The organism is Sphingomonas gei (assembly GCF_004792685.1).
GTDB classification, from domain to species: domain Bacteria; phylum Pseudomonadota; class Alphaproteobacteria; order Sphingomonadales; family Sphingomonadaceae; genus Sphingomonas; species Sphingomonas gei.
Genome location: NZ_SRXT01000006.1, coordinates 1 through 54,300 on the forward strand (window position 1 = coordinate 1; position 54,300 = coordinate 54,300).

The following is a 54,300-nucleotide window of genomic DNA, read 5'->3' on the forward strand; positions in this document are numbered from 1 at the left end:
TCGTCATCCCCGGCGTGTGCGACAGCGCGCAGCTGGTGATGGGGCTCACCGTGCTCAAGCCGGGTTCGGTTTGGAACACGATGCCGCCGCACATCCACGAACGCCGCAGCGAGATATATTTCTACTTCGAGCTCGACGGTCCCAACGACCGCGTCTTCCATTACATGGGCGAAGGTGAGGCGATGCGGCACATCGTGCTTGGCAACGAGGAAGCGGTGATCTCGCCGCCCTGGTCGATCCACATGGGCTCGGGCACCAAGGCCTATGCCTTCATCTGGGCGATGGCCGGCGAGAACCAGGATTATACCGACATGAACGTACTGGATATCTGCCAGCTGGCGTAAGGGATTCTGTTCCCCTCCCTGAAAGGGAGGGGCTAGGGGTGGGTGCCCAGCCGCAGGCTCGGCCCTCCTCCGATGGCGACCAAGCGCGACGTTGCGCGCCGCGCACCCACCCCCGGGCCCCTCCCTTTCAGGGAGGGGAGGAGTTTTCGAATGACCAATCTCTTCGACTTGACCGGCAAGGTGGCCATCGTCACCGGCGCGAACACCGGCATCGGCCAGGGCATCGCGCTGGCGCTTGCACAAGCAGGCGCGAGCATCGCCGCCGTCGGCCGCTCGGCCGCGACCGAAACCGTCGAGAAGGCCCGAGTGCTCGGCGTGAAGGCCGAGATCATCTCCGCCGATCTCTCGACGATCGAGCCTGTGGGCCGAATTGTGGACGAAACTGTGGAGAAGCTCGGCGGGCTCGACATACTCGTCAACAATGCCGGGATCATCCGCCGCAACGACAGCGTGGATTTCTCGGAAGAGGATTGGGACGCGGTGATCGACACCAACCTCAAATCCACCTTTTTCCTGTGCCAGGCCGCCGGCCGCCATATGATCGCGCAGGGCTATGGCAAGATCATCAACATCGCCTCGATGCTGAGCTTCCAGGGCGGCATCCGCGTGCCGAGCTACACCGCCAGCAAGTCGGGTGTGGCGGGGCTGACCAAGCTGCTTGCCTGCGAATGGGCGGCAAAGGGGATCAACGTCAACGCGATCGCTCCCGGCTATATCGCCACCAACAACACCACTGCGCTTCAGGCCGACGAAACGCGCAACCGCCAGATCGTCGAGCGCATCCCCGCGGGCCGCTGGGGGGAACCCGGCGATCTTGGCGGTGCGGCGGTGTTCCTCGCCTCCTCGGCCTCGGACTATGTTCAAGGCCATGTCCTCGCCGTGGACGGCGGATGGCTCGCGCGATGATGAACGACAAGCCGATCGCCTTCTTCGGCGAAGTGATGCTGCGGCTGTCGCCGCCGGGACGCGAACTGCTGTTCCAGACGCCGGCGTTGCAGATCCATGTCGGCGGTGCCGAGGCCAACGTTGCGACCGGGCTTGCCTGTCTCGGCCATGCCACCCGCATGATCACTGCCGTGTCGGACAATCCGATGGGCCGCGCAGTGATCGACGAGCTGCGCCGGCACGGCGTCGATGCTTCGACGATCGTGCGCGAGGACGGCCGGCTGGGGCTCTATTTCCTTCAGCCGGGCGCCGGGCTTCGCGCCTCGGAAGTCGTGTATGATCGCGCGCATTCGGTGTTCGCCGATCGCCCCGCCAAGGCCTGGGATTGGACGAAGGCGCTCGACGGATGCGGCCGGCTGCATTTGTCGGGGATCACCCCGGCGCTCGGGCCCAATTCGGCTGCCGCGGCAATCACGGCGGCGAAGGCCGCGCGGGACCAAGGTCTGGGCGTCTCGTTCGACGGGAATTACCGCGCGCGCCTTTGGGAAACCTGGGACAGCGATCCGCGCGGCGTGCTTACGCAGCTTGTCGACCATGCCGACATATTGTTCGGCAATCACCGCGACATTTCGCTGTTGCTGGGCAAGACCTTCTCGGGCGACGGCAGCGATCGGCGTCGCGAGGCGGCGGAGGCTGCGTTCGACGCCTTTCCGAACCTCCAGCTGATCGCCTCCACCGCGCGACATGTCGACGATGCCGACAGCCATCGCATCGCCGCGCGCGTCGACATGCGCGACAGCGCGCACCAGACCGAGGAAGCGCTGGTCGCCGGGATCGTCGACCGGCTCGGCGCCGGCGATGCTTTCGCAACCGGCGTGCTTCACGGCCTGATCGAAGGCGGCGACGCGAAGGCGGCGGCGGAGGCGGGACTGGCGCTGACCTGCCTCAAGCATTCGCTGCCCGGCGACGCCAGCCTGTTCACGCGCGGCGACCTCGCGGCGTTCGAAGGCGGTGGGCTCGACGTGCGGCGATGAAGACCGGATAGGCGCGTGAACCGTCGGACCGTTATTGCCTCCGGGCTCGCATTCGGCCTTGCGGGTGCTGGGGCGCGTGCATCCGAGCCTGCCGAGCGCGTGGCGCTCTGGCCCGGCACGCCGCCGGGCGGCGAAGGTCTGGGGATCCGCGACGAGACTATCCTGCGATCGCCGAATGGCTCTCCCGAAGACATCGCATGGCCGCATGTCGGCACGCCGGCGATGACCGTGGCGCGCGCGGCGACGCCCAATGGCGCGGCGGTTCTGCTCATCCCGGGTGGTGGCTATACCCGTGTCGCGGTGGGACGGGGGCCTTCCAACATAGCGCGGTGGTTTGCGGCGCAGGGCATCACTGCGTTCGAATTGCTGTATCGGCTGCCGCACGATGGCTGGCGCGCCGGACCGCTGGCGCCGGTGCAGGATGCGCAGCGCGCCCTGCGGCTGATCCGGTCCGGGGCCGGAAAATGGGCGATCGACCCGGCGCGCGTCGCGGCGATCGGCTTCTCCGCCGGCGGACATCTTGCCGGGCAATTGGGCGAGCGTGCCGACGCCGCAACCTACCATGCCGTCGACTCGGCCGATCGCCTGCCCGCGCGCCCGCTCGCGATCGGGATGTTCTTTCCGGTGGTCTCGATGATGCCGCCGCTCGCGCATGGACAGTCGCGGCGCGAGCTGCTCGGCGCCAACCCATCGGAGGCGCTGGCCAAGGCCTGGTCGCTGGAGCTGAATGTCCCCGCGACGATGCCGCCGACCTTCGTCTGCCATGCCGCCGACGACCAGACCGTCAAGGCGGCGAACAGCCTGGCGATGTTCTCCGCGCTGCAGGCGGCGGGCATCCCCTCCGAGCTGATGATCGCCGAGAAGGGCGGGCACGGCGCCCCTTTGCTCGGACCCGATGGCAGGCCGCACGTCTGGCTGGAGCTGTTCCACGCCTTCGCCGCGCGCCACGGCTGGCTCGCCGCGGACGCGGCGGCATGAGTGGTGCCGGCTGCAGGAATCGAACCCGCGACATCCAGTTTACAAAACTGGCGCTCTACCAACTGAGCTAAGCCGGCATCCGCGCTCCCCTTAGCTTTACGGCACACCGAAGGTCCAGCCCTCGGTACATGCCAATTCGGGCGTCAGCAGCGTCGGCGACCAGAGTTCCGACTGGGCGGCCGCCACGCGGAGCCATGCCGCTGACAGCATCGCGTCGGTAGCGTGGTCGTCGTAGCGCGGCAGCGGCCGGTGCGGCGCCGATCCGAAGGCGGCGAGCAGCGTGTCCAGCGTTTCCCGGTCACGGATCTTCGAGATGCCCTTGCGCATGCCGGCGAGGCGGGCGGGCAGCGCCGTATAGATTTCGACGAGCACCGGACCGGTCTCGGGCATCGGATCGAAGGGCCACAGGCCGAGTTTGCTGCGCAACCGGTGCAGCACGCGCATCCCGGTGAGGCTCGACTTGCCGACCTGCGAAGCGCCGACGAGGTTGAAGCAGCTGTACGGCGAGAGCCGCATCGCCTCTTGGCCATGTTCACAGACCCGGAACCTGCCGCGGCCCGGCGGAAACAGATCGCCGCAATCGCCGCGCTGGCGGAAATGGCGGCGGGCGTGCGGGTGATTGATGAAGCTGGTCGCGGAAAGGTGCGGATCGTCGGCGCTGAGTTCGTCGACCAATTGCCATAGCGCCGGGCCGTCGACGGGCGACGCTTCCCAGCCGGGGAAATAAGTGCCTTCGTCGTGGAACGGGAATGCGGGCGAGAGATCGAGGCCGATCAACGCCCGAGTACCGTCCCTTGCCAATTGCTCAAGCCACTCAAGGACGTCCTGGCGCGACCATGCCCTGTCGACGATCTCCGGGGCCTCGGTTCCCGCCCGCGCATGCGCGACGGCGAGCCCCTTCGGCCGCTCGACTGCCTGGCCGGACCAGTCGATGGCGAAGAAGTCGGTGAAGCTCAGGGCCGCTCTTCCCGTTCGGCCGCGACACGCTGCGATCCGCTGGCGCGATCCCACCATGCCCGTGCGATCAGCAGCTGCATCCGTTCGGGGTCTGCGCTCGCGGCGTTGACCAGCACAGTGGGCCAGCCCTGATATTGCGGTGTTTGCCAGAAGGTCTGCGGATCGGTCTCCTTGAGTATCTCGATCTCCTCGCGGGTGGCGCGAAGGACATAGGTTCCCGCCGCGCGACCCTGCGAGACGATCTGCCGGCCGCGGACTTGCGGCGAGACCGAACCCCTGGCGCCGGCGCCCATCGTCACGCCGGGAAAGGTGCGCGCATAGGCGACGGCTTCGTCCCAACCGAAGCTCATGGGCGCTCCGCCATTCCCGCCGCCAGCCGCTGCGGCTTTTTCGCGCGATCCCACCAGGCGCGGCGGATGTAGAGCTCGATGCGTTCGCGGCTTTCGGTGGCGTAGCGGACGAGCAGCATCGGATAGTTGGCGTAGTGATCGGTCTGCCAGAAGGTGCCGGGGTCGGTCTCGAACAGCAATTCCTTCTCGGGGCTCGCGACCATCAGCGCGAAGCTGCCCATCTCGCGGCCGGGGGACATCAGGCCCTTGCCGTTGATTTTGGGGCAAGGCGTGCCCCACCAGCTTTCCATCGTCACGTCGGGCAGGGTGCAAGCAAAGGCGACGGCGTCTTCCCAGCTATCCATTTCACCTCTCCCCTTTCGTCATCCCGGCGGAAGCCGGGATCCACAGCCACAGGGCCGTCGTTCGGGACTCTGGGCCCCGGCTTTCGCCGGGGTGACGGTGGGGAGCATCACCCATCCTGCCGCTTGCTTCGCATCTCGTCCCACCAGGCCATGCGCTCGGCGATGCGCTTTTCCATGCCGCGGTCGGTGGGGGTGTAGAAGGTCTGCGGCGCCATTTCCTCGGGCCAGTAATTGTCGCCAGAGAAGCCGTCCTCGGAATCGTGGTCGTAAGTATAACCCTTGCCGTAGCCGATCTCTTTCATCAGCTTGGTCGGGGCGTTGAGGATGTTCTGCGGCGGCATCAGCGAGCCCGTCTCCTTGGCCGCGCGCCACGCCGCCTTCTGCGCGGCATAGGCGGCGTTCGATTTGGGCGCGGTGGCGAGGTAGAGGCAGGCCTGGGCGATCGCGAGCTCGCCTTCGGGCGAGCCGAGAAAGTCATAGGTGTCCTTGGCGGCAATGCACTGGACGAGCGCATTGGGATCGGCGAGGCCGATATCCTCGACCGCGGCGCGAGTCAGGCGGCGGAGCACGTAGAGCGGCTCCTCGCCGGCGGTCAGCATCCGGGCGAGATAGTAAAGCGCGGCCTGGGGGTCGCTGCCGCGGATCGATTTGTGGAGCGCCGAGATGAGGTTGTAATGGCCCTCGCGGTCCTTGTCGTAGACCGCGACGCGGCGCTGGAGGAAATCGCCGAGCGCGACCGAATCGAGCGGCGCCTCGAACGTCACCGAGAACAATGTCTCGGCCTGGTTGAGCAGGAAGCGGCCGTCGCCGTCGGCGCTGGCGACGAAGGCGTCGCGCGCCTCGGGTGTGAGCGGCAGGGTATGCCCCTCGAGTTCCTCGGCGCGGTCGAGCAGCTTGCACAGGGCCTTGTGGTCGAGCCGGTGGAGGATGAGCACCTGGGCGCGGCTGAGCAATGCGGCGTTAAGCTCGAACGACGGGTTTTCGGTAGTGGCACCGACCAGCGTGACGGTGCCGTCCTCGACATAGGGCAGGAAGCCGTCCTGCTGGGCGCGGTTGAAGCGGTGGATCTCGTCCACGAACAGCAAGGTCTTGCGGCCGATCCGGGCAAATTCGCGTGCTTCGGCGAAGACCTTCTTGAGGTCGGCGACGCCAGAGAACACCGCCGAGATCGCGACGAAGCGCAGGCCGACCGCATCGGCGAGGAGGCGGGCGATCGTGGTCTTGCCGGTGCCGGGCGGCCCCCACAGGATGATCGAGCTGAGCTTGCCCGCCGCGACCATCCGGCCGATCGCACCTTCGGGCCCGGTGAGATGCTCCTGGCCGACGACCTGATCGAGCCGCTGCGGGCGTAGGCGATCGGCCAGCGGGCCGCTGGTCGGCGCCTCGGCGGGGGCGGTTTGTTCGTCGGTCGCGAAGAGATCGGCCATCGTTGCGATAGATAGGCCGGGGGCCTGCACTTTTACACCGGCGAAAGTCACACCAGGATCACACCATCGCCGTTGCGCGACGGCAATTGGTTGACTCCGGTTGACTCGAAACGGGTGTTTAACATCGCGCCCCTCCGTGGCCACACCGCGACGCGGCGCTGACGCGGCGCCAACGCGGCAGTGACGCGCCACCCACGCGGCGCCCACGCGGCATCTGCGGGCCACTCGCGCGGCGCCCACGCGCCTGGGCGTCGACGCGACATCGGCGCGAAGATGACGGCGGGTGCGAACGAAGAGGCATGATGGAACAATACATGAACATGGAGCAAAAGTCAATTTTAGACTTGCACAAGACCATTCAAGATATATCTTAGACGCATCGAGACTCGCTAAAAGGATTTGAGATGCGATTTGGATTTCACCACGGCCGCGGCGAGCGCGGCCATGAATGCGGTGGCCGTCACGGCGGTCCCCGCGGCGGCGGCTTCGGCCGGGGCGGCTGGGCAATGGGCGTCTGGGGCATGCACGAGGGCCGCGAAGGCGGTCGCGGCGGCGGGCGCGGACGTCGGATGTTCGACGGCAGCGAATTGCGGCTGATCCTGCTCAAGCTGATCGAGGAGCAGCCGCGCCACGGCTATGATCTGATCCGCGAGATCGAAGAGCGCTCGGGCGGCGCCTATGCGCCGAGCCCCGGCGTGATCTACCCGACGCTGACCATGCTCGACGACATGGCGCTGGTCGAGGCCAGGGCCGACGGCACGCGCAAGGCGTTCGCGATCACCGAGGCCGGCGTGGTCGAGCTCAAGGAGAAAGCCGACGAAGTCGAGGCCTTGTTCCAGCGGCTCGCCGAACTCGGCGAGGAGCGCGCGCGGACCAGCGGCGGCCCGATTCGCCGTGCGATGGGCAATTTGCGCGCCGTGCTGCAGGACCGACTGGGCGGTTCGGAAGTTGATCCCGAGACGCTGCACGCCGTGGCCGAGATTCTCGACGAGGCGGCGCGTAAGATCGAGCGGCTCTGAACGTGCCGCGACTGGAAATGCTGCGGCGCCGGCTCGGGCTGGCGCCGCAGGGGAAGGAACAGGCTATGACGATTACGACTGCAAGCGCATCGGCGCTGGTGCCCACGGCGAGCGCGAGCAAGTATCTCCAGCAATTGTGCAAGCATTGGGAGCACAATCTGCAAGTGGAATACACGCCGGAGAACGGCACCGTGATTTTCCCGAAGGACGCGCGCGGCGCCGACCATCCGGGCGACGCGGTGGTGACGTTCAACGTCGCCGAGACCGGGCTCGACGTCCGGATAGACGCGTCAAGCGACGAGCAGCTCGAGGGGCTGAAGGGTGCGGTGGCGCGGCACCTCGACCGGTTTGCGTTTCGCGAGGCGCCGTTGCGGTTCGATTGGGAATAAGCGGCGTGGCCTAGAGTCCGGTCCAGCTGGGTTGAACCACCATGTTCTCCGGCGAAGGCCGGGGCCCAGTCGCAAGCGCTCTAAAGGACAGGACTATACCGGCAACTTCGTCGAACCTGGGCCCCGGCCTTCGCCGGAGAACAGATTCAAGGAGGCTGGATCAGACTCCAGGCGCCATTCAGTCTAAAGTTTGCGAGGTAGTGCGGAGCGTGTTGGACCGACTAGTCCGATTCAGTTAGATTGAACCACCCGAGCCGTTCGCCCTGAGCTTGTCGAAGGGCGATGCCGCCAGCGGGCCACGCGTGGATAGCCGCCCTTCGACAGGGCTCAGGGCGAACGGGAAAAGCGCCGCTTCAGTCAATGTGAAATCGACTCTAGTCCGCTTTCCGGTTGGCCGGGCAGTGCGTGAGGAAATATTGGCGTTTCAGGTCGAGCGCCTCCTGGCGCATCGTCTCGAGACGGCGCTGGTCGTCGAGTGCGCGCTGGCGATCGTCGAGCGACAGCTGGCGCAGCGAGAGTTCCTGATCCGAGCTGGCGGGTGTCGCGGTCGCCGGGCTCTCGCGGAGCACGCGGCGCTGGTTGGCGGTGGCGAGCCGCTCGGCGACGATCTGGGCCTGCTCCTGATAGAAGGCAGTCACCGCGGCGCTGCGCCGACGCGCCTCCGCTGCGAAGACCGGGAGGACGGCCGACCGTTCGCAGCGCTCGATCGCGGCGTCGAGCGCGGGCAAGTCGACCGGCGCGACCGACTGGAAGGCGACGGCGAGAAGCAGGATATAGGACATGCTTATCGGGCCGGCGCCGCGCGGCGCGCCATGACTTCGAGATAGGTGTCGATCACCTTCTGGTTGATCGCGTCCCACTCATAGGCCTGCGCCTTGGCGTGGCCCGCGGCGCCCTGGTCCCGGTGGAGCGCGGGATCGGCGACCAAGCGGGCGATCGCGTCGGCATAGGCTTCGCAGTCGCGCGGGGGGACGAGATAGCCGGTGACGCCGTCCTCGATCAGATCGACCGCGCCGGTCGCGCGCGCGGCGACGACGGGGACGCCGCAGGCCATCGCCTCGAGCGTGACGTTGCCGAAGGTCTCGGTGACCGAGGGATTGAACAGCACGTCCATCGAGGCGACCGCGCGGCCGAGATCGTCGCCGCCCTGGAAACCGGCGAACGCCGCGTCGGGAACGCGCTCGGCGAACCAGTCGCGCGCCGGGCCGTCGCCGATGACGAGAACCCGGTGCGGCACCCCGCGCTGGCGCAGCGCCCCGCAGACGTCGGCGAAGATGTCGAGGCCCTTTTCGAGCACCAGTCGCCCTAGAAAGCCGACCGCGAACTGATCGTCGGCGATGCCGAGCGCGCGGCGCCATTCGAGATCGCGGCGGGCGGGGGTGAACCGGCTGTGGTCGACGCCGCGCGACCAGATGCGGATGGGAGTGGTGACTCCCCAGGAGCGGATCAGCTCCGCCATCGACTCGCCCGGAGTCACGACCTGGTCGACGCGGTTGTAGAAGCGCGTCATGCCCTTGATCATCAGCGGCGCGAGGAAGCCGATGCCGTAATATGCCGGATAGGTCTCGAAGCGGGTGTGGAGCGAGGCAATTGTCGCTATCCGGTTGTCGCGCGCCCAGGTCACCGCGCGGTGGCCGAGGAATTCGGGAGCCGAGACGTGGACGAGGTTGGGCTTGAACGCGGCGAGGTCCTCGCGCGTGGTGCGCGGCAGATGCCAGGCGAACTTATATTCGGAACGGCCGCCGGGTACGGGAAGCGCGGGCACGCTGACCAGGTCGCCGGTGGGAGGGAAGGCCGGGGTGTCGGTGGTCGGCGAATAGACCCGCAGCGTCACGCCCTGGCGGAGCAGATACCCGGCGAGCTTGTTGAGCGCCTGGTTCGCACCGTCGCGGACATAATTGTAATTGCCGCTGAAAAGCGCGACGCGAAGGTCGGATGCTTGCATCGCGGCGCGATAGCCGGGGCGGGGGTGGGGAGCAAGCTTAGGCCCCGGGCCTCGCCGGAAGCAGTGCCTTGTCGATCCGCGCCGCCACCCCGACGCTGCGGCCGGCGAGGTTCGGAACGGTGAAGCGGACCGCGCTGCCGATCACCTGCGCCGCTTCGGAGAGCGTCAGGCCATAATCCTGACGCAGCCACTGGATCAGCCCGGTGCTCGCCTGCTTGAGCGCCTCGTCGAGCGAGCCGGCCTGGCCGAGCACCATCAGCTCGGTCGGCGATTCCACGCGCGGCATCGCCAGCGATTTGCGCTTGACCAGCTCGACGCTGAACTCGACTTGCATCGAGGCCTCGAGCGCATATTGCGAAGTCTCGCCATCGCCCTGCCGGGCATGCGCGTCGCCGAGATAGAGCAAGCCGCCGGGCTGGAGCACCGGCAGATAAACTTTGTTGCCTTCGATCACTTCGGGGAAATCCATGTTGCCGCCGGCGCGGCCGGTGTCGCCGGTCGAGAGCGGCGGCGCGCCGAAGCCGCTCGCCAGCGCCAGCCCGCCGAGCATCGGGCGGAGCGGCACGCGGAAGTCCTTGAGCGCGCCGCTGGCGCTTTCGGGTGTGGCGAAGCCCGCCGCGCGATCGAGCCGCCAGCGGACCGGCTTGCCCAGCCCCTTCGCATCGGGGACCAGCGACGCACCCAGTGCGCGGCCGACGATCGTGTCGAGGCTGTCGGCCCAGTCGCGGTCGAGCCGGAGCCGCTTGATGTGGACGATCACGGTGTCGCCCTGTCTTGCCCCGGCGATATAAAAGGGTCCCGTCTGCGGATTGCCGAACAGCGCGCGGGTGACGCCCTGCGCATCGATCCCTCCGGAATCGATCGTGGTGGTGCGCACCGTATCGCCAGGCCAAATCGTCAGCACGGGCGGGCGATCGGGGGAGAAGCTGTTGGCATAGTCGGTTGGGCGGAAATCATGGACGCGCGGGCCGCCCGGCGGTCGATCCGGGACACGTCGCGCGACGAACCTGTGCCGCACGCGTGCCGAGGGCTTGTTGCTGTCGGGGAAGTCGGCGGTGCCGCTGAGGCTGTCGCGGCCGATTTCGCCTTCGAACCCGTAGGTGGCGCCGCGCCCGTCTTTCACGGTGAATTGAAAATGTGTGCCGCGGCGGGTGCCGATGAGCGAGTCGCCGTCCCAATTACCGGTGAGCGCCTTGCCGGCGGCAACGAGATCGAGCGTCGAATATTCGGTGTTGCCCCAGCGATCGGTGGCGACGACCCATTGGCCGGTCTGCGCGTGCGCCGCGACGGGGGCGGCAAGCAGCAAGAGGATGACGAGCCTGATCACTGGAAACTCCCGATATCGACTACAAGTGTAGTCGAGAGTGTAAGCGAGGCAAGGGTATTTGTGAATTTGCGGTTGTTCCCGACTTGTTCCTAGGTTAGCGTGGCGCCATGGCGAAACCCAAGAAGCGTTATGTCTGTCAGGCGTGCGGGTCGGTGTCCTCGCAATGGGCGGGGCAGTGTGCCGATTGCGGCGACTGGAACACGCTCGTCGAGGATGGCGGCGGGGTGGTGACGCCGTTCCAGGCGAAGCACAATCTCCAGTCGGGCGGCCGCGCGATCCAGTTGGTCGGGCTCGATACCGAGATCGCGTTGCCCGAGCGGATGGGGACGGGGATTGCCGAGCTCGACCGCGCGCTGGGCGGCGGCTTCGTCGAGGGCAGCGCGACCCTGATCGGCGGCGATCCCGGGATCGGCAAATCGACTCTGCTGCTCCAGGCCGCCGCGCTGATCGCGCGGCGCGGGCTGCAGGTCGCCTATGTCTCGGGCGAGGAAGCGGCGGACCAGGTGCGGCTGCGCGCGCGGCGGCTGGGGCTGGGCGACGCGCCGGTGCAGCTCGCCGCGGCGACTTCGGTGCGCGATATCCTGACCACTTTGGGCCAGGGTCCGGTGCCGGCTTTGGTGGTGATCGATTCGATCCAGACGATGCATTCGGACCTGATCGAAGGCGCGCCGGGGACGGTGAGCCAGGTGCGGGCGAGCGCGCAGGAACTGATCCGCTTCGCCAAGGAACGGGGCACGGCGCTGGTGCTGGTCGGGCACGTCACCAAGGACGGCAGCATCGCCGGGCCGCGCGTGCTCGAGCACATGGTCGATACCGTGCTGGCGTTCGAGGGCGAGCGCAGCCACCAATATCGCATCCTGCGCGCGGTGAAGAACCGCTTCGGCGGGACCGACGAGATCGGGGTGTTCGCGATGCAGGCCGAGGGACTGAGCGAAGTCGGCAATCCCTCGTCGCTGTTCCTCACGCATCGCGACGAGAATATGAGCGGGACGATCGTATTTCCGGCGCTGGAGGGGACGCGGCCGGTGCTCGTCGAGATCCAGGCGCTGACCGTGCGGCTGGCGAGCGGGGCGACGCCGCGGCGCGCGGTGGTGGGCTGGGACAGCGGGCGGCTGGCGATGATCCTCGCGGTGCTCGAGGCGCGCTGCGGGCTGAGCTTCTCTTCGTGCGAAGTGTATCTCAACGTCTCGGGCGGGTACCGTGTGCAGGATCCGGCGGCGGATCTCGCGGTGGCGGCGGCGCTGGTTTCGGCGCTGGCCGAGCGGCCGATGCCGGCGGACGCGATCGCGTTCGGCGAGGTTGCGCTGTCGGGCGAAGTGCGGCCGGTGGCGCATGGCGCGCTGCGGTGCAAGGAGGCGGCCAAGCTTGGCTTCGGCCGGGCGCTGGCGCCGGCGGCGCAGGCGGATACCGGGGGGCTGACGCTGGCGGGGTTCAAGAACCTCGGGGCGTTCGTCGATCATTTGCTGGGGCGGTAGGTCGAGCCTCAGAGACCGCTCTATCCGTCATCCCCGCGAAAGCGGGAACCCATCTCCGCCGCGTGCCGCGAATATCGCAGTGGTAGAGTCGGCAAGCATGGGAGATGGGTCCCCGCTTTCGCGGGGATGACGGTTTTGAGAAACCGCTTGGATTTGCCGAGGGCGGGCGGGGTGATAGGGCCTTCCCGCAGGAAGCTGCGATGCATGCTGCAAATCTGACCTTCAAGGAGCGAGCGTGAAGATCTTCTTCGACGGGGGATGCCGACCCAATCCGGGGGCGATGGAGATTGCAATCGTTGTGGCGGGGCGGACCACGATCGTGCGCGAGCTCGGGCAGGGCACCAGCATGGATGCAGAGTGGCTGGCGCTGATCCACGCACTGACGGTCGCCCGGTCGCTGGACGTGGCCGATCCGGTGCTGATCGGCGATTCCGCCGACGTGATCGCCAAGGCCAACGGCAGGGTCAAATGTCGTGGTGCCGCGGTCGGGTATCACGAAAGGTTTCGCGCGCTGGCATCGGCGGGAGCGCCTCCGCGCATTCGCCACGTCAAGCGCTCGCACAATCTGGCGGGGATCGCGCTGGCCCGGCTGCATGCCCGATGACGTTGGTCCTGTTCAACAAGCCTTACGGCGTGCTTTGCCAATTCACCGAGGAGAGCACGGGCCCGAAGCGCGCGACGCTGGCGGATTTCGTCAAGGTTCCGGGAATCTATCCGGCGGGGCGGCTGGATCTGGACAGCGAGGGGCTGCTGCTGCTCACCGACGACGGCAGATTGCAGGCGCGGATCGCCGATCCGAAGTTCAAGCTGCCCAAATCCTATCTCGTCCAAGTCGAGGGTGAGGTGAGTGAGGCGGGGCTGGCAGCGCTGCGCCAGGGCGTTGCGCTGAAGGACGGAGTGACTCGTCCCGCCGAGGCCGAGCGCGTCGCCGCGCCGGACCTGTGGTCGCGCGACCCGCCGGTGCGGTTTCGCAAGACCGTGCCCGATTGCTGGATCCGCCTGACGATCCGCGAAGGGCGCAACCGGCAGGTGCGCCGGATGACCGCCGCGATCGGCCACCCGACCTTGCGGCTGGTGCGCTGGAGCATCGGCGACTGGTCGCTCGACGGCATCGCGCCGGGAGAATGGCGGCGAGACTGAAGTTCGGGGGTGAGGGCTATCAATTCGGCGTGCCGCATCGCAAAGTGGTGGCATGAAGCAATCGACAGCACTCACGATCGCCACCGGCGTCGCCGCGGCGGCGATTGGCGGCCTTTTCTTTTATGCGCGCGCTACGCGGCCGCCGGTGATCAACCCCGACGTACCCGAGCCGGCCAAGCCGGTCGAGCTGGCGCGCTATCTCGGCAAATGGTTCGAGCTCGCGCGGCACGAGAACCGCTTCGAGAAGGGCCTCGACGGCGTTACCGCGGAATATGCGTTGGAAGATGAGCGGATTCGCATCACCAACAGCGGCTGCCAAAGCGGGCCGAAGGGCGAACGCAGCTCGGCCAGCGGGCGCGCGATCGTCGTCGACGAGGGTACCAACGCCAAGCTCAAAGTGTCGTTCTTCGGGCCCTTCTATGTCGGCGACTATTGGGTGCTCGATCATGGCGACGATTATGACTGGTCGATCGTCGGCGAGCCGAGCGGGCGCTATCTCTGGGTACTGAGCCGCGAGGCCAAGCCGGCGGCCGCGGCGGTGGAGGCGCTGCTGCAGCGCGTCGAGGCGCTGGGATACGATCGCTGGGCATTGCGGATCACCCGGCAGGGGTGAAGGCGGCGCGCCCGCCATCACCCCGCACGCCCTGCTATCGGATGAAATATCCGGCCACTTTCCAGCCGGTGCTTTCATGGGCGAGTATCACGGTCTCGATCGCGCCGCGCTTTTGCGCAAAACTGGTCCGGAATTGAAGGATTTCATATTCGCCCGCAGGTGCGCCGGGAAGCGTGCCGGACTTGGTGGCGCTCTCCAGGGTGCGTGACGACACGGCGCCGAGGGGTTGCCGGACAGGCTGGATCGTCGAAGCCCATTGCGCCGCCGAAAGCTTCGACTTGAATATCCCCGCGGCCGATTGCCAGCTCTCGTTCCATTGCCGATTGTCGAGCAATGCCACCCACGCCTGGGCCGAGCTTGCTCCCGCGGCCTGGGACGGATCCAGGTACGTCGCCGCGACGGGCGCTGCGGGCGCTGGCGCAACGGTGGAGCCGTTTCCGTGAAACGCGAACGATAAAGCAATTGCGGTTACGATCAGAGACATGACGAGCATTCCTCCACTGAGCCAGGCGACGGAATAGACCGCGCCTTGCCGACGATGCGGCTGCGCATCCATGCGCATGGGGATGGCATCTTCCGCCACCCCAAATTCTTTGTCCCCGAGAGAATTGGGGATGGATTGCTCGGCTTCGCCGAGAATCCTGGCGGCTTCGCGGCTGCTTGAGACGTTCAGTTTCCGGCGCGATTCCCGCAGTCGCTCGTTCACGGTGTGAACGGACAGGCCAAGATGACGCGCGACGGATTTGGCATCATGGCCGTTCAGAAGAAGCCGCAAGGTCTCCTTCTCGCGTTCGCTCAGCCCCTGAAGATCCTTGTTCATTCGAACCAGTGCGTCCAAGCCTTCGATGCCTGACCGTACGACAAGGAACCGGCGCTTTCCACACCGGCAGCGGTCGGAAGGCGCTCTCCCAGATATGCGCACCGCCGCTGCCCCACACCGCGGCGATGGAGAGGGTCACGCGCTTCAGCGAACCCGAGGCTTCGAAAAAGCCCTGCCAGGGCCGCAACTTGCTCGACTGAGCTTTGTGGCTTTCGTCCCGCCCGGTGCCCGACTATCAGGGCTGCCGGGAGGGACGGGTTTCATGTCATTGACGGGTCTCGATATCGTGGTGCTGCTCGCCATCGGCGGGGCGGCGGTGCTCGGGTTCATCCGCGGGTTCGTGACCGAAGTGCTCGCGCTGGGGGCGTGGCTCGCGGTGGTGCTGGTGCTCAAGCTGTTCCATACCCCGCTGGCGCATGTCGTGGCAGGCTGGGTGGGTACCGCGCAGGGCGGGGCGGTGCTCGCCTTCGCGATCCTGGCGGGCGTGACCTATTTCGCCGGGCGGATGATCGCCAACACGATCGGCGGCCGGATGCGCGAGAGCGTTCTCGGGCCGATCGATCGCGCGCTGGGCTTTGGGTTCGGGGCGTTGAAGGGGCTGGTGCTGGTGAGCGTCGCCTTCCTGCTGCTCGTGCTCGTGTTCGACACCGTCGGCGGCGGACCCAAGGGGCGGCCCGACTGGATCACCCACTCGACCACCTACCCCTTGCTCGACAAATCGAGCGCGACGGTGGCGGATTTCGTCAACCGGCGCAGGAAGGGCGAGTCCGTGTTCGGGGGGAACGAGGCTGAGGCCGAGAACGCGACGAACTGAAATCCTTCCTCGCCACGAGCGATGTGCTTGCGGAGACGCCCCCTCCGTCGCCTTCGGCGCCACCTCCCCCGCTGCGCGAGGGAGGATCTTTTGGGGGTCGCAACCGGCGCTGTGCTCCCCTAAGTCGGGGTGCAATGAACGCGCCGCTGTACAACACCAAGATCCTCCGGCTCGCCGCCGAGATCCCCTTTCACGAGCGGCTGGCCGAGCCCGCCGCGAGCGTCGAGAAGCGTTCGCCGGTGTGCGGGAGCCGCGTTACCGTCGATATCGAACTAGACGACCAAGGCAGGGTTGCCGCGGTGGGGATGCTGGTGCGGGCATGCGCGCTCGGCCAGGCTTCGGCCTCGCTGATGGGCGCGCATGTCGTCGGGCGCACCGCCGACGAGATCGCCGGCGCGCGCGACCAGCTGACCGCGTGGCTGGCAGGCGAGCGCGATGCGCCGCCCGACTGGCCGGGGATGGAGATTTTCGCGCCGGCGCTGGCGCATCGCGGGCGCCATGCTTCGATCCGGCTGGCCTTCGAGGCGGCGGCGCAGGCCGCGGCCGAGGCGCGGGGCTGATGGAGCCGCAATCGGGACTTTCGCTGCTCCATGACGGCGTGCCGTTGCTCGGCTTCGCGCTGATCTTCGTACTGATCTTCCGCCGGCTCGGGCTCGGCGCCACTCTGGGCTTCCTCGTTGCGGGCGCAGTCGTCGGACCACAAGTCCTCGGGCTGGTCGGCGACGCCGAGAGCAAGCTGGGCATCGCCGAGCTCGGCATCGCATTGCTGCTGTTCCTCGTCGGGCTCGAGCTGAGCCCGTCGCGGCTGTTGCGGATGCGCCATGACATCTTCGGACTCGGTCTGCTGCAGGTCACCTTGTGCGGGCTGGCGATCACCGGGATCGTGTGGGCGGCGGCGAACAGTTCGCTTGCCGCAGCGCTTGCGCTCGGGCTGCCGCTTGCGCTCTCCTCGACCGCGCAGGTGCTGCCGCTGCTGCAATCGGCCGGGCGGATGCGCACGCCGTTCGGCGAGCGCGCGTTTGCGATCCTGCTGTTCCAGGACCTGTCGATCGTCCCGCTGATCACCATCGTCGCAGCGATGTCGCGCAATCCCGCAGATCTAAACGGGCCGCCGGGCTGGCTGCTGGGACTGTACACGGTTGGCGCGATCGTCGGGTTGATCCTGGCGGGGCGCTATTTGCTGCGGCCGCTGTTCCGGCTGATCGGCAATCTCGGCGAGCGCGAGATGTTCGTATTCGCCGGACTGTTCACCGTGACGGCGAGCGCGGCGATCATGGAATGGCTCGGCCTGTCGGCGGCCCTGGGAGCGTTCATCGCCGGCGTGATGCTGGCGGACTCGCCGTATCGGCACGAGCTCGAGGCCGATGTCGAGCCGTTCCGCGCGATCCTGCTCGGGCTGTTCTTCCTCGCGGTCGGGATGACGCTCGACCTCCATGCCATTGCCGAGCGGCCGCTGTTCGTCGCGGGGATGGCGCTGGCGCTGATCGCGGCGAAGGCCGTGCTGATCATGGGGCTGGGGCTGCTGTTCGGGATGAAGCGGCGCTCTGCCTTCGCGCTCGGCGTGCTGCTCAGCCAGGGCGGCGAGTTCGGCTTCGTGCTGTTCGCCCAGGCGCAATCGGCGATGCTGATCACCGGCGAGGCGGCGAGCATCTTCGGTGCGATCGTGACTCTGTCGATGGCGACCACGCCGTTCCTGATGATGGCGACCCAGCGGCTGCGCGCCGAGCCCGAGCCGAGTTCGGAGGGGATGGACGGGCCGCAGGAAGAGGGGTCGAACGCGGTGGTGGTCGGCTATGGCCGCTTCGGCCAGACCGTGGCGCAGATGCTGATCGGGCAGGGCATCCCGGTGACGATCGTCGACACCGACGTCGAGATGATCGAGACCGCCAACAGCTTCGGGATGAAGGTCTATTATGGCGACGGCACGCGGACCGACATTCTGCGCCAGGCGGGCGCAGCCGACGCCGAATTGCTGATGTTCTGCCAGGACGGCGACGGGCTCGACACCGAGGCGCTGGAAGGCATCCACCACGCTTTCCCCAAGGCGACGATCTTCGTGCGGGCGTATGACCGGCGCAGCGTGATGAAGATGAAGGGCGCGCCGATCGCCGGCGCGGTGCGCGAGCTGCTCGAGAGCGCGATCGTGATGGCGCGCCGCGCGATGGGCGCGGTGGGCGTCACCCAGCAGGAGATCGACAAGACCGAGGCCGAGTATCGCCGCCGCGACTTCGAGCGGCTCAAGCTCCAGCGCGAGACCGGCGACATCCGCGCCGGGATCGACGGCATGCTCACCCATGCCTCGCAGGCTGCGGCGGCCGAAGCCGATCTGGAGCGCAAGTGAGGCTGTTGACGGCGCTCGCCGCGCTATCGGGCGCGATCGCCGTGGCGGCGGGGGCGTTCGGCGCGCACGGCGTGGAGGGGCAGGCGGCGGAATGGCTGCGGACCGGCGGACAGTATCAGCTGATCCACGTGGTGGCGGCCTTGGTCGCGGTGCGGATGGGCGCGCGCGGCCCGGCATGGCTGTTCGTCGGCGGCGCGGCGGTGTTTGCCGCGACGCTGTATTTGATGGCGCTGGGACTGCCGCGCTGGCTGGGCGCGGTGACGCCGATCGGCGGCTTGGGACTCATTGCCGGGTGGCTGTGGCTCGCTTTTTCGGCGGCCCGCAAACCCGACTGAGGTGGGCCTCGACGCTGCGATTCGTCGGCATTTGTCGGTTTTGCGCTTCTGGAACGTCTGGAAAGGGCCACGTGCGTGCCTGCCCGTTGGTCTTCAGGATCCAGATGCCGCTTTACCATTTCCGCATCCACGACGGCATGCACGAGATCGCGCCGACGACCGAGGATCTCGCCGGTATCGAAGTCGCGCGCGAGCGGGCGATGGGGCTGCTGGCCGATCTGTTGCGCTGGAGCCCGGCCAGCATCTGGGCCGGCAACGACGTACGTGTCGAAGTGTCCGACGGCGACAAGCTCGTACTGTTTGAGCTGTTCGCCTTCGCCAGCGTCAGCTCGGCCGGAGCAGCTGCGGGGGCCGGCGACTAGTCCACCGGCACGAAGGCAAGGTGCTGGAAGTCGTAGCTGAAGTCGGCGAGCGGCGAGAGCGGCTTCATCGTCACGCCGGTGACCTTGCCGTTCGCCACCACGAACGTGACCGTCGCGTCCTCGCCGGCGCCCCTGGGGAAGCGCGTACGGAAGGTGTCCGGGCCCCAGGGCTCGAGCGCGCTCTTGAACGCCGGGGTCGGCAGGAAGTCGATATGCAGCCCCTTGCCGCGCCGGGCGACCAGGATGTCGCCGTACCAGGGATCGCGGTAGCGCCCGGCATAAGCGGCCAGCGGCAGGCTGAGGCTGCCGGCCGGGGCCTTGTCGAGCCCGTCGCTGCCGAGCTCGGCGAGCGCGGCGTCCTGCTGGGTCTTCACGCGGACCTGCATCGCGGCGACCCAATCGAAGGCGGGGGCGCCGATGATATGGTCGAGCAGGGCGTTGCGGATGCCGCTCGAGACCCCGTCCTCGGTGTTCGACAGTACGACGACCGCGGCCTGGCGCGCCGGGAGCATCGCGGTCTGGGTGACCTGGCCGGTGAGCCCGCCCGAATGGTGGACCAGCCGCTCGCCGCGATAGTCCTGGACGAACCAGCCGAGCGCATAGGTCTGGGTGACGCCGCGCGCCGGCCAGGCGTCGCTGGGGCCGTCCGAGGAGGCGACGATCGTCTGAGGCTTCCACAATTCGGCCTGCTGGGCGGGGCTCCACAGTGCGCGGCCGTCGGGGAGCTTGCCGCCGGCGAGCTGGAGCTGGAGCCACTTGGCGACGTCGCCGATGCTGGCATTGATCCCGCCGGCGGCGTCGACCATGAGCCCTTCGTCGGGCTCGACGACCTCCATCTTGCCCATCCCGCGCACCGGCGGGCCGAGCCGGGCATGGCGGCCGGCGACGTCGGTGGTGTTGAGGAAGCGCAATGCGGGGACCGAGTCGGTCATGCCGATCGGGCGGAGGAGACGCTCCGTAACGAAGGCGTGCCACGGCTTGCCCGCGAGCCGCTCGATCAGGATGCCGGCGACGACGTAGAGGATGTTGTCATAGGCGTACCCAGTGCGGAAGCCGCGCTCGGCGGCGAGGAAGGGCAGGGCCTTGAGCGCATCGCTGGGCGGGCGCTCGGTGTAGGGGAACTGCATCAGGTCGCCAGCGCCGAGCGCGAGGCCGCTATTGTGGACGAGCAGGTCGCGCACGGTCATCAGCTCGGTGACGCGCGGATCGTGCATGTGGAATTCGGGGAGGTAGTCATTGACCGGCTTGTCCCAGGCGACCTTGCCCTCCTCGACCAGCATCGCGAGCGAAGCCGCGGTGAAAGCCTTCGAGTTCGACGCGATGCCGAAGCGAGTGTGGACGCCGACGGGGGCGGGCTTGCCGAGGGTGCGGACGCCGTACCCCTTGAGATAGGCCGGCTGGCCTGGGCGGATCACTGCGACGGCGATGCCGGGGGTTTCGAACGCCGCCATGAAGCGCGCGACGATTCCGTCGATCGCGGGATCGGCGGGGGTGTTGTCCTGCGCGGAGGCGAAGCCGGGGAGGGCGGCGGTGCCGATGCCGGCGAGCGACAAAGCGAGCGCCTGGCGGCGGTTGAGATGCAGGCCGGTCATGAAGGGTCCCCCGAGGTTTTGGGGGAGCTTAGGGCGAAAAGCGTTCCGGACAACTCCCTTCCCCAGACAATCGTCATCCCGGCGAAAGCCGGGGTCCAGAGTCACAGGCTACGCTGCTTTGGCTCTGGGCCCCGGCTTTCGCCGGGGTGACGGCAGTGAGGTTACTCGCCGACGATCTTGGCGATCTGCGCGGCGGTGACCGGGTGATAGGTCGGGCGTGCCTCCGTGAAGAAGCGCTTGGCGATCGGCTTGCCCCAATCGCCTTGCTGGATCAGCCCTTCGTAGATCGGGTGGATGAGCAGGCCGCGACCGACGCTGGTGACGAAGGCGCGAATCGACGGAAGAGCAGGATCGTAGCGATTGGCGATGGCGAGTTCGGCCCAGGCCGAGCGGACATAGGCGTTGGTCGAGCGCGACAGGCCGAGGGATTCGTCGAGTTCCTTCAGTCGCGCGGGAGCCTGCTGGCGGGGCAGGCCACCCAGGAAGCGCAGCCATTGCTGGGTTGCCCAGCCCTTGGTGTCGACTGCGGATACCGGGCCGCCCGCCTTTACCGCGGCGAGCTGGGCGTCGATCCGGGCGAGGGTCGGCGACTGGACGTGGACGGCGTTCTCGGGGAGGCCGGGCTGATAGGTCCAGCGATCGAGCTGGAGCTGGTCTTCGAGCACGCTGTCGCCCTTGATCAGATTGGCGCGGATGTCGGCGAGGAAGCCGGCGCTGGTCTGCGGCTGGAAAGCGTGGCGGTCGAAATAGGAGCGGAGATATGCGTCGAAGCGCGTACGGCCGACGGCGCGCTCGATCGTGCGCAGGAAGGTCGAGCCCTTGAAATAATCGAGCTGGCCGGCGGTGGCGCCGGGATCGCCGTGGAGTCGCGTGGTCGGCGCGGACTGGCCGCCCGCTTCGGCGATGTCCTTGTTGAGGCCGTCCCAGTCGAGATCGGCGTACATCGCGGCGCGCTCGGGGCCGTAGACCGCTTCCATGATGCGGTTCTCGAAATAGGTGGTGAAGCCCTCGTTGAGCCACGAGTCCGACCAGGTCGCGTTGGTGACGAGATTGCCCGACCAGCTGTGCGCGAGCTCGTGCGCGACGACGTCGGTGTTCGAGCGGTCGCCGGTGACGATCGTCGGAGTGAGGAAGGTGAGCGTCGGATTCTCCATCCCCCCGAACGGGAAGCTCGGCGGCAATACGAGCATGTCGTAGCGGCCCCAGCGATAGGGGCCGTAGAGCGCCTCGGCGGCATGGATCATCTTCTCGACATCGCCGACTTCGTACGCCGCGCCGTCGAGCTGGCTCGGCTCGGTCCAGACGCCCGAGCGCGGGCCCGTTGCCTTGAACGCGAGGTCGCCGACCGCGAGCGCGATCAGATAGGGGGGGACGGGCTTGTCCATGAAGAAGCGGTAGCTGTGCTTGCCGTTGGCCGCGGGGACGCCCGCAGCGCCGTCGCGGCGCTCGCCGCTCATTACTGCGACGAGATCGGCGGGAACGGTGATCTTCGCGTCCCAGGTCTGGCGGATGCCGGGGCCGTCCTGGGTGGGGATCCAGCTGCGATTGTTGATCGGCTGGCCCTGGCTGAACAGATAGGGCCTGGTCTTGCCGGCGGTGAGCGCGGGGGCGAGCCATTGCAGCGCGGAGGCGCCGGGTTTGCTGGCATAGGCGATGGTGACGCGGCGCGCGCCGTCCAGTTGTACGGTGAGCGCCGAGCCGAGCTCGGCGTCGCGCGGGCCGATGGCGAAGGCGAGCTTGCGGCCGCGCGCGTCGGTGATCGATGCAATAGCGAGATCGTCGACATCGAGGACGATTTCCTTCGCGCTCTTGGCGGCGAGGATATCGAGCACGGCCTTGCCGGACATCGTCTTCGCGGCGAAGTCTGCGGTGAGGTCGAGGCTGACATGCGTGACGCGTGCGATCTCGGGCCGGGCATGGGTCCCCACGTCCTTCGCCTCGGGGGTGGTGAGGATCGGGGCGGGCTTGGCCTGCTGGGCGAAAGCGGGGGCGGCGAGGGCAGTCAGCGAGACGGCCGCGAGAGCGGTGAGGATGCGCATGCAGCGCTGCTATGCCGATCGCGGCTGAACGGCAACTGAGTGGCGACCATTCCTCCCTCGCGAAGCGGGGGAGGTGGCATGCGCAGCATGCCGGAGGGGTTTGGCCGCAGGCGACGCGCTTGGGGAGAGGCCCCCTCCGTCGCCTTCGGCGCCACCTCCCCCGCTGCGCGAGGGAGGATTTTTGCTATCGCTGTTCGTCCAGGAAGGCTTCTACGTCCTTCAGGTCCACCGTCTTGTCGAGGAAGGTCTTCCCGATCCCCCGGGCGAGGAGGAACGGCAGCGTCCCCGCCGCCATCTTCTTGTCGTGGAGCATGTGCTCGACCAGCCTTGCGCCCGAGGCGGCGATGCCGGCGGCGGCGAGGCCGTCGGGGAGGCCGACCGCGCGGAGATGCGCGGCGACTCGCTCGGCTTCCTGGCCGGGGCAGAGGCCGAGGCGCGCCGAATAAGCGAAGGCCAGCGCCATCCCCGCAGCGACGCCTTCGCCGTGAAGCAGCCTGTCGGAGAAGCCGGTCTCGGCTTCGAGCGCGTGGCCGAAAGTGTGGCCGAGATTGAGCAAGGCGCGCTTGCCGGTGGTCTCGCGCTCATCTTCGCCGACGATGCGGGCCTTTGCGGCGACCGAATGCGAGATCGCATATTCGCGGGGCTGCGAGTCGCCGGAGAGCAAGGCGGCAGCGTTGGCCTCACACCATTCGAAGAAAGCGAAATCGTCGATCAGGCCGTATTTGACGACTTCGGCATAGCCGGCGCGGAGCTGGCGCGGCGGGAGCGTGTCGAGCACTTGCGGGTCGATGAGCGCCAATGCGGGCTGGTGGAAGGCGCCGATCAGATTCTTGCCGGCGCCGCTGTTGATCGCGGTCTTGCCGCCGACCGAGCTGTCGACCTGGGCGAGCAGGGTGGTGGGGATCTGGACGAAGTTGCAGCCGCGCTTGAGGATCGCGCTCGCGAAACCGACGAGATCGCCGATCACCCCGCCGCCCAATGCGATGACATGGTCGCTGCGCTCGACTCCAAGATCGAGCAGCCGATCGGTGAGCGCTTCGAGCTGGGCCCAGCTCTTGGTCGATTCGCCGGGGGGCAGGATGATCGCCTCGCTGGCGATGCCTGCGCCGGTGAGGCTGGCCTGCAGCGTCGCGAGGTGGGGCAGGAGATTTTCGTCGGTGACAATCGGCATCGTGCGGCCGCGTGCGAGCGCGGCGAGCGCTTCGCCGGCGCGGGCGAGCAGCCCCGCTTCGATGCGGACGTCGTAGCTGCGGTCGCCCAACGCGACGGGGACGGTGTTCAAGTGCGGATCGCCTTCAGGATTTCGTCGACAGTGGTGTCGTGCGGAGCGACGACGCTCTGCACGCGGATCGGGGCGAGCGCATAGAAAGGATTTCTTAGCGCGGCCAGTTCGGCGAGGATTTCCTCCGGGTCGCGGCCGCGGAGCAAAGGGCGGGTGTCGCGGCGGCGGACGCGATCGGCGAGCACCGAGGGCTCGGCATCGAGCCAGATTGCGATCGACTGGTCGAGGATCAGGTCGCGCGTATCCGGGTTGATGAACGCGCCGCCGCCGGTGGCGATCACCTTGGGGGTGCCGTCGATCAGCCGCGCGATGACGCGGCGCTCGCCGTCGCGGAAATAGGGTTCGCCGAATTTCTCGAAGATATCGGAGATGCTCATCCCCGCCGCCGCCTCGATCTCGTGATCGGCATCGACGAAGGGCAGGCGCAGGCGCTGGGCGAGGCGGCGGCCGACCGTGGTCTTGCCGGCGCCCATCAGCCCGACCAGCACGATCGGCTTGCCCTTCCAGGGCCAGTCTTGGGCATGCGCTTGCAACATTGTCGGGGGGCTATACAGCGAGGGCGGGTCTCGGGCAAAAGGCCCGCGCATTTCTCCTATTTACGGACCGTTATATGTCCCGCTCGCTTGTCGCGCTCCTTGTCGTCCTCCTCGTTGTGGTCGGGGGAATCATATTCCTCTCGACGCGCAGCTCCGAAAAGGAGCCGGTCCGCATGGAGAAGGTGGTCCCGCTTGATAACCTCACGAACTAAGGTTTCGCGGATCGGGCTGGCGGCTTTGCTGCTCGCCGGCGTGGGCGTGCCCGCGCTGGGGCAGGACACGCCCGAATCGCTGCTGCCGCCGGGGTTCGACGACCCCGCACCGACGCCTGCGCCTTCGCCCGGACCCTCGGCGGCGCCGACGCGCGCTGCCGATCCGCTGGCGCCGGTGGTGGGGGTGGCGCTTCCGGCAGATACCGCGCTCGGCAATGCCGCTGCCGGCGAGCCGGTGTCCGAGGTGCCGATCGACCTGTCCAAATACGAGCTGCCCGAATTCGCCAAGCATTCGCTCGATCGGGTGGGTGCGTTCGCGGCGGGGAATGCGGCGTTCCCTGCGGATTCGTTCGGCTCCAGCGACGGGCGTTTCCTGCAAGTTTTGATGCGGCGAATGAACGCGCCGGTCGCATCGCGCTGGGCGTCGATCGTGCTGCGGCGGGCACTGATGTCGCCGCTCGATACGCCGGCGGGGGTGAATGGCGCGGATTTCGCCGCCGACCGCGCCTGGGCGCTGCTGCGGATGGGCGAGGCCAATGCGGCGCGCGGCGTGATCGAGGACGTCGACACCGACAATTATACGCCCTGGCTCTATCAGGTGGCGATGCAGGCGGCGCTGGCGAACGGCGACCCGGCGGCTTTGTGCCCGATCGCCGACAAGGGAGCGGCGGCGATCGCGCAGCGCGGCTGGGCGCTTGCGCAGGCGATGTGCCTGGGGCTCGCCGGCAAACCCAACGAAGCGGGGCAATCGTTCAATCGCGCGCGTTCGGGGACGAGCCCGTCGGACATCGACAATCTGCTCGCCGAGAAAGTACTCGGCACCGGAGCGCAGGGGCGCCGGGCAGTGACGATCGAGTGGAACCCGGTGAGCCAGCTGACCGCGTGGCGCTGGGGACTGGCTACCGCGACGGGCGTCGAAGTGCCGGCCGATCTCTATCAAAGCGTCGGACCGCAGGTGCGCTATTGGCAGGCGCTCGCCCCGAACATCGATCCGGTGGCGCGCGTGGCTTCGGCCGAGTTGGCGGCGACGGCGGGGGTGTTTTCCAATGCCGGGCTGGTCGATCTCTATTCGGAGATCGAGCAGGGCGGCGATTCGGGCGCGGCGCAGACCGTCGCGCGCGACTTGCGCACCGCATATACCGACGGCGATGTCGGCACGCGGATCAAGGCGCTGCGAACTTTGTGGGATGCCGCGAGCACCCCGCGCATGCGCTATGCCCGGCTGATCCTGACCGCGCGCGCGGCTTCGTGGATTCCGGCGAGCGACAAGGTGGAGGATGCCGACCGGCTGATCGCGTCGATGCTGTCGTCGGGTTACGACGCGGCGGCGCACGAATGGCGTGGGGTGGTCAAGCGTGGCGGCGAGGGCTGGGCGTTGCTTGCGCTGGCCGACGCTGGCGGCGCGGGGGTCACGGCGGGCGAGGTCACCGGGTTTGGCGATGCGGGATCGCGGCGCAAGGCGCAGATGCTGCTTGCCGGGCTTGCCGGGCTCGGGCGGATGCGCTCGAGCGAGGCGCAGAATGCGGCGGCTTCGCTAGATGTGGAGATCGGCGGGGTCAATAGCTGGACGCAGGCGATCGACGCCGCCGGGCAGCGCGGCGATGCCGCGACGGTGGCGCTGCTCGCGGGCGTGGGCATGCAATCGGTCAGCTGGGACTATGTCGCACCCGAAGCGCTGTTCCACATCGTCGCGGCGATGCGCGCGGCGGGGATGGTCAATTATGCGCGGATGATCGCCGTGGAGGCGGTCACGCGGTCGGCTTGACCGAGTCTGCCGACCGCGCGCTGATCGAGCGCTTTCTCGAGATGATGCAGGCCGAGGCGGGCGCGGCGGGGAACACCCTTGCAGCCTATGGCACCGACTTGCGGCTGGCGTCCGAGTTGCTCGAGGGGCGGCTCGGCGAGGCGGCGGCGAGCGATATCGAGCGGCTCGCGGGCGAATGGCAGGCGCTGGCGCGATCGACCGTGGCGCGCAAGGCAGCAGCGCTGCGGCGGTTCTTCGCGTTCCTCGCCGACGAGGGGCTGCGCAAGGACGATCCGAGCGCCGCCCTCCCACGGCCGGGCACGACGCGCGCGCTGCCCAGGGTGCTGAGCGTCGAGGATATCGACGCCATGTTCGCCGTGATAGCGGTGCGGCAGGCGCGGGTGCCGCTCGATCCGCTCGATCTCAGGCTCGCGGCGCTGATCGAACTGCTCTACGGATCGGGGCTGCGCGCGACCGAATTGATGTCGCTGCCGCGCAACGCAGTGGCGCCCGACCGGCCGTATCTGATCCTCAAGGGCAAGGGCGGGCGCGAGCGGCTGGTGCCGATTTCGGACCGCGCGCGGGCGGCGGTGGCGGCGTGGCGCGAACATGTCGCGACCGGACGGCCATGGCTGTTTCCTTCGGGCAAGGGGCATCTTTCGCGGGTGCGGCTCTACCAATTGGTCCGCGCGCTCGCGGCGGAGGCGGGGATTCCGCCCGACCGGGTGAGCCCGCACGTGCTGCGCCACGCCTTTGCGACGCACCTGCTGGAGGGCGGCGCGGACCTGCGCGCGCTGCAGGCGATGCTGGGCCATGCCGATATCGCGACGACAGAGATCTACACGCATGTCGACAGCAAGCGGCTGGTCGAACTGGTCAACCAGCGGCACCCGCTGGGCGAGGCGCTGGGTGCCAAGCGGCCCACCACCCGTTCGTCCTGAGCTTGTCGGAGGGCATTTTTCGCAGGCGCACGGCCAGACTAGAGCGGCGCTTCGACAGGCTCAGCGCGAACGGGAATGTGGCGGGTGTCGCCGCCGCGCGCGTTGACGCGAAGCCCGACGCATCCTAACCGCGAGCCGATGGCAACCTTCCTCGACTTCGAGAAACCGATCGCCGAGCTGCAGAGCCGGATCGACGAACTGCGCCGCACCGCCGAGGGTGGCGCGGTCGATATCCAGGCCGAGATCGCACCGCTCCAGGCCAAGGCCGAGCGGCTGCTGCAGGAGACCTATGCCAAGCTGTCACCGTGGCAGAAGACGCAGGTCGCTCGGCATCCCGAGCGGCCGCACTTCAAGCATTATGTCGCGGGGCTGATCGAGGATTTCACCCCGCTGGGCGGCGACCGTGCCTTTGCCGACGACAATGCGATCATCGGCGGGCTCGGGCGCTTCCGCGGCCGCCGGGTGATGGTGATCGGCCATGAGAAAGGCGACGACACCACCAGCCGGCTCAAGCACAATTTCGGGATGGGCAAGCCCGAGGGCTATCGCAAGGCGATCCGGCTGATGCGGCTCGCCGACAAGTTCCGGCTGCCGGTGCTGACGCTGGTCGACACTTCGGGCGCTTTCCCGGGCGTCCAGGCCGAGGAGCGCGGCCAGGCCGAAGCGATCGCGCGCTCGACCGAGATGTGCCTCAATCTGGGGGTCCCGCTGGTCGCGACGATCCTTGGCGAGGGGGGCTCGGGCGGCGCCGTCGCGCTAGCGGCGGGCAACCAGGTGCTGATGATGGAGCACGCAGTCTATTCGGTGATCTCGCCCGAGGGCTGCGCATCGATCCTGTGGCGCACCGCCGACAAGGCGGCCGATGCCGCCGAGGCGATGAAGGTGACGGCGCAGCATCTCAAGGAGCTGAAGGTGATCGACGGGATCATCGCCGAGCCGCTGGGCGGGGCGCATCGCGACCCCGGCGCGGCAGTGCAGGCGCTGGGCGATGCGGTGGAGGCGGCGCTGGACGGGCTCGACGGGCTTGCACCCGAGGCATTGCGCCAGGCGCGGCGCGCCAAGTTCCTCGCGATGGGCCGGGTCTGAGCGCTGCCGCAAAGATAAAGGGCGGCGAAACCGAGGTTCCACCGCCCTTTCTGAACTCGGCCGAATGAGGACTAGGTAGCCTTCATGTTCGACGTGACGTTGCCGAAGGTCGTGTTGAGCTGGTTGCCCAGGCCCTGCATCGCGGCAATCGCAGCGACCGCAATGAGGGCGGCAATGAGGCCGTACTCGATTGCGGTGGCGCCCTTGGTATTCTTCAGAAACTTGCGGATCATCGATACTCTCCCACAGGAACGATGGCGAGCGCGAGCGGCGCAGCCCTCGTTCCATATGCGGAATGAATCTCAATAAAACATGAACATGCGCAACTCTGCAGGTATTCTCACATGAAAAAGGGCGGCGAAACCGAGGTTCCACCGCCCTTATATTCTTCAGTCGCGTGAAGACTAGGTAGCCTTCATGTTCGACGTGACGTTGCCGAAGGTCTTGTTGAGCTGATTGCCCAGACCCTGCATCGCGGCAATTGCGGCGACAGCGATGAGAGCGGCGATCAGGCCATACTCGATCGCGGTGGCGCCCTTGGAATTCTTAACGAAGTTGCGAATCTTCTGCATAACCGGTCTCCAACGTTCAGGAAGTACTTCAATCACCCGGCCGGCCCGGATACCCGGTACGGCATCACCGGTCCTACGCGGGGGAAGTAAAGAAACGCCTAAATCGGACAACTACTTAGCCGTTAACCCTGCTCTCCGGCGGTCTGCACTTTGGTGCTGACACGGTCCCAGATACCGCTGGTCACTTGCCCGAGCGCGAGCAACGCGGCCATGATGGCGAGCACGATCAGCGCGCAGATCAGGCCATATTCGACTGCCGTCGCCGCTTTCGAATCGCGGATCAGGCGCTGGAACGTCTCGACAAGGGCTCGCATAACGCCCGCTTCTCCCCCACAGGATTTGGCGGACATAAACGAGGAGCGTTAACGAAGTGTCGAGTGCCGTTTCCGGATTATTGCTGGTGGTGGCGGTCGCGCTCGTCGACCGGAAAGGGCGCGTGCTGGTCCAGCAGCGACCACCAGGGAAGCCGATGGCGGGGCTGTGGGAATTTCCCGGCGGCAAGGTCGAGCCGGCCGAGACGCCCGAGGCGGCGCTGGCGCGCGAGCTGGCGGAGGAGCTGGGGATCCAGGTCGCGACCGAGTCGCTGGTGCCGCTGGCGTTTGCGAGCGAGGGGCTGGGCGCGCGGCATCTGCTGCTGCTGCTCTATGTTGCGCGAAACTGGCAGGGAACGCCCGAGCCGCGGCACGCCAGCGCGCTGCAATGGGTGCGTCCGGGTGAGATGCGCGGGCTGGCGATGCCGCCGGCGGACGTGCCGCTGGTCGATGCGCTGGAGCAGCTGCTCGACGGCACCAATCGGGCGCGTGACTCTAATCCGGCCGCGGCTTGAGCGCATCCGCAAGCGACGCGGTCGCGCTGCCGGGACGCGCAGCCTTGGGCTGCGACGGATCGGGCGCCCAGCCGGTGAGATAGACGATCTCGAAGCGTTCGGGGGTGCGGCCGTCGGGCTCGGCGCGATCGGCGAAGGCGGCGGATGCACGTACCAGCGTGTCGCGAGTGAGCGGCGCAGGATTCGGGAGCAGGTTGGTCGCGGCCATGCCGCGCAGGTCGCGCAGCAGATTGGGCAGCCCGGCATAGCGCACCATTAGAGTCTCGACGTCGGAAACCGGCAGCGCGAAGCCGGCACGGGATAGCAAGTCCCCACCGGCGCGCACATCGATCTGCGGGTGGAAGCGCGCGGACGGGCGATCGGACTCGGCCTCGCGCAGGCAGCTGCGCAGCGTGGCGAGCGTGCCGGCGCCAGCAAAGGCCGCAAGGAACAGCCCGTCGGGGCGCAGCACGCGACGGGCGAGGGCGAGCGCGCCGGGCACGTCGTTGACTTGATCGAGCGCGCCGACCGAGACCACCAGATCAAATGACGAATCGGCGAAAGGGAGGCGGTCCTCGTCGGCCTGGACCCCGCCGGCGGCCTTCGCGAATCCGAAGCCGGCATCGAGGCGGGCGATACGCGCGCCCGGGATTTCCATGTCACCCGAGAAGCTGCCGAGGTCGAGCACGTCGTGGAACTCGCGTTTCACGGCGTCGAGGCGTTCGAGCAGCCCTTCCAGCATATGCTCGCGCAGGAAGGCGAAGCCGGCATAATCGGGGGCGGCGCGATCGCGGCGGCGGCGGCGCAGCGCGCGGGCGAAGATTTCGGAGTTTTCGGAGTCGGGCACGGCCGGCTTGTGCAGCGTGGCCGCGCCCGCGACAAGGAGCGACATGGCTGCGCTCGCTTCCCTTGCCCGGCTCGCCGACCTCGCACTGCCACCGCGCTGCCCGGGCTGCGGCGTGGTCACGGCGGCGGACCACCGCTTCTGCGCTGCGTGCTGGGGAAGCCTGCGCTTCCTCGGGCCGCCATGGTGTGCCCGCTGCCAGCTGCCGTTCGAATTCGACCGCGGGGAAGGTGCACTGTGCGGCGAGTGCCTTGCCGAGCCGCCGCCGCATGACGGGGTGCGGGCGGCGGTGGCTTACGGCGATGTCGCGCGCGACGTTGCGCTCAAGCTCAAATATTCGGGGAGACTGGCCTGCGCGCAGACGATGGCCCGGGCGATGGTGCGGCTGATGCCCGATGGCGCCGAGCTGCTGGTGCCAGTTCCGCTCCACCGGTGGCGGATATGGTCGCGGGGGTTCAATCAGGCGGCGCTGATTGCCGCGGCGCTTTCGCGGGCAACCGGCGTGCCCGCCGATATGGAGCTGGTGCGACGGGTCAAGGCGACTCCGGTGCTGCGCGGGCTGGGCCCCCACGGCCGCGCCAAGGCGGTGGTGGGGGCCTTTGCGCTGGCGAAAGACGCGAAGGCCAGGATCAGCGGCAAGGCCGTGGTGCTGGTCGACGATGTCCATACCAGCGGCGCGACCGCTAGCGCCTGCGCCCGCGTGCTGAAGCGCGGCGGCGCGGACAAAGTGATCCTTCTGTGCTGGGCGCGCGTTCTGGAAGACGAGGCGCTGGATTGACAAGCGCCGCCCGGGTCCACAATTCGAGGCGATGATGGCCAAGATCGAAATCTACACCAAGGCATTCTGCCCGTATTGCACGCGCGCCAAGGCGCTGCTCGACTTCAAGCGAGTCGAATATGAGGAAATCGACATCAGCATGGGCGGGCCGCGGCGCCAGGAGATGCTGCAGCGCGCCAGGGGCCGCACCACCGTGCCGCAGGTGTTCATCGACGGAAAGCATATCGGTGGATCGGACGATCTCGCCGCGCTCGAGCATCAGGGCGGGCTGGACCCGCTACTGAGCGCATGAAGGCGGCGCTGCTCCAGATGACCAGCGGGATCGACCCCGCGGCGAATGCGCGCGTGCTGGTCGAGGGTGTGGAGCAGGCGAAGGCGAGTGGAGCGGCGATGCTGTTCACCCCCGAAATGTCCGGACTGCTCGATCGTGACCGCGATCGGGCGGCCGGATCGCTGACCCGGGAGGAGGACGATCGCGTGCTGACTTCCGTGCGCGAGGCAGCGGCGAAGCGGGGCATGTGGGTGCATCTGGGTAGCCTGGCGGTGCTGCGCGAAGACGGCAAGCTCGCCAATCGTGGTTTCGTGATCGACGACACCGGGGCGATCCGGGCGCGCTATGACAAGATGCATTTGTTCGACGTAGATCTCCCGACCGGCGAGAGCTGGCGCGAATCGAACAGCTATGCGCCGGGCGAGCGGGCAGTGACGGTGCAGACGCCGCTCGGCGTGCTCGGCCTCGCGATTTGCTATGATCTGCGCTTTCCCGACCTGTTCCGCGCGCTGAGCGATGCCGGCGCGACCTTGCTGGCGGTGCCGGCGGCGTTCACTCGGCCGACCGGCGCGGCGCACTGGCATGTGCTGCTGCGCGCGCGGGCGATCGAGGCGGGGGCGTTCGTGATCGCAGCTGCGCAGACCGGCATGCACGAGGACGGACGCGCGACTTATGGCCATTCGCTGGTTGCGGATCCGTGGGGCGAGCTGCTGCTCGACATGGGCGAGCCGGCAGGTGTGGGCTTTGCCGAGATCGACTCGGCGCGCACCGAGGCAGCGCGCAGCCGGGTGCCGGTGCTCCGCCATCGCCGCGCGATCCCGCCGGTCGAGGCGTTTTGATCGTCTTCGACCTTCGATGCGGCGAAGGGCATGTCTTCGAAGCGTGGTTCGGCTCGAGCGCGTCCTATGCCGAGCAGCAGGCGGCGGGGCTCGTCGCCTGCCCGGTCTGCCAGAGCGATGACGTCACCAAGGCGGTGATGGCGCCCAATATCGGGGCAAAGGGCAATCGCGGCACCGCCACGCCGGCACCCACGCCTGCTGCCGGGGCACCGCCGCCCGAAGTGGTGAAGGCGGCGATGGAGATGATTGCCTCGGCGCAGGCCAAGATGCTCGCCAAGTCGCAATGGGTGGGCGCGGCGTTTGCCGACAAGGCACGTGCGATGCATCTGGGCGAGGAGCCGAACGCGCAGATCCATGGCCAGGCGACCGCCGAGCAAGCGCAGGAGCTGGTCGACGAGGGCGTGCCGGTCGCGCCCTTGCTCGTGCCGGTGGTGCCGCCCGAGCAGTGCAATTGACCCTTGGTGCGGCGCTGGGTACCAGCGGCGGCGTGGCCCGGTAGCTCAGCAGGATAGAGCAAGCGATTCCTAATCGAGAGGTCGGAGGTTCGAATCCTCTCCGGGTCACCATTCGCATTAACGCCGGCATGGCAACGGCGGCGGGGGCTGCTATAGGCGCGCCCCACGCCCGCCGCATTTGCTTGGCAGGCGACAGGCTTCACTTGCCAAGGAACGACCGTGAGCGACCGCGCCGAAACCTTCGAGATCATCAAGACCCAGATCGAGCCGTTCAACAAAAAGGGCGTCGCGCTGAGCGACGGCACCACCTTCGCGGGCGATCTCGAATGGGACAGCCTGACGGTGATGGATTTCGTCGCGGCGATCGAGGACGAGTTCGACATCCTCATCACAATGAACATGCAGGCCGAGATCGAGACCGTCGGCCAGCTCGTCGACGCGGTGCAGAAGCTGAAGGGCTGAGATGACCGACGCCATCCAGACTGCCGACGCGCTGCCCGAGAACCCCGACGCAGTCGCTCCCGAGCGCGACCTGATGAGCAAGTTCGACGGGCTCATCGCCGAGCGCCAGGCACTGATCGACACCGGCGTCACCGATCCGTTCGCGATCGTGATGGACCAGGTCAAGTCGCCGACCGAAGCGGTGATCAAGGGCAAGGACACGATCCTGCTCGGCACCTACAACTACATGGGCATGACCTTCGACCCGGACGTGATCCAGGCGGGCAAGGACGCGCTCGACCAGTTCGGCTCGGGCACCAATGGCAGCCGCATGCTCAACGGCACCTTCCGCGACCATATCGAAGTCGAGGAAGCGCTGCGCGAATTCTACGGCACCACCGGCGCGATCGTGTTCTCGACCGGATACATGGCCAATCTCGGGATGATCTCGACGCTGGCGGGGAAGGGCGAGTATGTCATCCTCGACGCCGACAGCCATGCCTCGATCTACGACGGCTGCAAGCAGGGCTATGCCGACATCGTTCGCTTCCGCCACAATGATGTCGCCGATCTCGACAAGCGGCTCGGCCGGCTGCCCAAGGAGGCGGGCAAATTGGTGGTGCTCGAGGGCGTCTATTCGATGCTCGGCGACGTCGCACCGCTCAAGGAGATGGTCGCCGTCGCCAAGAAGCACGGGGCGATGGTGCTCAGCGACGAGGCGCATTCGATGGGCTTTTACGGCCCCAATGGCCGCGGCGTCTATGAGGCGCAGGGGTGTGAAGACGATGTCGACTTCGTTGTTGGCACTTTCTCCAAATCGGTCGGTACGGTCGGCGGCTTCTGCGTGTCGAACCACCCCAAGTTCGAGGCGATCCGGCTGGCGTGCCGGCCCTATATCTTCACGGCATCGCTGCCGCCTTCGGTGGTCGCCACTGCGGCGATGTCGATCCGCAAGCTCCGCCACGCCCACAACAAGCGCCAGCACCTCTGGGAGAATGCCCGGACATTGCACGGCGGGCTCAAGGCGATGGGGTTCCGCCTCGGCACCGAAAATCCGGACAGTGCGATCATCGCCGTCATTCTGGAGGATCAGGCGCAGGCAGTGATGATGTGGCAGACGCTGCTGGAAGACGGGCTCTATGTGAACATGGCCCGCCCGCCCGCGACGCCGGCGGGGACCTATCTGCTGCGCTGCTCGCTTTGCGCCGAGCATAGCAGTGAGCAAGTGGAACGAATCCTGAAAATGTTCCGCAGCGCGGGCCAAAGCGTGGGCGCGATCGGCTGAGCCGAAAGGATTGGCTTCCTTCCATCGCCAAGGCCCCCTAAATTCAATATATGAATGAGGGGCAAGGCATAGCACTGGAGCGGGTTCGTCGGGAGACGAATTGGCGGCTGCTGTTGCTGGGACTGCTGGCTCTGCTCGGACTGGGCGTCCTCGCGGCGATCATCGTGCTTCAGCAGCGCACCGATCAGGAGCGCGATCGCGCCGTAGCGCGGCAGCAGCATACCTACGAAGTCGTCATCCGCGCCAACCAGCTTTCGGGGGCGATCTCGGCGGCCGAGGCGGCGTTGGGGCGCTATGTGGTCAGTGCCGACAGGACGCTGGGACAGCAATATTCGAGCCAATGGGCGCGCGCCGGCGAGCAATTGACCCGGCTGCAGCAACTCACCCGCGACAGCCCACGCCAACAGGCGCAGATCGCGCAATTGCGCCGGGCGTTCGAAGCCCGCGGCCGCGAACTGGCGGAGACCGCGCTCTATTCGACCTACAAGCGCCACCAGGACGCCTGGGGCAGCTATTACCGGGTTCGGCAGAGCCCCGCGCGGCAGAATGTCGAGATGCTGCTCACCCGTGTCGTCGACAGCGAGCGCCTGCTGCTGCGTGATCGGACGCGCGCCGCCGGCGACCTGATCGACAATTCGAGTTTCGCGTCGCGCATCCTCATGCTGTTCGGCGTGATGATCGTCGTCGGCGCGGTGCTGATGGGCTGGCTGGCGATCGCCGCCGAAGGCCAGCGCGCCGCGGCCGATGCCGAGGCGACTGCGCAGCGCGAACGCGCCGCCGAGCTCCAACTCGCGGTGGACGCGGCAACGGCGGACCTGCGCGCCGAAGCGCACGAGCGCGCGCATGCCGAGGCGCAGCTCCGCCAGGTCCAGAAGATGGAGGCGGTGGGCCAGCTCACCGGTGGCATCGCCCATGATTTCAACAATATGCTGGCGGTCGTTCTCGGCGGGCTCGAACTCGCCAAGCGGCATATTCACCATGGTGGCCCCGATGCGCAGATGCACATCGAGAACGCGATGGAGGGCGCCAATCGCGCCGCGGCGCTGACTCGGCGGCTGCTGGCCTTTTCGCGCTCCGAACCGCTGCTTCCCGAGGCAGTGGCGGGCGGCGCGCTGATCGCGGGTATGTCCGATCTGCTCGATCGCACGCTGGGCGACACGATTGCAGTGAAGACGCGCGACGCCGGCGTGGGCTGGACGGTCTGGGTCGATCGTCACCAGCTCGAAAATGCGCTGCTCAACCTCGCGGTCAATGCGCGCGACGCGATGGAAGGGCGGGGGACGCTGACCATCGCCACCGGCGGCAGCACGCTTGCCGCCGATGAGGTCGGCGAATGCCCGGCCGGCGACTATGTCACGATCAGCGTGACCGATACCGGCTGCGGCATGTCGAGCGAAGTCGCCGACCGGGTGTTCGAACCGTTCTTCACGACCAAGCCGGTGGGCAAGGGGACCGGACTCGGGCTCAGCCAGATCTTCGGATTCGTCCGCCAATCGGGTGGCGAGATCGCGATCGATACCGCGCCCGGCAAGGGTACGACGGTGACGCTCTATCTGCCGCGCCATCTTGGCGAACCGGCCAGCGCAGGGGCGGACGCGCCGGTTCCGATCGCCGCGGCGATAGAGGGTCAGGCCTCAAGTCGCAGCTTCGACATACTCGTCGTCGAGGACGATCCACGCGTGCTCACCGCTACGGTCGGCGCGCTGCAGGAACTGGGCCATCGCGTGACTTCGTGTCCCGACCCGCTGGCGGCACCGGCGACGGTTGCTTCGATGTCGTCGCTCGACCTGATCCTGTCCGACGTGCTGATGCCGGGCAAGACGGGGCCCGAGATGGTCGCCGAACTCGGCGAGCGGCTGGACGGCGTCGCGGTGCTGTTCGTCACCGGTTTCGCCGGCGAGGCCGATGCCGATTTGTTCGGCGGACGCGCGGTGCTGCGCAAGCCGTTCACGATGGCATCGCTGGGACGCGCGGTCGACGAAGCGATCGAGTTCGAAGCGCGCCGCGCGGCACAGCAGGCCGCTTAGAGTTGATTCCACTGAGGTGTCCGTTCCCCTGCGAACGGATCAATTGAAATGGGACCGGCCTAGCGTCGACTTCCGTTAAATTGACCCATCCAGGCCGTTCGCCCTGAGCTTGTCGAAGGGCGATGCCGCCAGCGGTCCATGCGTGGATAGCCGCCCTTCGACAGGGTCAGGGCGAACGGGAAAAGCACCGATTCCGTCAATATGAAATCGACCCTAGCCGCCCCTGGCTATCGAATGGCGCAGCTGGGTGATCGCGATCTCGCGGGCGCGGTCGCGGGGGAGGTCGACGGCGCGGGCCATCGGGCCGCCGAGCAGCGCGTCGCCCAGCGCCATCAGGGTGAGCTGGAGCGTCTCCTCGCGCAGCATCTGCGCATCGGTGGCGTCGGCGCTGATCTCGTCGACGAGCCGGTGGATCGCCTCAAGGATGGGATCGAGCGCGTCTTCATTGCCGTTGAGGATCATCCAGCTCGCCAGCGCGCCGGCGCCGCCCTTGCCGAACGCGTCGAAGGTGAGGTGGACGACTTCGCAGGGATCATTGTCGGCGCTGCGCGTGCGCAACACCGCCGCGCCGATCTCGGCAGTGACGGTCTCGGCGATGTTCGCCGCGAGCGCCTTTTGCAGTCCCGCAGCGGAGCCGAAATGGTGGAGCAGATTGGCATGGGTGCGGCCGATCCGCGCCGCGACTGCCTTCAGCGTGACGGCCTGCGGACCCGATTCGAGCAGCAGCGCACGCGCGGCCTCGATTGCGGCGTCGCGCGATTCTTCGGGAGACAGACGTCTGCGTGCACTCGATGCCATCGGCGGAAATTTACTCTTGCCCCGGGGTCGCCCGGCTTAGGCGAGGACGCGCAGCGACGAAAGCGCGGAATGCCGGGAGCATACCGCGATTCGGGACGGGTTGCGCAGGCGACGCCGGCGGCGTGATCGTGTCACGCCGCCATGCGAGCTCGCGGGTCGTTGTCTACGGTGCCGGCTTCGGCAAGGTCGAGCGCATAACGCGCCGAGGGCAATGCGACTCCGCGACCGCGCGAATAGACCTGCGTCACCCGGCCGGTGGGCCGGAAGCCGAGCTTGCGCAGCACGCGGCCCGAAGCCGGGTTGTCGAGAAAGTGGCCGGCGCCGACGTGGCGGATTCCCGCAGCGCGGGCGGCGCGGAGCACCGCCGCGCCCGCTTCGGTGGCATAGCCGCGGCCCCAGGCATCGGGGGTGAGCCAATAACCGAAGTCGTGCGCTTCCTTTTCGAACGGGCCGATGCCGATGCCGCCGATCAGCCGTGCCGGGCCGCCCTGGTGCTCGAAGATCAGGAATTTGGGCTCGGCAGGCGCCTCGAAGCTCGAGGTGAAGGTTTCCGCTGCCTCTAGCGTATAGGGCCAGGGCGCGCGGGCAAGGTTGCGCACCACGGTTTCATGCCCGATCGCGCGGGCGAGCTCGACGGCGTCCTCGCGCCAGCCGGGCCGTAACGTCAGTCTTTGCGTACGCACGAACATGACCAGTCTCCTCGGTCTTGCGGTGCCCCTGGCGCGTCACTGTGACAGCCAGTTTGCAGCCGCATTTCGTGGGAGCAATAAAAAAGGGAGCCGGGGTGGCCCGTCTCCCTTTTCAGCTGGTCCGTTCGCCGGACCCGGGCCACCCTGGTGGGCAACCCGTCCGGTTACCCGATGTTATTCGGCTGCTTCCGCAATCATGTCTACCGAGCAGAATTTGCGACCGAGCTTGCCGACCTTGAACGCCACGCGGCCGTCGGTAAGCGCGAACAGGGTGTGATCCTTGCCCATGCCGACATTGACGCCCGGATAGATCTTGGTGCCGCGCTGGCGCACGATGATGTTGCCCGCGATCACGGCTTCGCTGCCGAACTTCTTGACGCCGAGACGACGGCCTGCCGAATCGCGACCGTTGCGCGAAGAGCCGCCTGCTTTCTTATGTGCCATTTGCTATACTCCTCGAACTTACGCTTATGCTTCGGCGGCCGGAGCTTCCGCCGGGGCGGGAGCAGCGTCGGCCTTCTTGGCGCGGGCGGGCTTCTTCTCTTCCTGCGCACCGATCGCGGTGATCTTCAGGATCGTGTGCTGCTGGCGATGGCCGTTCTTCCGGCGATAATTGTGCCTACGGCGCTTCTTGAAGACGATGACCTTGTCCGCCTTCGCCTGCGCGAGGATTTCGGCCGACACGGTCAGCCCCTCGACCGACTGCAGGTCCGAGCCTTCGCCGGCGAGCAGGATGTCGGTGAGCGAGATCGACGAACCCGCCTCGCCCTCGAGCTTCTCGACGACGATCTTGTCTCCGGCGGCGACGCGATACTGCTTGCCGCCCGTGCGCACGATAGCGAACATGGGTCTCTTCTCTAACAAAAGCATGTGCCCGCCAAGGAATGCCCCGGCAGGAGGAAGGGCGCAGCTAAGGGAAGAGGGTGCGCAAGTCAACCATGGCTGGTGCAATTGTTGACATTTTGAAGTCAGGCGCGCCGTCCGCGGGGAGACAAGAAAATCTATACCGATCCGGAGGAGGTTTCGGGTTCGTTCCGGTGGCTTTCGGGGCCATGCTGCGGGAATCAGGGCAGGATGTGCCTGAGGCTTCCAGGAGAGCAAGCCCATGTTTACCCGTATTTCCCCATTTCTCGCAGGTATTTCGCTGGTCGCTTTCGCGACATCGGCGGCGGCACAGACCGTTGACCCCATCCCCGCGGAAGAGACCGCCGGGGAGGAGATCGTCGTCACCGGTTCGCGCGTTGCCGAGCGCAGCGTTGCCAACAGCCCGGTTCCTGTCGATGTTATCGGCGGCGACGCGCTGACCAAGTCGGGCGCGACCGAGACCAATCGCCTGCTGCGCGATCTCGTGCCGTCGTTCAACTTCCCCCAGCCCTCGCTGGTCGACGGCACCGATTCGCAGCGGCCCGCCACCCTGCGCGGCCTAGCGCCCGACCAGGTGCTCGTCCTCGTCAACGGCAAGCGCCGGCACACTTCGGCGTTGCTCAACCTCAACGGTTCGGTCGGCCGCGGCTCGTCGGCAGTCGATCTGAACGAGATCCCTGCGATCGCGATCGACCGCATCGAGATCCTGCGCGACGGCGCCTCTTCGCTTTATGGTTCGGATGCGATCGCCGGGGTGATCAACCTCCAGCTGCGCCGCAGCGAGGGCACGCGCGCCAGCATCACCTATGGCAAGTATCTGACGTCGATGGACGGCGTGTCGGACGTCACCGGGGTCGCCAATACCGGCGGTATTCCGACCGTGCTGACGCCGGGCGGGACCACCAACGACTTGCTCCAACTCAACACCGGCGGGGAGCGCGAGCGCCATGACGGCGATACGCTGACCCTGGCGACCAATTTCGGCCTGCCAGTGGGGGCGGGGGGCTATCTCAACCTCACCGCGCAATTCCGCGACCGCGACCCGACCAATCGCTCGGGCGCCGATCCGAGGCGGCAATATCTCACCGTGGGCGATCCGCGCGAGCTGTCGATCGACCGCTTCACGCATCGCTACGGCGACGGCGAGGCGATCGACTACAACCTCTTCGCCAATGCCGGCTACGATCTGGGCGGCGGCTTCGAGCTCTATGCGTTCGGGAGCTACGGCATTCGCGACGCATCGGGCGGCGGTTTCTATCGGCGCGCCAACGACGTGCGCAACCGCGACTGGTCGGCTTCGACGACGGCCTTCGTGCCGATCTATGCCGACGGGTATCTCCCGTACATTGCGACGGAGGTCGAAGACGTTTCGGGCGCGGTCGGCATCCGCGGCGATGTCGGCGGGTTCACCGGCGATTTGTCGGTGGTCTACGGATCGAACCAGCTCGATTACAAGGTGACCAACAGCGTCAACGTTTCGCTCGGCGCGGCGAACAGCCCGCGCAGTTTCAACGCGGGCGGGCTGCGTTCGGGGCAGACGGTGGTCAATCTGGACCTTAGCCGGAAGTTCGATTTTGCCGGGCTGCAATCGTTCGGGATCGCGTTCGGCGGCGAGTATCGCAACGAGAATTACAAGATCGTCGCGGGTGACGTCGCGAGCTACCTCAACGGTCCGTTCTCGGTCGCGCCGTTCAACGCGGCGGGCGGCGCGCAGGTGTTTCCCGGCTTCCGGCCGAACAACGCGACCGACGTGTCGCGCAACAGCTGGGCCGGCTATGCCGAGGCCGATGCCGACGTGACCGACTTTTTCTCGGTTCAGCTGGCCGGGCGCTACGAGCATTATTCGGACTTCGGCGATACGTGGAACGGCAAGGTCGCCGCGCGGCTCGAGCCCGTGGAGGGCATTGCGATCCGCGGCTCTGCTTCCACGGGGTTCCGTGCGCCGAGCCTCGCCCAGCAATATTTCACGGCGACCTCCACGGTGTTCACCGGCGGCAATCTGATCGAGACGGGCACCTTCGCGGTTTCCGATCCCGTGTCGCGCGCGCTCGGCGCCAAGGATCTGGAGCCTGAGAAGTCGACCAATCTCGGTGCGGGCGTGGTATTCTCGCTGGTGCCGGGGCTCACCGTCACCGCCGACTATTACAACATCAAGATTCGCGATCGCGTGGTGCTGAGCGAGTCGCTGAGCGGCGCCGCGGTGGTCGCGTTGCTGACCGGGGCGGGCATCACCAACGCCAGTTCGGCGCGATTCTTCGTCAACGGCGTCGACACGAAGACGCAGGGCGTCGACGTGATCGCGACCTACAAGGTGCCCGATTTCGGCGCGGGGCGGTTCACGCTGGCGGCGGGGTACAACCACAACCAGACCAAGATCATCGACCGCGCTTCGCTGCCGTCGCTGCCCGGGCTGATCGTGTTCGGCCGCGCCGAATCGCTCCGCCTCACCGACGGCCAGCCGCGCGACAAGATCAACGCTTCGCTGGACTGGGATCTGAAGCCCGTCGGGCTGACGCTGCGAACCAACCGCTATGGCCGCGTGCTCTCGACCGGCAGCTCGACCGACCTGGCGATCCCGGCGGGGCAGGGCGTTGCCGATTACTGGCTCGAGCCCAAGTGGATCACCGACGCCGAAATCCGCTTCCAGGCGCTTCCGGGCGTGCAACTGGCAGTGGGCGCCGACAATGTGTTCGACGTCTATCCGACCAAGGCGCCAGCGGGCGGCGTATACGGCAACAACAATTACTTCCTGCCCTACTCGTCATTCTCGCCGTTCGGGTTCAACGGGCGCTTCGTCTACTCGCGGATCGCCTTCGACTTCTGAGGCAAGTTCCCCTCCCGCTAGCGGGAGGGGAACGAAAGTCGCGGGCGGCGACGGGGATCAATGCCGGTGGTGGGGCTTCAGCTTGTAGCGGCCGCCGGCGTAGAGCTCGAACAGGCCGCTGATCGCCGGATGGTCGACCGGCTCGTCGGTGTCGTCGACGACGAGGTTCTGCTGGCTGACATAAGCGATGTAGCTCGAATCGGTGTTCTCGGCGAGCAAGTGATAGAAAGGCTGGTCCTTGCGCGGGCGGACGTCCTCCGGAATCGCCTCATACCATTCGTCCGAATTGGCGAAGACCGGGTCGACGTCGAAGATCACTCCGCGAAAATCGAACAGCCGGTGGCGAACGACTTCGCCGATCGCGAAGCGCGCGGACGATATCGGCGGCATCGGGATGGTGGCCTCGAGGGGCAGGCTGGCTATGGGTGTACGCGACATACCGACAATCTAGTGCCTCTTCGCTCCCGCACAAGCGCGGAGCTTGCGTCGCTCAAATGACTCAGCTAATGGCCCCCGCTCTATCGACCGGTGGCGCTCGTCGGAAACCCCGACAACGGCATCAAAGACCTCGCGGAGAGGTGGCAGAGTGGTCGAATGTACCGCACTCGAAATGCGGCGTGCCCTCACGGGTACCGTGGGTTCGAATCCCACCCTCTCCGCCACTTCCCCTGATTAGCTGAGACTCAGCCGCCGCCGCTCTCGCGGATCGTTTCCATCGAGATGTAGGTCGACGTGCTCGCCACGTGCGGCAGGCTGGAGATGCGTTCGCCCAGCACGATGCGGTATTTGCGGATATCGGCGGTGCGGACTTTGAGCAGATAGTCGAAGCTGCTCGCGATCATGTGGCATTCCTCGACCTCGGGAATGCGCCGGACCGCGGCGTTGAACTCCTCCAGTGCCTTCTCGCGCGTGTCGGACAGCTTCACTTCGGTGAAGGCGACATGATCCAGTGCCAGCTTGGCGGGATCGATCCGTGCCGTGAAGCCTAGAATGACGCGGTTCTCGATCAGCCTTTTGAGCCGCTGCTGGCAGGGAGTCTTCGACAGGCCGATGCGCTCGGCTAGATCGGTGACAGTGATCCGACCATCTTCGCGCAGCACATTGAGGATCTTGCGGTCATATTCGTCCAGATCGACTGGATTCGCACGATCTGCCATGCATTTTGCCTTTCACGAGCGCGGTATCCGGCGTTTGTTGTAGTCGCTTGCCTCAAAGTAAGACAGATCGACTTCAAGTCGCGCACTATATTTGTCGCATGTCCACCAGCACCCCCTTTGCGGCATTCGCGCCACCAAGCCTTCCCCAGACGCCGCTTCGCACGGCCATCACCGAGGCATATCGGCGATCGGAGCCCGACTGCGTCGCGCCGCTGCTCGAAGCCGCGGCGTTGCCTGCCTATGTACGCGCCGCTGCCGAGCAGACGGCGCGCGACTTGATCGCGTCGCTGCGCAAGCAAGGCACCAAGAGCGGTGTCGAGGCGCTGGTCCAGGAGTATACGCTGTCGAGCGAGGAAGGCGTCGCGTTGATGTGTCTCGCCGAAGCGCTGTTGCGCATCCCCGACGACGCCACGCGCGATGCACTGATCCGTGACAAGATCGCGGATGGCGACTGGCGCGCGCATCTCGGCGGCAGCCGCTCGCTGTTCGTCAACGCGGCGACGTGGGGGCTGGTCGTCACCGGCAAGCTGGTCGACAGCGCCGACGACAAGGGGCTGGGTGCCGCGCTCACCCGGCTGATCGCGCGCGCCGGCGAGCCGGTGATCCGCCGCGGGGTCGATCTGGCGATGCGGATGATGGGCGAGCAGTTCATTACCGGCGAGACGATCGACGAGGCACTCAAGCGCGCGCGCAAGGAAGAGGCGCGCGGCTTCGGCTATAGCTACGACATGCTGGGCGAGGCTGCGGCGACCGCGGCCGATGCAGCGAGCTATTTCGACGATTACACGCAGGCGATCCATGCCATCGGCAAGGCGGCGGGCGGACGCGGAATCTATCAGGGGCCGGGGATTTCGATCAAGCTGTCCGCGCTGCATCCGCGCTATTCGCGGGCGCAGGCGGAGCGAGTGATGCGCGAATTGCTGCCCCGGGTGCAGGCGCTGGCGGTGCTCGCCAAATCCTATGACATCGGCTTCAACATCGACGCGGAGGAGGCCGATCGGCTCGAATTGTCGCTCGACCTGCTTGAATCGTTGGCGCTGGATCCGGCGCTTGCCGGCTGGAACGGGCTCGGCTTCGTCGTGCAGGCCTATGGCAAAAGGTGTCCGTTCGTGATCGACTGGATCGTCGATCTCGCGCGGCGTGCCGGGCGCCGGATCATGGTGCGGCTGGTCAAGGGCGCCTATTGGGATGCCGAGATCAAGCGCGCGCAGGTCGACGGGCTCGCCGATTTCCCGGTCTACACGCGCAAGCTGCACACCGATGTCGCTTATGTGGCCTGCGCGCGGAAGCTGCTGGCGGCAAAGGCGGTGATCTTCCCGCAGTTCGCGACGCACAATGCCCTGACCCTGGCGACGATCTACCGGATGGCCGGGCCCGAGTTCGCGATCGGCGATTACGAGTTCCAGTGCCTGCATGGCATGGGCGAGCCGCTCTATCGGCAAGTGGTGGGCGAGGAGGGGCTCGGCCGCCCGTGCCGCATCTATGCGCCGGTGGGGACGCACGAGAAATTGCTGGCGTATCTGGTGCGCCGGCTGCTCGAGAACGGCGCCAATTCGTCGTTCGTCAATCGCGTCGCCGATCCGGCGGTGTCGATCGACGAACTCGTCGCCGATCCGGTGGACGCGGTGCGGCGCGCGCAGGCGCCTGGAGCGAAGCACGATGCCATTTCGCTGCCCGTCGACCTCTATCCCGATCGCCGCAACTCGGCCGGGATCGACCTGGCGAACGAGATCGCGCTCGCGGCGCTGAGCGATGCGCTGGAGGCAAGCGCCGCGACGCAGTGGCGCGCGGCTGCGGGTGAGGGGACGGAGCGGTCGGTTCTCAACCCCGCCGATCATCGCGACGTGGTTGGCAGCGTTGTCGAAACCGCGCCCGACTCTGCCCGCGCGGCGGTGACGCGTGCCGCTGGCGCCTCCTGGTCGTCCGTGCCGGTCGGCGAACGCGCAAGGATGCTGGAGCGTGCCGCCGACGCGATGGAAGCACGCATGCCGGCGCTGATCGGCCTGGCGGTGCGCGAGGCGGGCAAATCGGTACCCAATGCGATCGCCGAAGTACGCGAAGCAGTGGATTTCCTGCGTTATTACGCGGTGCAGGCGCGCGCCTTGGCGCCCGGCGCCCGGCCAATCGGGCCGGTGGTGTGCATCAGCCCGTGGAACTTCCCCCTGGCGATCTTCACCGGACAGGTCGCCGCGGCGCTCGTCGCCGGCAATCCGGTGCTCGCCAAGCCTGCCGAGGAGACGCCGCTGATCGCCGCCGAAGCGGTGCGGTTGCTGCACGAGGCGGGGATTCCCGCCGACGCGCTCCAGTTCGTGCCCGGTGACGGGGCGATCGGGGCGGCCCTGGTCGGTGCACCAGAGACCGCGGGGGTGATGTTCACCGGCTCGACCGACGTGGCGCGGCTGATCCAGCAGCAGCTGGCCGAGCGGCTGTCGGCCGATGGCAAGCCGATCCCGTTGATCGCCGAGACCGGCGGGCAGAACGCGATGATCGTCGATTCGTCGGCGCTTGCCGAGCAAGTGGTGGCCGACGTCATCGCCTCGGCGTTCGACAGCGCCGGCCAGCGTTGCTCGGCGCTGCGCATCCTGTGCCTGCAGGAAGACGTCGCCGATCGCACGCTGGCGATGCTCAAGGGGGCGCTGGCCGAGCTGCGGATCGGCAATACCGATCGGCTGGCGGTCGACATTGGCCCGGTGATCACTGCTGAGGCCAAGGCCAATATCGAAAAGCATATCGAGGCGATGCGCAGCCGCGGGCGCCGGGTCGAGCAGCTGGTGCTATCGCCCGAGACGGCGCACGGCACCTTCGTACCGCCGACGATCATCGAGCTGGACAGCATCGCCGACCTGACCCGCGAAGTGTTCGGGCCGGTGCTCCACGTGATCCGCTACGCCCGCGACGATCTCGACGCGCTGATCGATGCGATCAACGCCACCGGTTATGGCCTCACCTTCGGGCTGCACACCCGGCTCGACGAGACGGTCGCGCAGGTCACCTCGCGGATCAAGGCGGGCAACCTCTACATCAACCGCAACGTCATAGGGGCGATCGTCGGCGTCCAGCCGTTCGGCGGGCGTGGGCTTTCGGGCACCGGGCCCAAGGCAGGCGGGCCGCTATACTTGCCGCGGCTGGTTCGCGATGTGGCGGCGCCGGAGCCGTGGCGCGAAGCCTTGGCGGACCCGGCGCTCGCCGATCTCGCCGGATGGCTGGACGCGAACGGCGAGCAGGCTGCGGCGGCGCTGGCGCGCGAGCTCGGAGCTGCGTCGCCCTTGGGCCGCGAGGCCGAACTCCCCGGGCCGGTCGGCGAGCGCAATCTGTATTCGCTCCACCCGCGCGGTACGATCCTGCTGGCGCCGGTGACTCGGCAAGGACTCTTCCATCAGCTCGCCGCGTGCCTCGCGACCGGCAACCACGTCGTGGTGGAGGGAGAGTCCGCGGGGCTGGCCGATCTGCCGGCCAGTGTGCGGGCGCGGATCCGCAGCGAGGCCGATTTGGTCTCGGGGGCGCTGGTCGAGGGAGACGCGGAGCAGGTTACGCGCATGCTGCGCAAGCTGGCCGCGCGTGAGGGCGGGGTCATCTCCGTGCAGGCCGCATCGACCGAGTCACTGGGCAGGGCAGATGCCTATCGTCTCAACCTGCTGGTCGAGGAGGTGTCGATCTCGATCAACACCACCGCGGCGGGGGGCAATGCCAGCCTGATGATGCTCGGCTGAAGCATCATATAAAGATTTCTTTATGTGATGCTTGACGACTCCGCGCGGTGGTGCGATCTGGAGCGGGTCAAGGTTCTTCGTCCGGGGCGTGCCCTGCGTCGGAGCTAAGACGGGAAGCCGGTGAAAAACCGGCGCTGCCCCCGCAACTGTAAGCGGCGAGCTGTGGTCCAACCATGTCACTGGGGTTCGCCCCGGGAAGACGGACCATCGCGCCGACCCGTGAGCCAGGAGACCTGCCTTCGACGCGACTACGTCCACCGGCGGGGTGCCCGGGTCGGCCGCTTGCGTGTCGGCCGGGCTATGGCCGTGCATGCGCGCGTCTGCTCCGCGTGCCTCGCCCCTCTTCGGGGTTGAAGAACATGACCGTTACCGTTGCTACTTTGGGATTTCCGCGGATCGGACCGCGGCGCGAACTGAAACATGCGCTCGAAGCGCATTGGGCGGGCAAGGCCAGCGAGGTCGAATTGCTCGACGCTGCCTCCGGACTGCGCACCGCCGCCTGGGCCCGACAGAAGGCGCTGGGTGCTGACTGGCTGCCGGCGAATGATTTCTCGCTCTACGATCACGTGCTCGACACCAGCATGATGCTCGGCGCGATCCCCGAACGCTATCGCAGCGCCGACGGCGAAGCCGCTCTCGCGACATATTTCGCAATGGCCCGGGGGACGACCGGTGGCCATGACGGTTGCGGGCACGGGAGCGTCACGGCGTGCGAGATGACCAAATGGTTCGACACCAATTATCATTATCTGGTGCCCGAACTCGCCGCCGGCCAGAAGCTGGCGCTCAACCGGCTCAAGGTGGTCGACGAATATCGCGAGGCCAAGGCGCAGGGCTATGCGACGAGGCCGGTGCTGCTCGGGCCGGTGACGTGGCTGAGCCTCGCCAAGGGGCGCGGAGTCGATCCGTTCGAGATGCTCGACGAGGTGCTCGGGCTCTACGCCGCGATCCTTGGCCAACTCGCGCATGCCGGGGCCGAATGGGTGCAGATCGACGAGCCCGTGCTGGTGCTCGATCTCGACGAGAAGCAGCGGCGCGCGCTCACGCGCGCTTATGCCAAGCTTTCGCGCTCGGGGCCGAAGCTGATGCTCGCCACCTATTTCGGCGGGCTCGGCGACAACCTGTCCTTCGCCGCGGCGCTGCCGGTGGCGGGGCTGCACGTCGATCTGGAGCGCGCGCCCGAGCAACTCGAACCGCTGCTCAAGGCCGCGCCCAAGTCGCTGCTGCTGTCGCTCGGCGTGGTTGACGGCCGCAATGTCTGGCGTTCCGATCTCGAGGCGCTGCTCGACCGGCTCGAACCTGTGGCGGCGACGCGGGATCTGGTGCTCGCGCCGTCCTGTTCGCTGCTGCACGTGCCGGTGGATCTGGCGCTTGAAACCAAGCTTGGCGAAGTTGCCGAGTGGCTCGCCTTCGCGGTGCAGAAAATCGAGGAACTGGCGGTGCTTAAGCGCGCGCTCAACGAAGGGCGGGGGAGTGTTGCCGACCAGCTCGCAAGGTCTGCGAGTGCGAATGCCAGTCGCAAGGCGTCGCCGCTGGTGCACAATCCGGCGGTTGCCGCACGGGCAGCGGCGGTGACCGAGGCGATGGGCGAGCGTCAGGCGGACATCTCCGAACGCGCCGCGGCGCAGGCGGCGGTGCTCGACTTGCCGGCTTTTCCGACCACGACGATCGGCTCGTTTCCGCAGACCGCCGAAGTCCGCAATGCCCGGGCGCGGCGCAACCGCGGCGAGCTTGATGCGGTGTCCTATGAGGCATTTCTCCGCGAGGAGACCGAGCGCACCATCCGCTGGCAGGAGGAAGTCGGGCTCGACATGCTCGTCCATGGCGAGTTCGAGCGCAACGACATGGTCCAGTATTTCGGCGAGCAACTCTCCGGGTTCGCGTTCACCGTCAACGGCTGGGTCCAGTCCTATGGTTCGCGCTGCGTGCGGCCGCCGATCCTCTATGGCGACGTCTCGCGGCCGCAGCCGATGACCGTCGAATGGTGGCGCTATGCCCAGAGCCTGACCGACAAGCCGGTCAAGGGCATGCTCACCGGGCCGGTGACGATCCTCAACTGGTCGTTCGTCCGCGACGACCAGCCGCGCGCCGATTCCTGCAAGCAGATCGCACTGGCGATCCGCGACGAAGTGGCCGACCTCGAGGCGGCGGGGTGCAAGGCGATCCAGATCGACGAGGCGGCGCTGCGGGAAGGCCTGCCGCTGCGCCGGGGGGATTGGGCGGCGTATCTCGACTGGGCGGTAGCTGCCTTCCGGCTCTCCGCGGCGGGGGTCGGCGACGCCACGCAGATCCATACCCATATGTGCTATTCGGAGTTCAACGACATCCTGCCCGCCATCGGGGCGATGGACGCCGACGTGATCTCGATCGAGACGGCGCGGTCGCAGATGGAATTGCTCGAGGGGTTCGCGGCGTATCGCTACCCCGGGGCGATCGGGCCGGGGGTCTACGACATCCATGCGCCGCGGGTGCCGGGGGAGGACGAGATGGTCGCGCTGATGCAGCTGGCGCAGCAGCATCTGCGGCCCGAGCAACTCTGGGTGAACCCTGATTGCGGGCTCAAGACGCGCAAATGGGATGAGGTGAAGCCGGCGATCGAGGCGATGGTCGCCGCGGCGCGGACGTTGCGGGCCTCCGCCTGAGGTAAGCTCCCTCTCTCCGCCTGCGGGGAGTGGGCCGGGTAGAGGGGGCTATCGAGCGTGCATTGCGCTTGCCCCTCTCCCGGCCTCACTTCGTTCGGCCACCCTCTCCCCTGAAGGGGAGAGGGAAATCAGTCTCCACTCACCAGCGGATAGCGCCCCCGGAAATCGTCGAGCAGGCGCTCGATTATCGCGTTCTCGCCGTTGCTGCCCGAGGGCGACACCATCCAGTTGCAGTGCGGATGCGTCTCGGGGCTGTAGACGCGGATCTTGCCCAAGGCCGCGCGCCAGTCGCGCTTGCTGCCGCCGGACCGGCGGATCAATGCCGTCACCAGCAGGTCGTGAAGCTCGCCGGTGGTCATTCGGTCGGGCGGCCGCCGGGCTTCCATTCGGGCCGCGCCTTGCTGTCCGCCATGCTGGCGAGCGGTGCGACAAGCGACTGGATCGCCCGCGCCATGAACGGAATGTCGAGCCGGTCCACGGTGTCATCCGGCGTGTGATAGGTCGGCACCGTCGCCCAGCCCGAGACGGTGTGCGCCACCACGCCCTTGAGCGCCAAGGCGTAATTGTCCGAGCGCTGGAAGAAGTTCTGCTCGGGGTAGGGGTCGGTGGTGACCAGGGCCCCGTGCGCCTTCAAGGTCTCGCCGAAGGTCGAGCGCTCATAGCCGGTCATCATCATCGTGCCGGCGGGGAGCTTGGGGTCCTGCTGGCCAATCATCTCGATCTCGAGATTGGCGACCACATCGCTGAGCGGCACCGGCGGATGCTCGGCGAACCAGCGCGCGCCGAAGCCGCCGGCTTCCTCGCTGCCATAGGCCACGAAAAATATGCCGCGGCGATGCTTTTTGCCAACCAAAGTGCGGGCCAGCTCGAGCACCGCGGCGGTTCCCGAGGCATCGTCATTGGCTCCGTACATCACCTTGCCGTCGGGGCGGACGCCGAGATGGTCGAGATGCGCGGTGACGAGCAGCACGCCTGCCGCGGGGTCGGTGCCGGGGAGATAACCGAGCGCATTGGTGGTGACTTGCGCCTGCTCGACCAGCCCGGGCAGTTCGAGCGCGACCTCGGCGCCGTCCTGTGCGGCGAGCCGGTCGAACGCGGCGTCGTTCAGCGCGAGCACGGTCGGGCGGGGGCGGGGCGTCTCGCCCTTGATGAAGCGGGGGAGGCGGGGGCGGCGGCCGATGCGGTCGTAATAGCTGCGGACCGGTTCGGTGGCGCGGACGATCACCAGCTTGACCTTGGCGGGATCGACGCCGCCGGCGAACTGGAGCCCGTTGACCCCTGCGCCGGTGACGATCAGCGCGTCGGCGGCGGGGGCCTGCCTCGGATCGGTGCCGACAAAGACAGCGAGCTTGCCGCGGACCGGCTGGCCGGTGGAGGAGAACAGCAAGGGGGCGTCGACCGGGGCGCCGTTGGCAGTGAGCGTCGGTGGGCCGTCGAGGCGCAGCGTGACGATATCGACCGGCTGGGTGTAGCCGGTCATTCCTGGCGCGGTGGCGAGGCCATAGCCGCGGAACATCGCCGCGACATAGGCGGCGGCGGCGGCCTCGTCGGGCGTCGCGCTCCCGCGGCCGCGCAGCGCCGGGCCGGCGAGCACATCGACATGCGCGCGGACATGATCGGGGGTTATCCTCGCGGGCGCGCGCTGGGCGGTAGCGGGGGCGGCGAGGGCGGCCGCCAGCGCACCGGCGAGGAGGATGGTCTTCAATCTGTGCATGTTGCCCCGCGTCTGGAAGTCGGTTGCGTTTAGGAAGCGGCGCGGCGGAGAGCAACGGGGGGCGGGCAGCAAGACCCGATTTGGTTGACTCGGTTGACTCGAAAACAAAGATCTTGCGCGGACGTTGAATCGCTAAGTTGTTGATATAAAAAGATTATATTGGAGGCGGATTGTCTCGATGGGCAATTGCGCGCCGGTCACGCGGCGCAAAGGTCGCACCAAGTCACACCAGGACCGCACCGTGCGCGATTGACGCGCCGCCTGGCACACCCTCGCGCGCCGATGCGGCGACACGCATGCGCTCGGCGGGATGCTGCGCACTGGGTGGACCAAACCGACGACATCAAATAGCGGCCCGCCGGGCGGCAGCGTATCGCTCGCAGCAGAGCAAATCCTACATTGGCTTTTGCAGGAGAACTGACTGCTTCAATGTTAGAATCGGGTCCCGGCCGCCCGTTCAATGCAGCTTGGCGATGTTCAGGCTGTCGAGCTTGGCGCGTTCCTTGACCGATTCCTCGCTTCGGGTGAGCGCCTTGGCGATCGCGCGCAGCGGCATGCCCTTCTTGGCGAGGGTGTGCAGCTTCTGGATCTCGTCGGTCCGCCAGGGCTGGCGGTGGCGCTCGAAACGCTCGGACATCTTCGTCTCCTGTTTAGCCCGCGCAATGCCAGTCCGGTGGGGCCGTGGCCATGAAGATTTCTGTGGAAAACACCGGACAAGAGGGCTTGCAGACGCCCAAAGCGCGTGAATCAGCGCGTATCGGCGCCCTACGAGTCGGCGAGGGGGGCGTCTGGCGGCACAGCCCGGCGCGCATCGTTCGGCTGCGCGGGCGCGCGACTTCGCCGCCGCGCGCCGACGCAAACGAAACGGGGCGGGCCCCATCCGAGACCCGCCCCGCTCCTGTGTCGTACGGTGCGCCAGCGCGTGCCGGCGGCAACCTTACTTGACGTGCTTGGAGATGTGCTTGTTCATCTCGAACATCGTCACCTTCTTGGCGTCGAAGATCTTCTCGAGCTTGTCGTCCGCCAGAATTTCCCGCTTGTTTTCAGGGTTCTGGAGGTTGTTCTTCTTGATGTAGACCCACATCTTGCTGACGATCTCGCTGCGGGGCAGATCGGCGGTGCCGACGATCGCGGCCAGCTCCGGCGAGGGCGTTACCGGCTTGGCGATACCACCACGTGCTCCGCCAGCTGCTTTAGTTTCGGCCATTCTCTCTTCTCCTGTTCGAACCCGTTTCCGGGCTATTCCTTCGTCAGCGCCGCGGGCTTGTGCGAAGCCTTCCCGCCGTTGTCGCTCTCGACGATGTACTGGGGTTCGTGCTCGGATGCACGGACCTGATGCCCTTTGATATGGGTATCGTGCGTCTGTCTAGAGAGCAGTTTGCCATGGGCGGTGCCGCCGTGCGATTTCCAGCTGACCCGATCGCCCTTCGCAAGATGCTCCGCCATCGTCATTTCTCCGTGACCCTACAGGGATTAAGCGCCGGGACACGGGGCAAGTTGCGCGCGCGCAACGCTTCGTCGCGTTCGTGGTCCGGCTCGGCGGAAACGTTGCGCCGCCGGACCGATGGAAGCCGGGCGAGGCCCATGCTATCAGCCGCGCGTGATGCGGGAGGACGGGATGCGATTGCTGGTTTTGGGCGCGATGCTGGCGCTGGGCGGCTGCGGCGGTGGCGGGACTACCGGCACCAATTATTCGGATGCGCCGCCGATGGCGGAGATCGTCGGTACGCCGACGCCCAAGCCGAGCGAGACGCCCACGCCGGAGGCTGAGGCGGTGGACAACGCTATAGTGGAAAGTGCGGCCGTGGACGAGAACGCCGCTGCAGCCGCGGAGCCGGCGAACGCCGCCGAATAGGCGCTGCCCTCGCGTACGAACATCGGTCTCCAACCCTCTCCCCTTGCAGGGGCGATATTTCGCCAGGAAATGCGTACGGTGGACAATCCGGTCTCCACGCGGCATTATCCCGCCCGTGACCGACGCGCTGCACCTTCTGCGACTTATCCGCCCTTAGGGGCCGGACCGCCGCACGCGCGCACGTCTCTAAGGGCATCGGCCTAAGGCCAAACCAGACCTTCCAGCATGACCTGGCGCGCGCTACGGCGCGGCCGCGACCCTCGAGAGGCGAAGTCCCATGTTGCGCGACCCTAGCGTAAAATACCGTCCGTTCCCGCAAGTGAACCTGCCCGACCGGCAATGGCCGAGCCGGACGATCACCCAGCCGCCGCGCTGGCTCTCCACCGACATGCGCGACGGCAACCAGGCGCTGATCGATCCGATGGACGGCGAGAAGAAGCAGCGCTTCTTCGACTTGCTGGTCAAGGTCGGCGTCAAGGAGATCGAAGTCGGCTTCCCCAGCGCCGGCGCGACCGAGTTCGACTTCATCTCCGGGCTGGTGCGCGAGGATCGCATCCCCGACGACGTGATCGTCCAGGTGCTCACCCAGTCGCGGCAGGATCTGATCGAGACGAGTTTCCAGAGCCTGAAGGGCGCGAAGCGGGCGATCGTCCATCTCTATAATGCGGTGTCGCCGGCGTGGCGTCGGATCGTGTTCGGGATGAGCCGCGACGAGATCCGCGACATCGCCATCGCCGGCGCCAAGGTGCTGCGCGACGAGGCGGCAAAGCAGCCCGACACCGACTGGCACTTCGAATATAGCCCCGAGACCTTCTCGACCGCCGAGCTCGATTTCTCGGTCGAGGTCTGCGAGGCGGTGATGGAGATCCTCCGCCCCACGCCGGAGAAGCCGCTGATCCTCAATCTGCCGGCGACGGTCGAGGCGGCGACGCCGAACATCTATGCCGACCAGATCGAATGGTTCGGACGCAATATCCGCAACCGCGAGTCGATCGTGATCAGCCTGCACACGCATAACGATCGCGGCACCGGCGTGGCGGCGTCGGAGCTCGGGCTGCTCGCCGGCGCGGACCGCGTCGAGGGCTGCCTGTTCGGCAATGGCGAGCGGACCGGCAATGTCGATCTGGTGACGCTGGCGCTCAATTTGTACACGCAGGGAGTCGATCCTGGGCTCGATTTCTCGAACATCGACGAAGTCATCCAGACAGTCGAATATTGCAACCGCCTGCCGGTGCATCCGCGGCATCCTTATGCCGGCGAACTGGTGTTCACTGCGTTTTCGGGGAGCCACCAGGACGCGATCAAGAAAGGCTTCGCGGCGCAGGAAGCGCGCAACGATCAGTTCTGGGACGTGCCGTATCTGCCGATCGACCCCAAGGATCTCGGCCGCGATTACGAA

The 54,300-nt window shown here is 67.2% G+C and carries 58 protein-coding genes, 3 tRNA genes and 1 riboswitch (1 of these 62 only partly in view); of the genes, 33 read left to right on the forward strand and 28 right to left on the reverse strand.

Annotated elements, in window-relative coordinates; genetic code table 11:
• The 4 genes from E5A73_RS14875 to E5A73_RS14890 form a co-directional block, all read left to right on the forward strand.
• The coding region (locus E5A73_RS14875; RefSeq protein ID WP_135964645.1) for a 5-deoxy-glucuronate isomerase at window positions 1-344 on the forward strand (344 nt) is incomplete at its 5' end.
• A 150-nt stretch (window positions 345-494) separates the two neighbouring features.
• Complete coding sequence (gene kduD / locus E5A73_RS14880; protein WP_135964646.1) at window positions 495-1,250, forward strand: 2-dehydro-3-deoxy-D-gluconate 5-dehydrogenase KduD; 756 nt, start codon at window positions 495-497, stop codon at window positions 1,248-1,250.
• A complete protein-coding gene (locus E5A73_RS14885; protein WP_240700210.1) occupies window positions 1,235-2,263 on the forward strand; it encodes a sugar kinase in 1,029 nt (342 codons plus the stop codon). Before kduD ends, E5A73_RS14885 begins: the two co-directional genes overlap by 16 nt.
• 15 nt (window positions 2,264-2,278) lie before the next feature.
• Window positions 2,279-3,241: an alpha/beta hydrolase gene (locus E5A73_RS14890; RefSeq protein ID WP_135964647.1), complete on the forward strand. Its 963-nt coding sequence runs from the start codon at window positions 2,279-2,281 to the stop codon at window positions 3,239-3,241.
• 1 nt (window position 3,242) lies between these two features.
• On the opposite strand, the gene E5A73_RS14895 is transcribed toward E5A73_RS14890, so the two are convergent.
• The 5 genes from E5A73_RS14895 to E5A73_RS14915 form a co-directional block, all read right to left on the reverse strand.
• Window positions 3,243-3,318: transfer RNA gene (locus tag E5A73_RS14895), tRNA-Thr, on the reverse strand.
• A gap of 19 nt (window positions 3,319-3,337) precedes the next feature.
• Window positions 3,338-4,255, reverse strand: a complete 918-nt coding sequence (locus tag E5A73_RS14900) for a hypothetical protein (RefSeq protein WP_240700211.1) — start codon at window positions 4,253-4,255, stop codon at window positions 3,338-3,340.
• The gene (locus E5A73_RS14905; protein ID WP_135964648.1) at window positions 4,195-4,548 is read right to left on the reverse strand and encodes a hypothetical protein; all 354 of its coding nucleotides are present in this window, start codon (window positions 4,546-4,548) and stop codon (window positions 4,195-4,197) included. Before E5A73_RS14905 ends, E5A73_RS14900 begins: the two co-directional genes overlap by 61 nt.
• Complete coding sequence (locus E5A73_RS14910) at window positions 4,545-4,892, reverse strand: hypothetical protein (protein ID WP_135964649.1); 348 nt, start codon at window positions 4,890-4,892, stop codon at window positions 4,545-4,547. Before E5A73_RS14910 ends, E5A73_RS14905 begins: the two co-directional genes overlap by 4 nt.
• 107 nt (window positions 4,893-4,999) lie before the next feature.
• Window positions 5,000-6,319, reverse strand: a complete 1,320-nt coding sequence (locus E5A73_RS14915) for a replication-associated recombination protein A (protein ID WP_135964650.1) — start codon at window positions 6,317-6,319, stop codon at window positions 5,000-5,002.
• Between the two features lie 404 nt (window positions 6,320-6,723).
• On the opposite strand from E5A73_RS14915, the gene E5A73_RS14920 reads away from it, so the two are divergent.
• On the forward strand, window positions 6,724-7,338 hold the full coding sequence (locus E5A73_RS14920; protein ID WP_135964651.1) for a PadR family transcriptional regulator: 615 nt from the start codon (window positions 6,724-6,726) through the stop codon (window positions 7,336-7,338).
• A 65-nt stretch (window positions 7,339-7,403) separates the two neighbouring features.
• Window positions 7,404-7,727 carry a DUF2218 domain-containing protein gene (locus E5A73_RS14925; protein WP_135964652.1) on the forward strand — a complete coding sequence of 108 codons (324 nt, stop codon included), beginning with the start codon at window positions 7,404-7,406 and terminating at the stop codon, window positions 7,725-7,727.
• A 374-nt stretch (window positions 7,728-8,101) separates the two neighbouring features.
• Here the strand turns inward: E5A73_RS14925 and E5A73_RS14930 are convergent, their stop codons facing one another.
• From E5A73_RS14930 to E5A73_RS14940, 3 genes are read right to left on the reverse strand one after another with little or no spacing between them, the layout of a single operon-like run.
• Window positions 8,102-8,509: a hypothetical protein gene (locus E5A73_RS14930; protein WP_135964653.1), complete on the reverse strand. Its 408-nt coding sequence runs from the start codon at window positions 8,507-8,509 to the stop codon at window positions 8,102-8,104.
• A 2-nt stretch (window positions 8,510-8,511) separates the two neighbouring features.
• Complete coding sequence (locus tag E5A73_RS14935) at window positions 8,512-9,672, reverse strand: glycosyltransferase family 4 protein (RefSeq protein WP_135964654.1); 1,161 nt, start codon at window positions 9,670-9,672, stop codon at window positions 8,512-8,514.
• Window positions 9,673-9,709: 37 nt separating this feature from the next.
• Window positions 9,710-10,999 carry an acetamidase/formamidase family protein gene (locus E5A73_RS14940; protein WP_135964655.1) on the reverse strand — a complete coding sequence of 430 codons (1,290 nt, stop codon included), beginning with the start codon at window positions 10,997-10,999 and terminating at the stop codon, window positions 9,710-9,712.
• A gap of 107 nt (window positions 11,000-11,106) precedes the next feature.
• On the opposite strand from E5A73_RS14940, the gene radA reads away from it, so the two are divergent.
• The 4 genes from radA (at window position 11,107) to E5A73_RS14960 (ending at window position 14,227) form a co-directional block, all read left to right on the forward strand.
• Window positions 11,107-12,474, forward strand: a complete 1,368-nt coding sequence (radA, locus tag E5A73_RS14945) for a DNA repair protein RadA (protein WP_135964656.1) — start codon at window positions 11,107-11,109, stop codon at window positions 12,472-12,474.
• 235 nt (window positions 12,475-12,709) lie between these two features.
• Window positions 12,710-13,078: a reverse transcriptase-like protein gene (locus E5A73_RS14950; protein WP_240700212.1), complete on the forward strand. Its 369-nt coding sequence runs from the start codon at window positions 12,710-12,712 to the stop codon at window positions 13,076-13,078.
• Complete coding sequence (locus E5A73_RS14955) at window positions 13,075-13,614, forward strand: pseudouridine synthase (RefSeq protein WP_135964657.1); 540 nt, start codon at window positions 13,075-13,077, stop codon at window positions 13,612-13,614. The genes E5A73_RS14950 and E5A73_RS14955 overlap by 4 nt, the downstream gene beginning before the upstream one ends.
• Window positions 13,615-13,666: 52 nt before the next feature.
• A complete protein-coding gene (locus E5A73_RS14960) occupies window positions 13,667-14,227 on the forward strand; it encodes a lipocalin family protein (protein ID WP_135964658.1) in 561 nt (186 codons plus the stop codon).
• A gap of 34 nt (window positions 14,228-14,261) precedes the next feature.
• Here the strand turns inward: E5A73_RS14960 and E5A73_RS14965 are convergent, their stop codons facing one another.
• Complete coding sequence (locus E5A73_RS14965; RefSeq protein ID WP_135965008.1) at window positions 14,262-15,047, reverse strand: helix-turn-helix domain-containing protein; 786 nt, start codon at window positions 15,045-15,047, stop codon at window positions 14,262-14,264.
• 262 nt (window positions 15,048-15,309) lie between these two features.
• On the opposite strand from E5A73_RS14965, the gene E5A73_RS14970 reads away from it, so the two are divergent.
• The 5 genes from E5A73_RS14970 (at window position 15,310) to E5A73_RS14990 (ending at window position 18,899) form a co-directional block, all read left to right on the forward strand.
• On the forward strand, window positions 15,310-15,861 hold the full coding sequence (locus E5A73_RS14970; protein WP_135964659.1) for a CvpA family protein: 552 nt from the start codon (window positions 15,310-15,312) through the stop codon (window positions 15,859-15,861).
• Between the two features lie 134 nt (window positions 15,862-15,995).
• Entirely contained in the window at window positions 15,996-16,421 is a 426-nt protein-coding gene (locus E5A73_RS14975) for an iron-sulfur cluster assembly scaffold protein (RefSeq protein WP_135964660.1), read from the forward strand.
• Window positions 16,421-18,202 carry a cation:proton antiporter domain-containing protein gene (locus E5A73_RS14980; protein ID WP_135964661.1) on the forward strand — a complete coding sequence of 594 codons (1,782 nt, stop codon included), beginning with the start codon at window positions 16,421-16,423 and terminating at the stop codon, window positions 18,200-18,202. The genes E5A73_RS14975 and E5A73_RS14980 overlap by 1 nt, the downstream gene beginning before the upstream one ends.
• Window positions 18,203-18,204: 2 nt before the next feature.
• Window positions 18,205-18,537: a DUF423 domain-containing protein gene (locus E5A73_RS14985; RefSeq protein ID WP_168355966.1), complete on the forward strand. Its 333-nt coding sequence runs from the start codon at window positions 18,205-18,207 to the stop codon at window positions 18,535-18,537.
• Window positions 18,538-18,641: 104 nt separating this feature from the next.
• Window positions 18,642-18,899: a DUF6894 family protein gene (locus E5A73_RS14990; protein WP_168355946.1), complete on the forward strand. Its 258-nt coding sequence runs from the start codon at window positions 18,642-18,644 to the stop codon at window positions 18,897-18,899.
• Here E5A73_RS14990 and E5A73_RS14995 read toward each other — a convergent pair.
• The 4 genes from E5A73_RS14995 to E5A73_RS15010 all read right to left on the reverse strand — a co-directional run bounded on the left by E5A73_RS14995 (window position 18,896) and on the right by E5A73_RS15010 (window position 24,348).
• Window positions 18,896-20,491 carry a serine hydrolase gene (locus tag E5A73_RS14995; protein WP_135964664.1) on the reverse strand — a complete coding sequence of 532 codons (1,596 nt, stop codon included), beginning with the start codon at window positions 20,489-20,491 and terminating at the stop codon, window positions 18,896-18,898. The two genes, E5A73_RS14990 and E5A73_RS14995, sit on opposite strands and share 4 nt — an antisense overlap.
• Window positions 20,492-20,652: 161 nt before the next feature.
• Window positions 20,653-22,530 (reverse strand): M1 family metallopeptidase, encoded by a 1,878-nt coding sequence (locus E5A73_RS15000; RefSeq protein WP_135964665.1) that lies wholly within the window; start codon window positions 22,528-22,530, stop codon window positions 20,653-20,655.
• Between the two features lie 184 nt (window positions 22,531-22,714).
• The gene (gene aroB, locus E5A73_RS15005) at window positions 22,715-23,812 is read right to left on the reverse strand and encodes a 3-dehydroquinate synthase (RefSeq protein ID WP_135964666.1); all 1,098 of its coding nucleotides are present in this window, start codon (window positions 23,810-23,812) and stop codon (window positions 22,715-22,717) included.
• On the reverse strand, window positions 23,809-24,348 hold the full coding sequence (locus E5A73_RS15010) for a shikimate kinase (RefSeq protein ID WP_135964667.1): 540 nt from the start codon (window positions 24,346-24,348) through the stop codon (window positions 23,809-23,811). The genes aroB and E5A73_RS15010 overlap by 4 nt, the downstream gene beginning before the upstream one ends.
• Window positions 24,349-24,540: 192 nt before the next feature.
• On the opposite strand from E5A73_RS15010, the gene E5A73_RS15015 reads away from it, so the two are divergent.
• The 3 genes from E5A73_RS15015 (at window position 24,541) to E5A73_RS15025 (ending at window position 28,331) form a co-directional block, all read left to right on the forward strand.
• Entirely contained in the window at window positions 24,541-26,325 is a 1,785-nt protein-coding gene (locus E5A73_RS15015) for a hypothetical protein (protein WP_240700213.1), read from the forward strand.
• Window positions 26,322-27,245: a tyrosine recombinase gene (locus E5A73_RS15020; protein WP_276605813.1), complete on the forward strand. Its 924-nt coding sequence runs from the start codon at window positions 26,322-26,324 to the stop codon at window positions 27,243-27,245. Before E5A73_RS15015 ends, E5A73_RS15020 begins: the two co-directional genes overlap by 4 nt.
• Window positions 27,246-27,383: 138 nt before the next feature.
• Window positions 27,384-28,331: an acetyl-CoA carboxylase carboxyltransferase subunit alpha gene (locus E5A73_RS15025; RefSeq protein WP_135964668.1), complete on the forward strand. Its 948-nt coding sequence runs from the start codon at window positions 27,384-27,386 to the stop codon at window positions 28,329-28,331.
• 71 nt (window positions 28,332-28,402) lie between these two features.
• Here E5A73_RS15025 and E5A73_RS15030 read toward each other — a convergent pair whose 3' ends face one another.
• The 3 genes from E5A73_RS15030 to E5A73_RS15040 form a co-directional block, all read right to left on the reverse strand.
• Complete coding sequence (locus E5A73_RS15030; RefSeq protein ID WP_135964669.1) at window positions 28,403-28,564, reverse strand: Flp family type IVb pilin; 162 nt, start codon at window positions 28,562-28,564, stop codon at window positions 28,403-28,405.
• Between the two features lie 171 nt (window positions 28,565-28,735).
• Entirely contained in the window at window positions 28,736-28,903 is a 168-nt protein-coding gene (locus E5A73_RS15035) for a Flp family type IVb pilin (protein WP_077507757.1), read from the reverse strand.
• Window positions 28,904-29,025: 122 nt separating this feature from the next.
• Window positions 29,026-29,217, reverse strand: coding sequence for a Flp family type IVb pilin (locus E5A73_RS15040; protein ID WP_135964670.1), 192 nt, complete (start codon window positions 29,215-29,217; stop codon window positions 29,026-29,028).
• Window positions 29,218-29,273: 56 nt separating this feature from the next.
• Between E5A73_RS15040 and E5A73_RS15045 the strand changes: the two genes are divergently transcribed.
• Entirely contained in the window at window positions 29,274-29,729 is a 456-nt protein-coding gene (locus E5A73_RS15045) for a (deoxy)nucleoside triphosphate pyrophosphohydrolase (RefSeq protein ID WP_240700214.1), read from the forward strand.
• Here E5A73_RS15045 and E5A73_RS15050 read toward each other — a convergent pair.
• Complete coding sequence (locus tag E5A73_RS15050; protein ID WP_135964671.1) at window positions 29,710-30,600, reverse strand: class I SAM-dependent methyltransferase; 891 nt, start codon at window positions 30,598-30,600, stop codon at window positions 29,710-29,712. The genes E5A73_RS15045 and E5A73_RS15050 overlap by 20 nt on opposite strands.
• On the opposite strand from E5A73_RS15050, the gene E5A73_RS15055 reads away from it, so the two are divergent.
• The 8 genes from E5A73_RS15055 (at window position 30,599) to E5A73_RS15090 (ending at window position 36,648) form a co-directional block, all read left to right on the forward strand.
• The gene (locus tag E5A73_RS15055; protein ID WP_135964672.1) at window positions 30,599-31,330 is read left to right on the forward strand and encodes a ComF family protein; all 732 of its coding nucleotides are present in this window, start codon (window positions 30,599-30,601) and stop codon (window positions 31,328-31,330) included. The two genes, E5A73_RS15050 and E5A73_RS15055, sit on opposite strands and share 2 nt — an antisense overlap.
• Before the next feature lie 34 nt (window positions 31,331-31,364).
• Complete coding sequence (gene grxC, locus E5A73_RS15060; RefSeq protein ID WP_135964673.1) at window positions 31,365-31,622, forward strand: glutaredoxin 3; 258 nt, start codon at window positions 31,365-31,367, stop codon at window positions 31,620-31,622.
• Window positions 31,619-32,440, forward strand: coding sequence for a carbon-nitrogen hydrolase family protein (locus E5A73_RS15065; protein WP_135964674.1), 822 nt, complete (start codon window positions 31,619-31,621; stop codon window positions 32,438-32,440). The genes grxC and E5A73_RS15065 overlap by 4 nt, the downstream gene beginning before the upstream one ends.
• Window positions 32,437-32,895 (forward strand): DUF1178 family protein, encoded by a 459-nt coding sequence (locus E5A73_RS15070; RefSeq protein ID WP_135964675.1) that lies wholly within the window; start codon window positions 32,437-32,439, stop codon window positions 32,893-32,895. The genes E5A73_RS15065 and E5A73_RS15070 overlap by 4 nt, the downstream gene beginning before the upstream one ends.
• Window positions 32,896-32,929: 34 nt before the next feature.
• A tRNA-Arg gene (locus E5A73_RS15075) sits at window positions 32,930-33,006 on the forward strand.
• 108 nt (window positions 33,007-33,114) lie between these two features.
• Window positions 33,115-33,357, forward strand: a complete 243-nt coding sequence (locus E5A73_RS15080) for an acyl carrier protein (RefSeq protein ID WP_135964676.1) — start codon at window positions 33,115-33,117, stop codon at window positions 33,355-33,357.
• Window position 33,358: 1 nt separating this feature from the next.
• Complete coding sequence (spt, locus tag E5A73_RS15085; protein ID WP_135964677.1) at window positions 33,359-34,621, forward strand: serine palmitoyltransferase; 1,263 nt, start codon at window positions 33,359-33,361, stop codon at window positions 34,619-34,621.
• A gap of 50 nt (window positions 34,622-34,671) precedes the next feature.
• The gene (locus E5A73_RS15090) at window positions 34,672-36,648 is read left to right on the forward strand and encodes an ATP-binding protein (protein WP_135964678.1); all 1,977 of its coding nucleotides are present in this window, start codon (window positions 34,672-34,674) and stop codon (window positions 36,646-36,648) included.
• Window positions 36,649-36,861: 213 nt separating this feature from the next.
• On the opposite strand, the gene E5A73_RS15095 is transcribed toward E5A73_RS15090, so the two are convergent.
• From E5A73_RS15095 to rplU, 4 genes are all read right to left on the reverse strand, one after another.
• Window positions 36,862-37,446 (reverse strand): TetR/AcrR family transcriptional regulator, encoded by a 585-nt coding sequence (locus tag E5A73_RS15095; RefSeq protein WP_135964679.1) that lies wholly within the window; start codon window positions 37,444-37,446, stop codon window positions 36,862-36,864.
• Window positions 37,447-37,577: 131 nt separating this feature from the next.
• Window positions 37,578-38,135 (reverse strand): GNAT family N-acetyltransferase, encoded by a 558-nt coding sequence (locus E5A73_RS15100; protein ID WP_206366511.1) that lies wholly within the window; start codon window positions 38,133-38,135, stop codon window positions 37,578-37,580.
• A 174-nt stretch (window positions 38,136-38,309) separates the two neighbouring features.
• On the reverse strand, window positions 38,310-38,579 hold the full coding sequence (rpmA, locus tag E5A73_RS15105) for a 50S ribosomal protein L27 (RefSeq protein ID WP_135964680.1): 270 nt from the start codon (window positions 38,577-38,579) through the stop codon (window positions 38,310-38,312).
• A gap of 24 nt (window positions 38,580-38,603) precedes the next feature.
• Window positions 38,604-38,981, reverse strand: coding sequence for a 50S ribosomal protein L21 (gene rplU / locus E5A73_RS15110; protein ID WP_135964681.1), 378 nt, complete (start codon window positions 38,979-38,981; stop codon window positions 38,604-38,606).
• A gap of 259 nt (window positions 38,982-39,240) precedes the next feature.
• Between rplU and E5A73_RS15115 the strand changes: the two genes are divergently transcribed.
• Window positions 39,241-41,823, forward strand: a complete 2,583-nt coding sequence (locus E5A73_RS15115) for a TonB-dependent receptor plug domain-containing protein (protein ID WP_135964682.1) — start codon at window positions 39,241-39,243, stop codon at window positions 41,821-41,823.
• Between the two features lie 57 nt (window positions 41,824-41,880).
• Here the strand turns inward: E5A73_RS15115 and hspQ are convergent, their stop codons facing one another.
• Entirely contained in the window at window positions 41,881-42,261 is a 381-nt protein-coding gene (gene hspQ, locus E5A73_RS15120) for a heat shock protein HspQ (RefSeq protein WP_135964683.1), read from the reverse strand.
• A 134-nt stretch (window positions 42,262-42,395) separates the two neighbouring features.
• Between hspQ and E5A73_RS15125 the strand changes: the two genes are divergently transcribed.
• Window positions 42,396-42,485: transfer RNA gene (locus tag E5A73_RS15125), tRNA-Ser, on the forward strand.
• A gap of 21 nt (window positions 42,486-42,506) precedes the next feature.
• Here the strand turns inward: E5A73_RS15125 and E5A73_RS15130 are convergent.
• A complete protein-coding gene (locus E5A73_RS15130) occupies window positions 42,507-42,980 on the reverse strand; it encodes an Lrp/AsnC family transcriptional regulator (RefSeq protein ID WP_135964684.1) in 474 nt (157 codons plus the stop codon).
• A gap of 98 nt (window positions 42,981-43,078) precedes the next feature.
• Here E5A73_RS15130 and putA point away from each other — a divergent pair, with 98 nt between their 5' ends.
• Both putA and metE read left to right on the forward strand, forming a co-directional pair.
• Window positions 43,079-46,690, forward strand: coding sequence for a trifunctional transcriptional regulator/proline dehydrogenase/L-glutamate gamma-semialdehyde dehydrogenase (putA, locus tag E5A73_RS15135; RefSeq protein WP_135964685.1), 3,612 nt, complete (start codon window positions 43,079-43,081; stop codon window positions 46,688-46,690).
• A 53-nt stretch (window positions 46,691-46,743) separates the two neighbouring features.
• A riboswitch (cobalamin riboswitch) is annotated at window positions 46,744-46,946 on the forward strand.
• Window positions 46,947-47,049: 103 nt separating this feature from the next.
• A complete protein-coding gene (gene metE / locus E5A73_RS15140) occupies window positions 47,050-49,332 on the forward strand; it encodes a 5-methyltetrahydropteroyltriglutamate--homocysteine S-methyltransferase (protein WP_135964686.1) in 2,283 nt (760 codons plus the stop codon).
• A 128-nt stretch (window positions 49,333-49,460) separates the two neighbouring features.
• On the opposite strand, the gene E5A73_RS15145 is transcribed toward metE, so the two are convergent.
• From E5A73_RS15145 to E5A73_RS15165, 5 genes are all read right to left on the reverse strand, one after another.
• Window positions 49,461-49,718, reverse strand: coding sequence for a hypothetical protein (locus E5A73_RS15145; protein ID WP_240700216.1), 258 nt, complete (start codon window positions 49,716-49,718; stop codon window positions 49,461-49,463).
• Entirely contained in the window at window positions 49,688-51,046 is a 1,359-nt protein-coding gene (locus E5A73_RS15150) for a M28 family metallopeptidase (RefSeq protein ID WP_135964687.1), read from the reverse strand. The genes E5A73_RS15145 and E5A73_RS15150 overlap by 31 nt, the downstream gene beginning before the upstream one ends.
• 457 nt (window positions 51,047-51,503) lie before the next feature.
• Entirely contained in the window at window positions 51,504-51,683 is a 180-nt protein-coding gene (locus tag E5A73_RS15155) for a hypothetical protein (RefSeq protein WP_135964688.1), read from the reverse strand.
• A 300-nt stretch (window positions 51,684-51,983) separates the two neighbouring features.
• On the reverse strand, window positions 51,984-52,253 hold the full coding sequence (locus E5A73_RS15160; protein ID WP_135964689.1) for an SWIB/MDM2 domain-containing protein: 270 nt from the start codon (window positions 52,251-52,253) through the stop codon (window positions 51,984-51,986).
• A gap of 32 nt (window positions 52,254-52,285) precedes the next feature.
• Window positions 52,286-52,492: a hypervirulence associated TUDOR domain-containing protein gene (locus E5A73_RS15165; RefSeq protein WP_135964690.1), complete on the reverse strand. Its 207-nt coding sequence runs from the start codon at window positions 52,490-52,492 to the stop codon at window positions 52,286-52,288.
• Between the two features lie 172 nt (window positions 52,493-52,664).
• Between E5A73_RS15165 and E5A73_RS15170 the strand changes: the two genes are divergently transcribed.
• Window positions 52,665-52,901, forward strand: coding sequence for a hypothetical protein (locus E5A73_RS15170; protein ID WP_135964691.1), 237 nt, complete (start codon window positions 52,665-52,667; stop codon window positions 52,899-52,901).
• 277 nt (window positions 52,902-53,178) lie between these two features.
• Window positions 53,179-54,300, forward strand: the 5' portion of a protein-coding gene (leuA, locus tag E5A73_RS15175) for a 2-isopropylmalate synthase (RefSeq protein ID WP_135964692.1). It continues 540 nt past the right edge of the window; 1,122 of the gene's 1,662 nt are visible here — the first part of the coding sequence; the start codon lies at window positions 53,179-53,181; the stop codon falls past the right edge of the window.

Bases quoted from the DNA above. Each gene is read 5' to 3' on its own strand.
- kduD (WP_135964646.1), top strand. From the start codon at position 495: ATGACCAATCTCTTCGACTTGACCGGCAAGGTGGCCATCGTCACCGGC.
- E5A73_RS14885 (WP_240700210.1), top strand. From the start codon at position 1,235: ATGGCTCGCGCGATGATGAACGACAAGCCGATCGCCTTCTTCGGCGAA.
- E5A73_RS14900 (WP_240700211.1), bottom strand. From the start codon at position 4,255: ATGGTGGGATCGCGCCAGCGGATCGCAGCGTGTCGCGGCCGAACGGGA.
- E5A73_RS14905 (WP_135964648.1), bottom strand. From the start codon at position 4,548: ATGAGCTTCGGTTGGGACGAAGCCGTCGCCTATGCGCGCACCTTTCCC.
- E5A73_RS14910 (WP_135964649.1), bottom strand. From the start codon at position 4,892: ATGGATAGCTGGGAAGACGCCGTCGCCTTTGCTTGCACCCTGCCCGAC.
- E5A73_RS14915 (WP_135964650.1), bottom strand. From the start codon at position 6,319: ATGGCCGATCTCTTCGCGACCGACGAACAAACCGCCCCCGCCGAGGCG.
- E5A73_RS14920 (WP_135964651.1), top strand. From the start codon at position 6,724: ATGCGATTTGGATTTCACCACGGCCGCGGCGAGCGCGGCCATGAATGC.
- E5A73_RS14925 (WP_135964652.1), top strand. From the start codon at position 7,404: ATGACGATTACGACTGCAAGCGCATCGGCGCTGGTGCCCACGGCGAGC.
- E5A73_RS14930 (WP_135964653.1), bottom strand. From the start codon at position 8,509: ATGTCCTATATCCTGCTTCTCGCCGTCGCCTTCCAGTCGGTCGCGCCG.
- E5A73_RS14935 (WP_135964654.1), bottom strand. From the start codon at position 9,672: ATGCAAGCATCCGACCTTCGCGTCGCGCTTTTCAGCGGCAATTACAAT.
- radA (WP_135964656.1), top strand. From the start codon at position 11,107: ATGGCGAAACCCAAGAAGCGTTATGTCTGTCAGGCGTGCGGGTCGGTG.
- E5A73_RS14955 (WP_135964657.1), top strand. From the start codon at position 13,075: ATGACGTTGGTCCTGTTCAACAAGCCTTACGGCGTGCTTTGCCAATTC.
- E5A73_RS14960 (WP_135964658.1), top strand. From the start codon at position 13,667: ATGAAGCAATCGACAGCACTCACGATCGCCACCGGCGTCGCCGCGGCG.
- E5A73_RS14965 (WP_135965008.1), bottom strand. From the start codon at position 15,047: ATGAACAAGGATCTTCAGGGGCTGAGCGAACGCGAGAAGGAGACCTTG.
- E5A73_RS14970 (WP_135964659.1), top strand. From the start codon at position 15,310: ATGTCATTGACGGGTCTCGATATCGTGGTGCTGCTCGCCATCGGCGGG.
- E5A73_RS14975 (WP_135964660.1), top strand. From the start codon at position 15,996: ATGAACGCGCCGCTGTACAACACCAAGATCCTCCGGCTCGCCGCCGAG.
- E5A73_RS14980 (WP_135964661.1), top strand. From the start codon at position 16,421: ATGGAGCCGCAATCGGGACTTTCGCTGCTCCATGACGGCGTGCCGTTG.
- E5A73_RS14990 (WP_168355946.1), top strand. From the start codon at position 18,642: ATGCCGCTTTACCATTTCCGCATCCACGACGGCATGCACGAGATCGCG.
- E5A73_RS14995 (WP_135964664.1), bottom strand. From the start codon at position 20,491: ATGACCGGCCTGCATCTCAACCGCCGCCAGGCGCTCGCTTTGTCGCTC.
- E5A73_RS15000 (WP_135964665.1), bottom strand. From the start codon at position 22,530: ATGCGCATCCTCACCGCTCTCGCGGCCGTCTCGCTGACTGCCCTCGCC.
- E5A73_RS15010 (WP_135964667.1), bottom strand. From the start codon at position 24,348: ATGTTGCAAGCGCATGCCCAAGACTGGCCCTGGAAGGGCAAGCCGATC.
- E5A73_RS15025 (WP_135964668.1), top strand. From the start codon at position 27,384: ATGGCAACCTTCCTCGACTTCGAGAAACCGATCGCCGAGCTGCAGAGC.
- E5A73_RS15030 (WP_135964669.1), bottom strand. From the start codon at position 28,564: ATGATCCGCAAGTTTCTGAAGAATACCAAGGGCGCCACCGCAATCGAG.
- E5A73_RS15035 (WP_077507757.1), bottom strand. From the start codon at position 28,903: ATGCAGAAGATTCGCAACTTCGTTAAGAATTCCAAGGGCGCCACCGCG.
- E5A73_RS15040 (WP_135964670.1), bottom strand. From the start codon at position 29,217: ATGCGAGCCCTTGTCGAGACGTTCCAGCGCCTGATCCGCGATTCGAAA.
- E5A73_RS15055 (WP_135964672.1), top strand. From the start codon at position 30,599: ATGGCTGCGCTCGCTTCCCTTGCCCGGCTCGCCGACCTCGCACTGCCA.
- E5A73_RS15050 (WP_135964671.1), bottom strand. From the start codon at position 30,600: ATGTCGCTCCTTGTCGCGGGCGCGGCCACGCTGCACAAGCCGGCCGTG.
- grxC (WP_135964673.1), top strand. From the start codon at position 31,365: ATGGCCAAGATCGAAATCTACACCAAGGCATTCTGCCCGTATTGCACG.
- E5A73_RS15065 (WP_135964674.1), top strand. From the start codon at position 31,619: ATGAAGGCGGCGCTGCTCCAGATGACCAGCGGGATCGACCCCGCGGCG.
- spt (WP_135964677.1), top strand. From the start codon at position 33,359: ATGACCGACGCCATCCAGACTGCCGACGCGCTGCCCGAGAACCCCGAC.
- E5A73_RS15090 (WP_135964678.1), top strand. From the start codon at position 34,672: ATGAATGAGGGGCAAGGCATAGCACTGGAGCGGGTTCGTCGGGAGACG.
- E5A73_RS15095 (WP_135964679.1), bottom strand. From the start codon at position 37,446: ATGGCATCGAGTGCACGCAGACGTCTGTCTCCCGAAGAATCGCGCGAC.
- E5A73_RS15100 (WP_206366511.1), bottom strand. From the start codon at position 38,135: ATGTTCGTGCGTACGCAAAGACTGACGTTACGGCCCGGCTGGCGCGAG.
- rpmA (WP_135964680.1), bottom strand. From the start codon at position 38,579: ATGGCACATAAGAAAGCAGGCGGCTCTTCGCGCAACGGTCGCGATTCG.
- rplU (WP_135964681.1), bottom strand. From the start codon at position 38,981: ATGTTCGCTATCGTGCGCACGGGCGGCAAGCAGTATCGCGTCGCCGCC.
- E5A73_RS15115 (WP_135964682.1), top strand. From the start codon at position 39,241: ATGTTTACCCGTATTTCCCCATTTCTCGCAGGTATTTCGCTGGTCGCT.
- hspQ (WP_135964683.1), bottom strand. From the start codon at position 42,261: ATGTCGCGTACACCCATAGCCAGCCTGCCCCTCGAGGCCACCATCCCG.
- E5A73_RS15130 (WP_135964684.1), bottom strand. From the start codon at position 42,980: ATGGCAGATCGTGCGAATCCAGTCGATCTGGACGAATATGACCGCAAG.
- putA (WP_135964685.1), top strand. From the start codon at position 43,079: ATGTCCACCAGCACCCCCTTTGCGGCATTCGCGCCACCAAGCCTTCCC.
- metE (WP_135964686.1), top strand. From the start codon at position 47,050: ATGACCGTTACCGTTGCTACTTTGGGATTTCCGCGGATCGGACCGCGG.
- E5A73_RS15145 (WP_240700216.1), bottom strand. From the start codon at position 49,718: ATGGAAGCCCGGCGGCCGCCCGACCGAATGACCACCGGCGAGCTTCAC.
- E5A73_RS15150 (WP_135964687.1), bottom strand. From the start codon at position 51,046: ATGCACAGATTGAAGACCATCCTCCTCGCCGGTGCGCTGGCGGCCGCC.
- E5A73_RS15155 (WP_135964688.1), bottom strand. From the start codon at position 51,683: ATGTCCGAGCGTTTCGAGCGCCACCGCCAGCCCTGGCGGACCGACGAG.
- E5A73_RS15160 (WP_135964689.1), bottom strand. From the start codon at position 52,253: ATGGCCGAAACTAAAGCAGCTGGCGGAGCACGTGGTGGTATCGCCAAG.
- E5A73_RS15165 (WP_135964690.1), bottom strand. From the start codon at position 52,492: ATGGCGGAGCATCTTGCGAAGGGCGATCGGGTCAGCTGGAAATCGCAC.
- E5A73_RS15170 (WP_135964691.1), top strand. From the start codon at position 52,665: ATGCGATTGCTGGTTTTGGGCGCGATGCTGGCGCTGGGCGGCTGCGGC.